The 57373-nt window shown below is 60.5% G+C and carries 55 protein-coding genes (2 of these 55 only partly in view); 31 read left to right on the top strand and 24 right to left on the bottom strand.

The annotated features are described in order from the left end of the window. Positions 1-58, bottom strand: the 5' end (the start) of a protein-coding gene (gene flgB, locus ACE3OA_RS04745; protein WP_374308437.1) for a flagellar basal body rod protein FlgB. The gene continues 350 nt to the left of window position 1, outside the view; only the first 58 of its 408 coding nucleotides appear in the window; its start codon is at positions 56-58; its stop codon lies off the left edge, out of view. Between the two features lie 291 nt (positions 59-349). Between flgB and ACE3OA_RS04740 the strand changes: the two genes are divergently transcribed. Genes ACE3OA_RS04740 through fliP form a run of 4 tightly spaced genes read left to right on the top strand, consistent with a single transcriptional unit; the run spans position 350 to position 2309 of the window. Continuing rightward, positions 350-721, top strand: coding sequence for an EscU/YscU/HrcU family type III secretion system export apparatus switch protein (locus tag ACE3OA_RS04740; protein WP_374308435.1), 372 nt, complete (start codon positions 350-352; stop codon positions 719-721). Further along, positions 718-1095 (top strand): hypothetical protein, encoded by a 378-nt coding sequence (locus ACE3OA_RS04735; RefSeq protein ID WP_374308433.1) that lies wholly within the window; start codon positions 718-720, stop codon positions 1093-1095. The genes ACE3OA_RS04740 and ACE3OA_RS04735 overlap by 4 nt, the downstream gene beginning before the upstream one ends. A gap of 45 nt (positions 1096-1140) precedes the next feature. Then, complete coding sequence (locus ACE3OA_RS04730) at positions 1141-1536, top strand: flagellar biosynthetic protein FliO (RefSeq protein WP_374308431.1); 396 nt, start codon at positions 1141-1143, stop codon at positions 1534-1536. Further along, positions 1533-2309, top strand: coding sequence for a flagellar type III secretion system pore protein FliP (gene fliP / locus ACE3OA_RS04725; protein ID WP_374308429.1), 777 nt, complete (start codon positions 1533-1535; stop codon positions 2307-2309). Before ACE3OA_RS04730 ends, fliP begins: the two co-directional genes overlap by 4 nt. Positions 2310-2328: 19 nt before the next feature. Here fliP and ACE3OA_RS04720 read toward each other — a convergent pair whose 3' ends face one another. The 7 genes from ACE3OA_RS04720 to ACE3OA_RS04690 all read right to left on the bottom strand — a co-directional run bounded on the left by ACE3OA_RS04720 (position 2329) and on the right by ACE3OA_RS04690 (position 10293). Further along, positions 2329-5982, bottom strand: a complete 3654-nt coding sequence (locus ACE3OA_RS04720) for a hypothetical protein (protein WP_374308427.1) — start codon at positions 5980-5982, stop codon at positions 2329-2331. Positions 5983-6131: 149 nt separating this feature from the next. After that, complete coding sequence (locus ACE3OA_RS04715; RefSeq protein WP_374308425.1) at positions 6132-6737, bottom strand: protein phosphatase CheZ; 606 nt, start codon at positions 6735-6737, stop codon at positions 6132-6134. A 109-nt stretch (positions 6738-6846) separates the two neighbouring features. Beyond that, positions 6847-7233: a response regulator gene (locus ACE3OA_RS04710; RefSeq protein ID WP_374308423.1), complete on the bottom strand. Its 387-nt coding sequence runs from the start codon at positions 7231-7233 to the stop codon at positions 6847-6849. A gap of 122 nt (positions 7234-7355) precedes the next feature. After that, positions 7356-8117: a MotE family protein gene (locus ACE3OA_RS04705; protein WP_374308421.1), complete on the bottom strand. Its 762-nt coding sequence runs from the start codon at positions 8115-8117 to the stop codon at positions 7356-7358. 9 nt (positions 8118-8126) lie between these two features. Further along, on the bottom strand, positions 8127-8603 hold the full coding sequence (locus tag ACE3OA_RS04700) for a DUF6468 domain-containing protein (RefSeq protein WP_374308419.1): 477 nt from the start codon (positions 8601-8603) through the stop codon (positions 8127-8129). A gap of 24 nt (positions 8604-8627) precedes the next feature. Next, entirely contained in the window at positions 8628-9704 is a 1077-nt protein-coding gene (fliM, locus tag ACE3OA_RS04695; RefSeq protein WP_374308417.1) for a flagellar motor switch protein FliM, read from the bottom strand. 52 nt (positions 9705-9756) lie between these two features. Then, positions 9757-10293 (bottom strand): flagellar basal body-associated FliL family protein, encoded by a 537-nt coding sequence (locus tag ACE3OA_RS04690; RefSeq protein WP_374308415.1) that lies wholly within the window; start codon positions 10291-10293, stop codon positions 9757-9759. A gap of 339 nt (positions 10294-10632) precedes the next feature. Here ACE3OA_RS04690 and flgF point away from each other — a divergent pair, with 339 nt between their 5' ends. From flgF to ACE3OA_RS04665, 5 genes are all read left to right on the top strand, one after another. Beyond that, entirely contained in the window at positions 10633-11376 is a 744-nt protein-coding gene (gene flgF / locus ACE3OA_RS04685; RefSeq protein ID WP_374308413.1) for a flagellar basal-body rod protein FlgF, read from the top strand. A gap of 40 nt (positions 11377-11416) precedes the next feature. Further along, a complete protein-coding gene (gene flgG / locus ACE3OA_RS04680; RefSeq protein ID WP_374308411.1) occupies positions 11417-12202 on the top strand; it encodes a flagellar basal-body rod protein FlgG in 786 nt (261 codons plus the stop codon). A gap of 11 nt (positions 12203-12213) precedes the next feature. Further along, the gene (flgA, locus tag ACE3OA_RS04675; RefSeq protein ID WP_374308409.1) at positions 12214-13236 is read left to right on the top strand and encodes a flagellar basal body P-ring formation chaperone FlgA; all 1023 of its coding nucleotides are present in this window, start codon (positions 12214-12216) and stop codon (positions 13234-13236) included. An 11-nt stretch (positions 13237-13247) separates the two neighbouring features. Further along, positions 13248-14021: a flagellar basal body L-ring protein FlgH gene (gene flgH, locus ACE3OA_RS04670; RefSeq protein ID WP_374308407.1), complete on the top strand. Its 774-nt coding sequence runs from the start codon at positions 13248-13250 to the stop codon at positions 14019-14021. 142 nt (positions 14022-14163) lie between these two features. Continuing rightward, positions 14164-14727, top strand: coding sequence for a nucleotidyltransferase family protein (locus ACE3OA_RS04665; protein WP_374308405.1), 564 nt, complete (start codon positions 14164-14166; stop codon positions 14725-14727). 28 nt (positions 14728-14755) lie between these two features. Here the strand turns inward: ACE3OA_RS04665 and dksA are convergent, their stop codons facing one another. Next, positions 14756-15172, bottom strand: coding sequence for an RNA polymerase-binding protein DksA (gene dksA, locus ACE3OA_RS04660; protein ID WP_374308403.1), 417 nt, complete (start codon positions 15170-15172; stop codon positions 14756-14758). 166 nt (positions 15173-15338) lie between these two features. Continuing rightward, entirely contained in the window at positions 15339-15770 is a 432-nt protein-coding gene (locus tag ACE3OA_RS04655; RefSeq protein ID WP_374308401.1) for a flagellar assembly protein FliX, read from the bottom strand. Positions 15771-16068: 298 nt separating this feature from the next. Here ACE3OA_RS04655 and ACE3OA_RS04650 point away from each other — a divergent pair, with 298 nt between their 5' ends. The 3 genes from ACE3OA_RS04650 to ACE3OA_RS04640 are packed head-to-tail and all read left to right on the top strand — an operon-like array spanning position 16069 to position 17985. Beyond that, positions 16069-17232 carry a flagellar basal body P-ring protein FlgI gene (locus tag ACE3OA_RS04650; protein WP_374308399.1) on the top strand — a complete coding sequence of 388 codons (1164 nt, stop codon included), beginning with the start codon at positions 16069-16071 and terminating at the stop codon, positions 17230-17232. 1 nt (position 17233) lies between these two features. Then, positions 17234-17548: a rod-binding protein gene (locus tag ACE3OA_RS04645; RefSeq protein ID WP_374308397.1), complete on the top strand. Its 315-nt coding sequence runs from the start codon at positions 17234-17236 to the stop codon at positions 17546-17548. Beyond that, entirely contained in the window at positions 17548-17985 is a 438-nt protein-coding gene (locus ACE3OA_RS04640; protein ID WP_374308395.1) for a hypothetical protein, read from the top strand. The genes ACE3OA_RS04645 and ACE3OA_RS04640 overlap by 1 nt, the downstream gene beginning before the upstream one ends. Positions 17986-18034: 49 nt before the next feature. Here the strand turns inward: ACE3OA_RS04640 and ACE3OA_RS04635 are convergent, their stop codons facing one another. Next, the gene (locus tag ACE3OA_RS04635) at positions 18035-18553 is read right to left on the bottom strand and encodes a hypothetical protein (RefSeq protein ID WP_374308393.1); all 519 of its coding nucleotides are present in this window, start codon (positions 18551-18553) and stop codon (positions 18035-18037) included. A gap of 493 nt (positions 18554-19046) precedes the next feature. Between ACE3OA_RS04635 and ACE3OA_RS04630 the strand changes: the two genes are divergently transcribed. Beyond that, positions 19047-21287, top strand: a complete 2241-nt coding sequence (locus tag ACE3OA_RS04630) for a hypothetical protein (RefSeq protein ID WP_374308391.1) — start codon at positions 19047-19049, stop codon at positions 21285-21287. A 96-nt stretch (positions 21288-21383) separates the two neighbouring features. On the opposite strand, the gene ACE3OA_RS04625 is transcribed toward ACE3OA_RS04630, so the two are convergent. The 3 genes from ACE3OA_RS04625 to ACE3OA_RS04615 are packed head-to-tail and all read right to left on the bottom strand — an operon-like array spanning position 21384 to position 28719. Further along, positions 21384-24269, bottom strand: coding sequence for a tetratricopeptide repeat protein (locus tag ACE3OA_RS04625; RefSeq protein ID WP_374308389.1), 2886 nt, complete (start codon positions 24267-24269; stop codon positions 21384-21386). A 34-nt stretch (positions 24270-24303) separates the two neighbouring features. Continuing rightward, a complete protein-coding gene (locus tag ACE3OA_RS04620; protein ID WP_374308387.1) occupies positions 24304-25338 on the bottom strand; it encodes a tetratricopeptide repeat protein in 1035 nt (344 codons plus the stop codon). Between the two features lie 42 nt (positions 25339-25380). Then, positions 25381-28719 (bottom strand): tetratricopeptide repeat protein, encoded by a 3339-nt coding sequence (locus ACE3OA_RS04615; RefSeq protein ID WP_374308385.1) that lies wholly within the window; start codon positions 28717-28719, stop codon positions 25381-25383. Positions 28720-29117: 398 nt separating this feature from the next. Between ACE3OA_RS04615 and ACE3OA_RS04610 the strand changes: the two genes are divergently transcribed. From ACE3OA_RS04610 to ACE3OA_RS04585, 6 genes are all read left to right on the top strand, one after another. Next, entirely contained in the window at positions 29118-31364 is a 2247-nt protein-coding gene (locus ACE3OA_RS04610; RefSeq protein ID WP_374308383.1) for a flagellin, read from the top strand. A gap of 130 nt (positions 31365-31494) precedes the next feature. Continuing rightward, entirely contained in the window at positions 31495-31851 is a 357-nt protein-coding gene (locus ACE3OA_RS04605; protein ID WP_374308381.1) for a flagellar biosynthesis repressor FlbT, read from the top strand. Positions 31852-31910: 59 nt separating this feature from the next. Next, positions 31911-32360, top strand: coding sequence for a flagellar biosynthesis regulator FlaF (locus ACE3OA_RS04600; protein WP_374308379.1), 450 nt, complete (start codon positions 31911-31913; stop codon positions 32358-32360). Between the two features lie 22 nt (positions 32361-32382). Next, positions 32383-33180, top strand: coding sequence for a hypothetical protein (locus tag ACE3OA_RS04595; RefSeq protein ID WP_374308377.1), 798 nt, complete (start codon positions 32383-32385; stop codon positions 33178-33180). Between the two features lie 30 nt (positions 33181-33210). Next, complete coding sequence (locus ACE3OA_RS04590; RefSeq protein WP_374308375.1) at positions 33211-33933, top strand: hypothetical protein; 723 nt, start codon at positions 33211-33213, stop codon at positions 33931-33933. 114 nt (positions 33934-34047) lie between these two features. Next, the gene (locus ACE3OA_RS04585) at positions 34048-34713 is read left to right on the top strand and encodes an alpha/beta fold hydrolase (protein ID WP_374308373.1); all 666 of its coding nucleotides are present in this window, start codon (positions 34048-34050) and stop codon (positions 34711-34713) included. Positions 34714-34721: 8 nt separating this feature from the next. On the opposite strand, the gene ACE3OA_RS04580 is transcribed toward ACE3OA_RS04585, so the two are convergent. The 8 genes from ACE3OA_RS04580 to ACE3OA_RS04545 form a co-directional block, all read right to left on the bottom strand. Then, on the bottom strand, positions 34722-35495 hold the full coding sequence (locus ACE3OA_RS04580) for a TylF/MycF/NovP-related O-methyltransferase (RefSeq protein WP_374308371.1): 774 nt from the start codon (positions 35493-35495) through the stop codon (positions 34722-34724). Continuing rightward, positions 35492-35995 carry a hypothetical protein gene (locus ACE3OA_RS04575; RefSeq protein WP_374308369.1) on the bottom strand — a complete coding sequence of 168 codons (504 nt, stop codon included), beginning with the start codon at positions 35993-35995 and terminating at the stop codon, positions 35492-35494. The genes ACE3OA_RS04580 and ACE3OA_RS04575 overlap by 4 nt, the downstream gene beginning before the upstream one ends. A 1-nt stretch (position 35996) precedes the next feature. Next, a complete protein-coding gene (locus ACE3OA_RS04570; RefSeq protein ID WP_374308367.1) occupies positions 35997-36872 on the bottom strand; it encodes a CmcI family methyltransferase in 876 nt (291 codons plus the stop codon). Continuing rightward, positions 36869-37780, bottom strand: coding sequence for an NAD-dependent epimerase/dehydratase family protein (locus tag ACE3OA_RS04565; RefSeq protein ID WP_374308365.1), 912 nt, complete (start codon positions 37778-37780; stop codon positions 36869-36871). Before ACE3OA_RS04565 ends, ACE3OA_RS04570 begins: the two co-directional genes overlap by 4 nt. Continuing rightward, the gene (gene rfbC / locus ACE3OA_RS04560) at positions 37777-38340 is read right to left on the bottom strand and encodes a dTDP-4-dehydrorhamnose 3,5-epimerase (protein ID WP_374308363.1); all 564 of its coding nucleotides are present in this window, start codon (positions 38338-38340) and stop codon (positions 37777-37779) included. Before rfbC ends, ACE3OA_RS04565 begins: the two co-directional genes overlap by 4 nt. After that, positions 38337-39452: a CDP-glucose 4,6-dehydratase gene (rfbG, locus tag ACE3OA_RS04555; RefSeq protein ID WP_374308362.1), complete on the bottom strand. Its 1116-nt coding sequence runs from the start codon at positions 39450-39452 to the stop codon at positions 38337-38339. Before rfbG ends, rfbC begins: the two co-directional genes overlap by 4 nt. Beyond that, positions 39436-40218 (bottom strand): glucose-1-phosphate cytidylyltransferase, encoded by a 783-nt coding sequence (gene rfbF, locus ACE3OA_RS04550; RefSeq protein ID WP_374308360.1) that lies wholly within the window; start codon positions 40216-40218, stop codon positions 39436-39438. The genes rfbG and rfbF overlap by 17 nt, the downstream gene beginning before the upstream one ends. Positions 40219-40289: 71 nt before the next feature. Continuing rightward, positions 40290-40964, bottom strand: a complete 675-nt coding sequence (locus ACE3OA_RS04545; RefSeq protein WP_374308358.1) for a hypothetical protein — start codon at positions 40962-40964, stop codon at positions 40290-40292. Here ACE3OA_RS04545 and ACE3OA_RS04540 point away from each other — a divergent pair. Then, the gene (locus ACE3OA_RS04540) at positions 40944-41198 is read left to right on the top strand and encodes a hypothetical protein (protein WP_374308356.1); all 255 of its coding nucleotides are present in this window, start codon (positions 40944-40946) and stop codon (positions 41196-41198) included. The two genes, ACE3OA_RS04545 and ACE3OA_RS04540, sit on opposite strands and share 21 nt — an antisense overlap. Before the next feature lie 8 nt (positions 41199-41206). On the opposite strand, the gene ACE3OA_RS04535 is transcribed toward ACE3OA_RS04540, so the two are convergent. Both ACE3OA_RS04535 and rfbB read right to left on the bottom strand, forming a co-directional pair. After that, positions 41207-41698, bottom strand: a complete 492-nt coding sequence (locus tag ACE3OA_RS04535; protein WP_374308354.1) for a DapH/DapD/GlmU-related protein — start codon at positions 41696-41698, stop codon at positions 41207-41209. 151 nt (positions 41699-41849) lie between these two features. Beyond that, the gene (gene rfbB, locus ACE3OA_RS04530) at positions 41850-42950 is read right to left on the bottom strand and encodes a dTDP-glucose 4,6-dehydratase (RefSeq protein ID WP_374308352.1); all 1101 of its coding nucleotides are present in this window, start codon (positions 42948-42950) and stop codon (positions 41850-41852) included. 254 nt (positions 42951-43204) lie between these two features. On the opposite strand from rfbB, the gene ACE3OA_RS04525 reads away from it, so the two are divergent. From ACE3OA_RS04525 to ACE3OA_RS04475, 11 genes are all read left to right on the top strand, one after another. Continuing rightward, complete coding sequence (locus tag ACE3OA_RS04525; RefSeq protein ID WP_374308350.1) at positions 43205-45460, top strand: flagellar hook-basal body complex protein; 2256 nt, start codon at positions 43205-43207, stop codon at positions 45458-45460. A gap of 28 nt (positions 45461-45488) precedes the next feature. Beyond that, on the top strand, positions 45489-47201 hold the full coding sequence (locus tag ACE3OA_RS04520) for a flagellar hook-associated protein FlgK (protein ID WP_374308348.1): 1713 nt from the start codon (positions 45489-45491) through the stop codon (positions 47199-47201). 16 nt (positions 47202-47217) lie between these two features. Continuing rightward, the gene (locus ACE3OA_RS04515) at positions 47218-49761 is read left to right on the top strand and encodes a hypothetical protein (RefSeq protein ID WP_374308346.1); all 2544 of its coding nucleotides are present in this window, start codon (positions 47218-47220) and stop codon (positions 49759-49761) included. A 10-nt stretch (positions 49762-49771) separates the two neighbouring features. After that, positions 49772-51475: a flagellar hook-length control protein FliK gene (locus tag ACE3OA_RS04510; protein ID WP_374308344.1), complete on the top strand. Its 1704-nt coding sequence runs from the start codon at positions 49772-49774 to the stop codon at positions 51473-51475. A 24-nt stretch (positions 51476-51499) separates the two neighbouring features. Further along, entirely contained in the window at positions 51500-52198 is a 699-nt protein-coding gene (locus ACE3OA_RS04505) for a flagellar hook assembly protein FlgD (protein ID WP_374308342.1), read from the top strand. A 161-nt stretch (positions 52199-52359) separates the two neighbouring features. Continuing rightward, on the top strand, positions 52360-52665 hold the full coding sequence (locus tag ACE3OA_RS04500) for a DUF1153 domain-containing protein (protein ID WP_374308340.1): 306 nt from the start codon (positions 52360-52362) through the stop codon (positions 52663-52665). Between the two features lie 269 nt (positions 52666-52934). Then, positions 52935-54617, top strand: coding sequence for a flagellar basal-body MS-ring/collar protein FliF (gene fliF, locus ACE3OA_RS04495; protein WP_374308338.1), 1683 nt, complete (start codon positions 52935-52937; stop codon positions 54615-54617). Between the two features lies 1 nt (position 54618). Beyond that, entirely contained in the window at positions 54619-55635 is a 1017-nt protein-coding gene (gene fliG, locus ACE3OA_RS04490) for a flagellar motor switch protein FliG (RefSeq protein ID WP_374308336.1), read from the top strand. 30 nt (positions 55636-55665) lie between these two features. Further along, positions 55666-56451 (top strand): hypothetical protein, encoded by a 786-nt coding sequence (locus ACE3OA_RS04485; RefSeq protein WP_374308334.1) that lies wholly within the window; start codon positions 55666-55668, stop codon positions 56449-56451. A gap of 14 nt (positions 56452-56465) precedes the next feature. Then, positions 56466-56804 carry a flagellar motor switch protein FliN gene (gene fliN, locus ACE3OA_RS04480; protein WP_374308332.1) on the top strand — a complete coding sequence of 113 codons (339 nt, stop codon included), beginning with the start codon at positions 56466-56468 and terminating at the stop codon, positions 56802-56804. 29 nt (positions 56805-56833) lie between these two features. After that, on the top strand, positions 56834-57373 hold the 5' portion of the coding sequence (locus ACE3OA_RS04475; RefSeq protein ID WP_374308330.1) for a motility protein A. It continues 312 nt past the right edge of the window; 540 of the gene's 852 nt are visible here — the first part of the coding sequence; it begins with the start codon at positions 56834-56836; the stop codon falls past the right edge of the window.

Here is a 57373-nt window from a genome sequence, read left to right as displayed (position 1 = left end):
CGAGCCAGCTCATGCGCTCGGTCAACCGCTCGAACAACGGGATGTTGGTAAAGTCCATCCGCTCCGCTCCCGGTTGCTGCAGGCCGGTCGGCCGTTTCTGGCTCCGGATACAGCATATCTGCGCCACTTTCGGCCCTAGGCCTTAAGATCCCGTTAAATTACCTAAAATGCTATGAAAAAGCTCGGCAAATTGACCGCATCTCATGCACCCGGGTGTGCGCATATCGGAACGCATTGATTCAGCATCATATTGCGGCATCGTTAAGACCTCGTTAAGTACCGCCACGCATAGTATAAGGGCTTAGGGTATGTCCCGACGGGCCGAGAATCGGTCCTTATGGAGCAGGAAATGGGTGCCAGCGACGAGGACGAGGTCGGCCCCCGCCGCCCCCGATGGCAGAAGCCAAAGGAGCGCGTGCCCATCGCCGTGGCCCTCGACCACAAGCCGAAAATTGGGTCGGCCGGGCAGCAATCGGGCCAAACGTCGTCAGGGGGCCGGGCGCCCAGGGTGGTTGCCACCGGTCGCGGCAGCGTGGCCGAGCAGATTCTCGAGATTGCCTTCGCCCAGGGTGTTCCGGTCCGCGAGGACCCCGATCTGGTGGAACTGCTCGCCGCAGTCGAACTAGATGCCGAAATTCCGGTCGATGCCATCGCCGCCGTGGCCGAGATCCTGAGCTATATCTACCGCGCCAATGGCCGCGCCCAGGATGAGACTCCATGACAGCCGCATCCCTGCCCCCGGACCATGAGGACCTCGCCTCGGCCATTGCCGAATTGGCGGCGATGATCAACGAAACGAAAATTGCCGCCGAAGCCGGCCAATTGGTCGAACTCGACCTCCTTGCCATGCGCATTGCCGTGCTGTGCGACGCCGTCGGATCGCTGCAATTGGACAAGGCACGCCTGCTCCGCTCCGCCCTCGAAACGCTGATGACTGAGCTGGACCATCTGGATTTCGCGCTCAGGCGGCGCAATGTGGACCTCTCCCTCGACCTTCAGCAGGCCGATCGACGCCTGCGCGCCCAGCTTGCCTATGGCACGGCGCCCGGGAAGGAACCGAGCAAGGGGCCCGGCACCCCCGGCGGACGGAAATAGCTCCGTGCCGATGATCACCTGAAGCAGCTCTCCGCGGAATCAGCCATGGCGTACGATTCATATTTAAGGTTCATTCTGGCGCTTCTGCTGGTTCTGGGGCTGATCGCCATCCTTGCCTGGGCGTTGCGGCGCTTTGGCTTTGGCGGTGCTCTGCGCGCCGACAGTCGCCGTCGTGTGCAGGTGCTGGAAACGACAGCGCTGGGGCCACGCCATCGCCTGATCCTCATCCGTCGCGACCAGGTCGAACACCTCCTTCTGCTGGGGCCACAGGGGGATGTCGTGGTCGAACGGGGAATAGCACGCACTGGCTTTGAGCAGGAAATGGCGCGCAACAATCCGTCGAAGCTCACAGCGGCACGGGAGATGGCCCGGCACGATCCGCCGCCATTGCGCCAACCGGCAGATTTCGAACCCACGGCCAAGGACGAGTCCTCTACATGATCCGCCACCTCACCATGTCGATCCGGCGGATGCTTTCCGGGCGCACCCTCCTCGCGCTGCTGCCGCTCTTGCTGTTGAGCGCTGCCCCCGCCATGGCGCAAAGCCTCAATCTCGATCTTGGCGACGGACCTGACGGCGGCACGACCGGACGCATCATCCAACTCGTGGCACTGATGACGGTGCTGTCGCTGGCACCGGGTATTCTCGTGATGGTGACGAGTTTTACCCGTGTGATCATCGTTCTTTCTCTGCTGCGTTCGGCGTTGGGCGCCCAGCAGACGCCCCCGAACATGGTGCTGACCAGTCTTGCGCTCTTCCTCACCGCCTTCATCATGGCGCCGACTTTCGAGAAAGCCTATAGCGACGGCATCGCGCCGCTGATCGCCGAGAAGATTACCGAGGAGCAAGCCTTCACCCTCACGGTGGCTCCGTTTCGTACTTTCATGCTATCGCAGGTGCGCGAAAAGGATCTGACGCTGTTCATGGACATGGCGCAGGTCGACGAAGTGGCGACACCGGAAGAGACGCCGCTCAAGGTTCTGGTGCCGGCCTTCATGATCTCGGAACTGCGTCGCGCCTTTGAAATCGGCTTTCTTGTCTTCCTGCCCTTCCTCATCATCGACATGGTTGTCGCCTCGGTTCTGATGTCGATGGGCATGATGATGCTGCCGCCGGTGATGATCGCCTTGCCGTTCAAGCTGATCTTCTTTGTGATGGTCGACGGCTGGTATCTGGTGGCCGGCAGCCTGGTGCGCAGCTTCGGCACCGGCTGACATTGAAACCGACAGACATTTAAGGCGCCGGCGCACTTTCGGCCGGCGGCGCGGCATCGGGCGCCGTCTCCGGCGCGCTCAGGCTCTCTTTTTTCAGCCTGTCGCGATAGTCATCGACGAAAGCACCGAGCTGATCGACGCTCTTCATCGCCGCCGTGATGCTGTCGGCGAGGCTGCTGCTCGGCGACGTCAACGTTTCGAAGGCTGTCGCATAGGGTCCCTTCGCCATTTGCTTGCCTTGCGCCTTGGCCAGCATACGCAGGCCTGGCCGGTCATTGGCCAGCGACAGGGCAACCGCCTGATTGAGGATGAGCGGCGCCAGCACCTTATTGAACTGCTCGTCCCGTTTAGCCGCGGTCGCCCCATCGTCACCGACCTCGGCAAGGGCCGCAGCCGGATCGGCGCTGAGATCAGGCGGCGGTCGCAGGGATGGGTCTTCGTCCTGCAGTCGCTTGGTCTCGGCAGCGACGAGGTTCTCCAGCGCCGTCGCCGCAGCCGGCCATTCGCGCATGCGCCAGCTGAGGTCCGCCTTCAGCCACAACCCGTCCAGGCTGTTATCGTCGCGCACCAGCGACATGCCCTTCAGGGTATCGCCGGTCTCGAACAGGGCGCGGCCCTGCAGGCGGCGGCGTTGTGCCACGAGCTCAGGCGGCATGTCCGGCACTTCGCTGGACTTTATCGCCTCGAGGGCGAGGTCGGGCTTGCCGTCGAGCAGGCGCACCGCGGCGAGGCGCGTGCCCGCCTTCGCCTTGTTCAGCCCCGTCAGGCGCTTATTGACCTGGTTTTCCAGCAACCGGGCGGCCCCGTCGAGCAGATCGACCTTGACCAGGCGGTCGGCCAGCATGGTGACCATCGTATCGCCATCGGCGCCGCTGGGGGTCAGTTCGCGGAACTCGTCATAGAGAGCGACAGCCGTCAGCGGCGGCAGCCTGTCTGCCTTGTCACCGATATAAAGGTCGCGGAAGGCCTGGGTCATGGCCTCGGTCGCATCCTTGGCCTTTGGATTCTTTGGAAAATTGGTCGCCGCCTGACGCAGGGTCACGAGGCCTTTGCGCGGCTGGTCGGATTCGACATAGAGCCGCCCAAGTCGATCGAGCAGGTCGAATTCAAAATCCGTCCCGCGCCAGACGAACCGCAGGGCCTCCAATTGCACCGCAGCCTGCTTCTTGTCGATCTTGCCCTCGGCCAGCTGCAACTCGGTGAGGTCGAATTGCGAGCGCGCGCGCACCTCATCGATCGGGCTGTCGGCAAGGCCGGACCAGATCTTGATCGCCTCTTCCTTGTTGTCTCCGCTGGCCTGCTGCAGGCCGTTGAGATAATCCAAATAGGCCTTGTCCTCGGCACTCGGCATATCGAGCCGGATCGAATCCAGGAAGGATTGCGCCGTGAGGGCGTTGCCGCCGCGAATGAGCCCTTCCGCCGCCGCGCGCCGGATCAGCATGCGTGCCGTTTTCGGATAGTCATCGATCGATGGAATTGGCGCACCGAAAACGGCTGCGGCCTTTTCCCAGTCATGTTGGCGCGCTGCCAGGTAGCCGCGGAACAGGGCTGCTTCCGGGACATTTTCAAGTTCAGCACGCTCGAGATCAGCAAGCGCGTCTTCCTCGCGATCCATCAGCGCCTGGGCCGCACCGCGCAAGGCAAGCACGTCCTTGTCGCCGTCGGCGGCAGCCTTGTCCAGCAGCGCCATGTCATCAACCGTTTCGGGATAGCGGCCATGGGCGAAATGGAATTGGGCCAGAGCCAGCCGTGCCTGGGGCTTGTCACGGCTCGGCGCATCGTCGATGGCCGCGCGCAAGGCGGCCTCATCCTCGGCAAAGGCAGCCTCGCCGCCCCGACGCCAGCGCGGCAGATCAAAAATGCCGACCGCCACAACAGGGGCGCTTCCAGCTTTCCCAGACGGCGCCGATGCCGGTGCTTCGGGTGGTGCGGCTTCGGGCGCAGCGGCGACGGTTGCCGGTGCTGCACCGTTTTCAAGCGGCGGTGGTTCTGTCTCAGCGATCGGCTGCGGGACGGCAGGGCTCGGTGGCGAACCCGGCTGCCCATCGGTCGTGACGACGACGCCGTTGGGCAGGGCCTCCACCCGGGTGCGGTCGCTGATGGGAACGACGACGACGCCCTGGAAACTAGGCAGAACGCGGAAATCCGGCCAGGCGGCACCATCCGCAACGCCGGTACCGGCAGCGACCAAGGGTATGACCGAAATAGTATCGCCGGCGTCGGGATCGGTCAGGGTGACGACGGGACCGGGCCGTGTCGCCTGCAGCAAAAGTGAAGCGCCGCCATTGGCGAGCGATTCGCGACGCTGGTCGATCACCTTACCGGGTCGCAGGTTGCGCCCCGGCCCCAGGCTCACCAGCCAGCTGCGGCCGTCGCCGCTGATACTGGCGCCGGCATCGGCCCCGCCGAGCTTATCGAGCGCCGGCAGGCGGAGTGCGGTGGCGTATGGCGTCTCGACGCGCGCAAGACCGGTCAGGGCCGGCGCCAGCTTGACGAGGCCGCCGATGTCGACCGGCCCCGGCCGATCGAACACCAGCCAAAGTGCGTCACCACGCTTGAACACGGCAAGCCCGGTAGCCTTGGGAAAACCGAATTCAAGCACAGCCCCGCCGTCGGCGGGTGCCGCCGACGCCACGATTTCGACCGGCGCCGGCGGCTGGGCCGACGCCGTCACAGCCGGTTCCTTGCGCACGACGACCGGCGGCGCGATCTCAACAGCCGGCAGCGGTGCCGCCTGCGGCTCCTCGACGCCAACCGGCGGCTCCGATTGCAGTGCCGGGGCGAAAGAGGTTTCGGCGGGAGCCGGGGGGACTGCCGGGATGGGGGCCGGGATAGGGGCCGGCGTCGGCGCCGGCGCCTTTTCCGGAACTGCGACAGGTGCTGCCCCCACCGGCGCTGCAGCCACCGGCAACGGTGCAGTGGCGGGCGCGGCTACCTTGCCGTCCACCAGATCGAAGACGATCGTGTCGCCGTTGCGGAATGCATTGATCCCGACATTGGGCAAGAGCTGAAGTTCCAGCGCCAATCCGCCCGCCGCGGTCGATTTGGCCGTCACACCGCGCAGGCGTGGCGGCAACTTGGTTGCCGTATCGAGGCGGCCGGGCTTGGCGAAGGTGACGATTGCCTTGTCGCCCTCCTGCCGCACCGAGAAATCGACCCCCGGCCAGTCGATGGCAAGGCGCGAATAGCCGCTATGTTCGCCGCTGCGCAGTTTCAGCTTGGGGCCGGAGTCTGGCGCTGTCGCGACCACCGCCTCTGGTTGGGCCGCTGGCGCGGCCGGTGCCGCTTCCGCCACATTCGCTTTGTTCGGCAAGACCGCCTCGCCAGGCTGGGCGAGGTCGAGCTGCAGCCGCCCGCCCGTCTGGTTCAGCCGATAGGTAACCGGCTTCTTGAGGGCGAGGGTCAGTGTCGTGGCATCGGCGCTCAATGCGGCACTGCGGATATAGGCTTTGAGATCGGCACGAAGGGCCGCCGGATCGATCGTGACCGGGCGCGAAAAGCGCAGCGTCATCGCCTGCTCGGTCAGGGTGACGTCGACTTTGGGGGCATCGGCTTTGGGCCAGGTCAGCGTGAGGCGGCCATAGTCATCGAACAGCTTGCCGCGAACGCCCACCACCTCCTGCGCCAGGACGGCACCTGCCGGCAAGGCAAGGGCCAAGGCCAGGAGAGACACGGCCGCAAAGCGCCGCCCGCTCCGCAAAATGGCCGACTCAGGAGAGGTTTTGATCATCCTTGCAAGATAATCGGGATCGGGAGCATCCGCCACCGCTCCCAAATCGACGCGTCAGCAATCCGAGAATGCCCTGAACGGCTCGCGCCGGCTCAGTCGAAGCTTGCCAGCAGGGCGTCGATCTCAGCCTGTTTGGATGCATCGTCGGGCAATTGCGGGCCATTGAGAAGATCGGCGTCGGTCGGCGCCTTCTTTTCTTCCTGCGGCGCCTCATCGCTCTCGGGATGGGCCTTTTTGTATTTCGAGATTTCGTCGCCGAAGGCCACGACCAGCGCCTCGACCTTCTCCTCGATATGCTTAAGCGTGTTCACCACCTTGGTGATGCGCTGGCCGGTAATATCCTGGAAATTGCAGGCCTCGTAGACCTGCGTCACCGCATCGCTGACCTTTTCCCCGAATTCGGGCGGCAGCTCGCCGGCAATGGCTTCCAGGCTTTCCATGGCGCCGAGGATGGAGTTGGTCGCCTCTTCCGTGGCGCCGACGATGGCATCGAGTTCGTCGGTTGCCTTCGGCAGATGCCGCGCGGTGATTTCATCCGGCCGCAGCGCCGCGATTTCGGATTTGGCCGTGGTGATGTATTTGGCCAGCGAATCAAGCTCGGCGAAGAGCTTCAGATTGTCGTCGGAAAGATCGCCTTCCATGGTCGCCAGCAGGCTGGTGACGACTTCGGCGATTTCCTCGCGGCTCACTGTCTGCATGCGGCCCTTGAGTGCGCTTAGGCGATGCACAAGCTCTGGTGGAACTGTTGCAGTCATAACGGCCCCCATAACTCTGGCTCCCTTCTCTGGCTATCCCGGTTGGGTCGGCTCAGAAGTTGCCGAGAACGGAAACCAGCTTGGTCTTGAGCGTGGCGGCGTTGAACGGCTTCACGATGTAGTTGTTCACACCGGCTTCCTTCGCTGCGATCACGTTCTCGGTTTTGCTTTCCGCCGTGATCATGATGAAGGGAAGATTCTTCAACCGGGAATCGGCCCGCACTTCGCGCAGCAATTGGATGCCGGTCATCGGCTCCATATTCCAGTCGGAGATGACCATGCCGTAATCCTTGTCGCGCAGCTTCTGCAGCGCCATGGATCCGTCCGTCGCCTCATCGACATTATTGAAACCAAGTTGCTTCAACAGGTTACGGATGATGCGGAGCATCGTCTTGTAATCATCGACGATGAGCACTTGCATATTGAGATCGACCGCCATCAGTTCCCTCTCACGACAACTCGGTTCGTTAAATGGAGCATTTCCTGCCCCGTACTGTCTTGAATTTGCAGCAAATAGGTTAAACCGGGGTTAAACCTGATAAAACTAATTTGCCAATGAAATCAAGGGGCGAAAGGCATGGCTTTCTGTTGCGCCAGCTCAAATGTGAGTTCCTTGACCTTGGTCGGCGAAACCAGGGCGAGAATCGGCGCCGCCCGGCTGGTCTTCATCCGGCTGACCAGATCGACCAGCAAATCCATGTCCATTTCCTCGAAGACCTGGGCGGCTTCCTTGGGCTTCATCTTTTCATAGGTCGCCACCAGCATCTGCAGGCGCGACTCCTCCTCGTCGGAGCGCTTCTTGAGCAGGTCTTCGACAGTCGATTGCAGCGCCTTGAGCTCTGCCATCTTCTGTTCCATGCGCTGCTCTGCCGCGACGACCATCGCCTCGCGCTCGTCGAGCTGGCGGGATTTGAGCTCCAGCTCTTCGCGGCGCTTGGCCAGTTGCTGCAGTACTTCGACTTCTTCGTCCGTGTATTCGAGCGGATCTTTGGGCGGTGTGGCGGCACTCGCCGCTGCCTCGCCTTCCGCCGGTGCAATTCCGTCGGAGGTTGCTGCCGGCGCCTCTCCACCCGCGGGTACTGTGGGGGCCGCATTGGCTGCCGGCGCCGCCGCACTTGTTCCAGCCGGCTGAGCCGGTGCGGCATTTCCGGCCGGCGCTGATTGCGCTTGCGTCTCGGAGCCGACGCCGACCGAAATATGCTGGTACACGTCGCCCACCCGAATGGTGAGCACCAGCGTCATCACGCCCGCCAAGACGGGCAGCAGGCGAACGCGCGGCGTTGCGGCCTTGCTGGTTGGGGTTTCTGCCTGGTTGAGCGGCATCAATCGGTCCTAGCGGATGCGGCCCAGGGCCGACAAAAGAGCTTGCGTCTGCGGATCCTGAGCGGCCGCCTTCTGCGTCTCGGCTCGCGTCGCAGGGTCGGGAGATGGCCGCGCAGCAGAAGCGGCCGCGGCACTCCCCTGCCGCGAGGAGCTGAGTTGCGATTCCAACTTGTCGGCTGCCTGTTCGGCCCGCGCAATCAGCATCTTGAGGTCATCGCTGCTGCGCTGCAATTCGCCGACGACACTTTGCCCCCGTTCGATCCGCTCGCCGAGTTCGCGGCCGACACCGTCGGCGCCCATGCGCAGATCGGCCAGGGACCGGTCGGCCTGCGTGGTCGCGGTCGTGAAGTCCTGGATGAGCTTCTGAAAACTGTCACGATCCTTCTGCAACTCTCCCAGGCGCCGCAAGAGGCGGAGGACATAGAACAGCGTGACCGCCAGGAGGGCGACCAGGATGAAGTCTGTGATGAGGCCGAGCGACATCATATGCGTTTGTGCCTGCCGCCTTGGTTATTTGATCAGGCGGTCCTGAAGCTTCACGGCGATATGCTGCCCCTTTCGGCCCATCTGGCCGTTGAACAGGCGCACGTCGCCACAACGCAGCTCGATCATCGAATCGGGAGTAACTTCAAGGTCCAGTCGACTGCCCGGCTTCCAATTCAGCACTTCGTTGAGCGGCACGGACACTTCGTCGAGCACGGCGTTGATATTCACTTCCGTTTGCCACAATTCCCCGGAAAGATGGGTTTCCCAGATGGAATCGCGGCCGAACTTTTCGCCCATGAACATCTGCAACAGCAACTCGCGCACAGGTTCCAGAGTCGCATAGGGCAGCATCAGTTCCAGGCGACCGCCACGATCTTCCATGTCGACGCGCAGCCGCGCCAGAATGGCTGCATTGGCCGGTCGCGCGATCGCTGCAAAGCGCGGATTGGTCTCCAGCCGCTCGAAGCGGAACGTTACCGGGGACAGCGGATCGAATGTGGCGGTAAGGTCGTTCAACACGACATTGACCAGGCGCTCGACCAGATTGCGCTCGATGGTCGTGTAGGGGCGCCCTTCGATGCGCATCGCGGCGGTGCCGCGCCGACCGCCCAAGAGCACATCGACGATCGAATAAGTGAGCGAGGAATCGACCATCAGCAGGCCGTAATTGTCCCATTCCTCGGCCTTGAACACACCGAGCATGGCCGGCAGCGGGATCGAATTCAGATAGTCGCCGAAGCGGATGGCGGTGATGTTGTCGAGACTGACTTCGACGTTGTCGGAGGTGAAATTGCGCAGGCTGGTGGACAGCATGCGCACCAGCCGGTCGAAGACGATTTCCAGCATTGGCAGGCGCTCGTAGGAGACGAGCGCGCTGTTAAGCATCGCCTGGATGCCGGAGGTCTTCTCTTCGCCACCTTCACCCTTGGCGATTCCGAGCAGGCTGTCGATTTCATCCTGGTCGAGGACACGGTTCGACATCGGACCGGAAGCAGGCGCCGTCCCGTCGCCGCCATCGCCGTCGTCATCGGCCATGTCGCCCCAGGCCGCAGCAGCAGCCTTTTCCTCTTCGGACAGTTCCTCTTCAGGATCGTCGATCATGCTCTACCTCGATCGGGGCATTCTTGCACAAACCGTGCCTGTCCGGCCCATCTTATTGCTGAACCAGCATTTCCTTAAAGAGAATATCTTTCACCTTGGCCGGTTTGGCCGCTTCTTTGACCCGAACCAGCAGTTCTTCGCGCAGGCGCTGCAGGCCGGCAGCTCCCTGGACATCCTCCGGCCGGAGGCTGCGCAGGTAGGTGACGATCTCGTTCTCGATTCGCGGCTGCACTTCCTCAACGATCTTCTGTTCCTCGGGCGAGCCCACTTCCAGCACCATGGTGGTGACCATGAAGGGCTGCTTCTTGCCGGTCATGATCAAATTGGCCTGCATCTTAGGTAACTCAACGAAGGCCGGTGCATGTCCGTCTTCTTCGGCAGCCGCTTCCTCTTCAGGGGCAGCCTCACCTTCGGCGCCATGCGCCTCTTCCTTCTTGGGCTCTTCCTTGAACAGCAGGAAATAGGCCGCGGCCCCGCCGCCGCCCAACAGCAGCAGCGGCAGCACGATGAACAGCACCAGCTTCTTGCCGCTCATCTTCTTCTTGGATTGCGTTGCGCCTTCTGCGCCGTCGTCAGCCTTTTCAGCCATCTTCCTCAACGTCCCAATTTGCCCCCGGGCACCGGTGGTGAACCGGTACCCGTCCCGGGCGGGTTGTGCTGGCCGCAGCGCGTACCGGCAAAAAAACGCAGCCCGGCAATGAGGTTAAACTAGTTGGGGATGGTTAACATCCCGTGAACCGGCGGGGCGATGTGCACCGCAATTTATGCCGGGCGGGACGGTTTTTTGCCCTCGGCAGTTTCTGCTCGCGGATCGCCGGGATCTAACTAATATATTGATATATTTACTTTTTATATCTGGCATGAAGTCTGCATATCTTCAGGCACCAGCCGCAGAGCTGGGTGAAACCGACCCTTTGAGGGCACCGTCATGGAAACACCGACTTATATCGTGCTGTCGCGACAGCTCGGTTTGTCACGACAGATGGACGTGGTGGCCAACAATCTGGCCAACACCAACACGCCCGGCTTCAAGGCCGAGGGAATGGTCTTTAGCGAGTATCTGATCAAGGCCGAAAAGCCGGTCAAGCTCTCCTATGTTCAGGATCTGGCCAGCTATCGCGACCTGCGTGAAGGCGGCTTGCAGCCTACCGGCAACGATCTGGATGTCGCCATCCAGGGCAAAGGCTATTTCGTCGTTCAGACGCCAGACGGCCCCCGCTACACGCGCAATGGCCGGTTCCAGCTCAATGCCGCCGGCGAAGTAGTCAACAATGAAGGTTTCCGGGTCATGGCCGGTGGTGCCCCGCTCATCATCAATACCGATGACGGGCCGATCAATATCGCGGGCGACGGGACGGTTTCAGCCGACCGCACCCAGGGCGGCAATACGCCCACCATCTACGGCAAGCTCGATGTGGTCGACTTCGCAAATGAAGCGGCGCTGAAGCCGGTGAGCGGCACGGTCTTCGCAAGCGATGAAGTGCCGGTGCAGCTGACAGCCGACAAGTTCAAGGTCCAGCAAGGCATGATCGAAGGATCGAACGTTGAATCGATCCGCGAAATGACCAGCATGATCTGGGTGCAGCGCAACTACCAGGCTGCCCAGAAATTCCTGGAAGGCGAGCATGAGCGCATGCGTCGTGCCGTCAACTACATCATACCCAGTGCTTAAAGCAGATAGCCGGGCTTAAAGCCGGGCGGGAGATAGAGCCATGAAATCCTTGACCACTGCCGCGACGGGTATGTTCGCCCAACAGCTGAGCATCGACGTGATCGCGAACAACATCGCCAACGTGACCACGACGGGCTTCAAGCGCAGCCGTTCCGAATTCGCCGACCTCCTCTACCAGGATTACCGCCGCGTCGGCACGCAATCCTCCGACACAGCGACCATCGTGCCGGCCGGCGTCCAGATCGGCGTCGGCGTCAAGGCGGTTGCAGTTTATCGCATCAACGAACAGGGCTCGCTGGTACCAACCGACAACCCGCTGGATGTCGCGATCAAGGGCCGCGGCTACCTCCAGGTAACTCTGCCCGACGGGACCACGGCCTATACGCGCGACGGCACGCTCCAGCTGTCGAATGACGGCACCCTCGTGACCGCTGACGGATTCCAGATCGTCCCCAACATCACCGTGCCGAACAACGCGACGGACATTACCATCAATGGCAACGGTCAGGTCGAAGTAACCATCCCGGGCCAGGTGACGCCGACATTGCTCGGCCAGATTCAGCTGGCGACCTTCATCAATGATGCCGGCCTTCAGCAGAGTGGCGACAACTTGCTGCTCGAGACCGAAGCCTCGGGCGGCCCCACCACGGGCAATCCCGGTGCGGTCGGATTCGGCCTGTTGCAACAGAAGTTCCTGGAGCAGTCGAACGTCGACATGGTCAGCGAGATGACACATCTCATCAGCGCCCAGCGCGCCTATGAGATCAATTCGAAGGTCATCCAGGCGTCCGACGACATGATGTCGACCGTCACCAACATCCGCTAAGGAGGCGTGCCGTGACCTACCGTCATTTGCATGCAATGGCGTTTCTATTGGCCCTTGGGTCCGGCAGCGCCCTGCCCTATACCGACGCTCGCGCGGAGATGCTGGCCAGCGCCGATGCCGTCGAGGTGGATTCCGGCGAGGCCGGTACCGGCCTTTCCTTGCGGACCAACGTCATGGTTGATGACGATGTGGTGCGCCTGGGTGATCTCTTCATGGAATCGCTGTCGGTTGGCGACACGCCGATTGCCCAGGCACCGGCACCTGGCCAGACGATCGCCTTCGATGCCCGCTTCTTGCGGCAATTGGCCTATGCCTATCATCTGGACTGGCAACCGGATTCCAAATTCGAGAAAGTGCTGGTCGGCCGCATGAGCCAACGGGTCGGCGCAGCTCAGGTACTGGCATCCTTGGGCGAAGCCATTCATGCGCGCTCGGGCAACGATGCCCGGATGGATCTTGTCCTCGATGGCGGCGACGTGGAATTCGTCCTGCCGACCGATATCGCGGCAACAGTGGGCGTGCAGAATCTGCAATACGATCCGACCACCCAGCGCTTTGCAGCAATGCTGGTGATTCCCGCAGAAGGTCCGACCGTGCAGCAGCGCCGCGTGTCCGGTTCCATCTATGAGACGATCGATATTCCGGTCTTCGCCCGCGCCATGGGTGCGGGCATGACCGTGCAGGAAGCTGATCTGCAGTGGATCTCGGTGCGCACTGATCGGCTTATCGGCAATGTCATCACCGATTCCCGCCAGCTTGTCGGCATGACCACGAAGCGACCGCTGCGGACGGGACAAATGTTGCGCGCCAGCGACCTGGTGATGACGCCGGCTATCCGCAAGAACAGTCTGGTTACCCTGGCACTCAAGACCGGCACGATGAATCTCACTGTCACGGGCAAGGCGCTTGAAGATGCGGCTATCGGTCAATCGATCCGCGTCGTGAACGTCAACAGCAAGAAAGAACTGACCGGCATCGTTCAGGATCCGAGCACCATCGTGATCCCCGTCGCCGGCCAGCTCACCTTGAACTGAAGGAGGCCGACATGGCTCGCTCCAAACATTACCGCCGTCGCGCCATTTCGTTGGCCGTCGCCTCGCTCCTCAGCGCCGGTATGCTCAGCGCCTGCGGCAATATGATCGACCGGGTGGCCGAGATCGGCAAGGAACCATCCATGGATCCGATCCAGAATCCGCAGAATGACCCGAACTATCAGCCGGTCAGTCTGCCCATGCCGTCGCCCACGGCCGATGTACGCCAGCCGAACTCGCTCTGGCGCCAGGGCAGCCGCGCCTTCTTCAAGGACCAGCGCGCCGGTAAGGTCGGCGATATCCTGACTGTGGTCATCGAAATCGACGATCAGGCCAAGCTCGACAATAAGACCGATCAGGCGCGTGACGGCAGCAACAGCGCCGGTCTCGATAACCTGCTCGGTTACGAAACGATGCTGGCTGACATTTTCCCCGACGGCATCGACGCCGGCAATCTGGTGAATTCGGACAGTGCCTCAAGCACGACGGGTTCCGGGACGGTTGACCGTTCGGAAGCCATCAAGTTGCGCGTGGCTGCAGTGATCACCCAGGTGCTGCCCAACGGCAATATGGTGCTGCAGGGCACGCAGCAGGTGCGCGTGAATTACGAGCTGCGCGCGCTTACCGTCGGCGGTGTTATCCGGCCTGAGGACATCTCCAACGTCAATGAGATCAATTACGACAAGATCGCCGAGGCGCGCATCGCCTATGGCGGCAAGGGCACCTTGTCGGATGTGCAGCAACCCCGCTACGGCCAGCAGGTCTACGACATCTTCTTCCCCTTCTGATCTTTCCCTTGATGTCGATTGCCACGTCGGTTGCGGGCTCGGCCCGCAACCTGACACAGAGTTCATGACGGCGACTTTCCCTTCCATCCACCCGGATGGAAGGGATCTTTTTTTTCGCCCCCGGTTTGCCTAATGTCGGCGCATGACCGATCTCGTCAATGCCGCTCTCGCCAATCCGATCAACCGCGCCATTCTCACGCGCCTGCCCATGCTTGGTGCACCTGATGCCTGGCTGGTGGCCGGCAGCATCTATCAATCCTATTGGAATGCACTGAGTGGCCGCGCGCCGACCGAGGGCATCAAGGACTACGACATTTTCTACTACGACCCCCGCGACCTCTCCTATGAGGCCGAGGATCTCGTCGTGCAACGCGCGCGCCTGGTCTTCGCCGATCTCGATGCGCTCATCGATCTCAAGAACCAGGCCAGGGTTCATCTTTGGTACAAGGAACGATTCGGCGGCGACTACCCGCCCGTCGCCTCGGCGCGGGAGGCCATCGGCCGGTTCCAGGTCCGCTGCACATGCGTCGGATTGCAGCCGCGGGCCGATGGAACCCTCGATCTGCACGCGCCTTATGGTCTGGAAGAACTCAGCCGCGGCGAATTGAAGGCAAACCGGCACTGCCCGGATCAGAGCGGGGTCAATGCCAAGGCGGAAAGCTATCGGCAGAGATGGCCTTGGCTGACAATCGCCTCAGCCGATTAAAACCACCCCGATTGATCGACCCAATCGATCAATCGTCGCGATGCGTGCGCTCCATGCGCTCATGGCGCTCCTGCGCCTCGAGCGACAGGGTGGCGATTGGACGGGCTTCCAGGCGCTTCAGGGAAATCGGCTCGCCGGTCTCCTCGCAATAGCCATAGGAACCGTCTTCGATACGCCCCAAGGCCTCGTCAATCTTCTGGATCAGCTTGCGCTCACGATCCCGGGTGCGCAGTTCCAGCGAGCGATCGGTCTCGAGCGAAGCACGGTCGGCCAGGTCCGGTTCGGACAGGCTCTCTTCCTGCAGATGGCTCAGCGTTTCGCCGGATTCGCGCAGCAGCTCGCTCTTCCAGGCCAGTAGCTTCTGCCGGAAGTATTCGACCTGTACCGGATTCATGAAGGTTTCTTTGTCGGAGGGCCGATAATCGGGCGACAGCAATGGCTTCATGCGTGGTCTCGACTTGTCGTTGCCACTTCGCCCCCAAGAGGTATGAATCGGGAGCGAATTTGGCGCGGAGTATAGGCAAAAGGCCGCTCCCCGCAAGTGCGATTTATCGCCCCAGCGACCCGTCAAATTATTGAAATATTTGAATTCTTGCCAAACGGCCTATCCGTCAGCGGCTGAGCTTGGCCAGTTCCACCGCGGCGCGCAGTTCAATCTCGTCGAGAATCGCGGTGAGCTTGGGATCGTCAATCTGCTCGCGCTTGGCGCGCACCATCTGCGCCAGCTGCTCCAGCCGGTCCTTGGGGATCGCCCCGACCAGCAGCCCGGCCCGGATCTCCTCAAGGAAGTCGAGCATCTTAAACCCGCGGTCGCGGGCGCGCTGCCGGGCACGGCCCTTGGCGGCGTCCGGCGTTTCCTGCACGGCCAACACGACCGAGAGCGAGTTGACGCTGAGCGCCATGGAGACATGCTGACCTTGCCCGCCTTGGCTTTCACCGAGCGCCTTGGCAAATTCACCGCCGCCGGCAGCCGCAGCCGATCCGCCAACACGACGATTGGCAGCGACCGGCTTGGACGATACTGGGTCGATTTTTATGGCCACGCACTCACCTGGATCGGAGACCGATTCATCTGCATATAGTACCATGCGCAGCTAATAAAAGATTAAAAGAATTAACGACTTGGCACCGGCTTTCCGATTGGCCCCAGGGCAAATTCTGCCGCCCTTCGGACGCCTGCCACCGAACAAAGGTCAGCCTTTTCCGTGCGGCCAGTGCCCCACCCAAGAAAATAGTCTCTAACATATTGATTCTCATAAATTAAATCATGCCGCGAGATTGGCATGAAACTCGCATCGCAGAACCCGGATAAAGATCCAACCTACGGGACCCATGCGCGCGATGAAAACTCAGCCACATACCCGCCTTGCGACAAGACGTCGTCCGCTGACCAGCCTGGTCGCGGCGCTGGCCGTTCTCCTGACAGCGGTTCTGCCCAGCGGCCCGGCCCTGGCCCTATCTCGGATCAAGGACATCGCCGAATTTGAGGGCGTGCGCGAAAACCAGTTGGTCGGCTATGGCCTGGTGGTCGGCCTTGATGGTACCGGCGACGATGTGAAGAAGAAGTCGCCTTTCACCCGTGAAAGCCTGATCGGTATGCTCGAGCGGCTGGGCGTCAAGGTCAACCAGGCCAACGCCGATCTCGAAACCAAGAACGTCGCCGCCGTCATGGTGACCGCCACCTTGCCCGCGTTTGCCCGCCAAGGGTCGGAAATCGACGTCACCGTCTCGTCGTTGGGCGATGCCTCCAGTCTCCAGGGCGGGACCCTGCTGGCGACCCCGATGCTGGGCGCCGATGGCGAAATTTATGCCGTCGGCCAGGGCCAGCTCACCATCGGCGGCTTCAAGGTGACAGGCGCTGCCGAGACGGTCGTGCGCGGTGTGCCGACCTCCGGCCGTATCACGCGCGGCGCCATCGTCGAGCGGGAAGTGCCGTTCGATTTCTCGCAATTGCAGTCGCTTAAGATCGCACTTCGCAATCCGGACTTCACCACGTCGCGGCGCGTCGCCGATGCGATCAACGAATTCGTCGGTGCCGGGACGGCCACCTCGCTCGATTCCGGCACCGTGCAGCTCAACGTCGCGCAGTATGGCGGCGACCCCACCGGCCTCATCACCGACATCGAGCAGTTGCCGATCGAGCCCGACCAGCAGGCCAAGGTGATCATCGACGAGAATACCGGTGTCGTCGTCATCGGCCAGAATGTGCGCATCAGCAAGGTCGCCATCGCCCAGGGCAACCTCACCATTCGCGTTACTGAAACGCCGCAAGTCTCTCAACCTTCACCATTTTCCTCGACCGGCGTTACGACTGTCGTGCCGCGGACGAATATCGACATCCAGGATGATCCCAACCGCAAACTGGCCGTGCTCAATGACGGCGTGACCCTGGAAGAACTGGTAGCCGGCCTCAATTCGCTCGGCGTCGGCCCCCGCGATCTCATTTCGATCCTGCAATCCATCAAGAGCGCCGGCGCCATGCAAGCCGACATCATGGTGCAGTGACATGGCCGATCTCAATGCACCGCTGATGATGGATCCCACCCTGCAGGCGTCAGGCTCGGGGATCAAGCAAGCGCCACGCAATGCCGCTGGTATTGCCAAAGTGGCCGAGGATTTCGAGGCATTCTTCGCCGGCCTCGTCTTCGACGAAATTTCGTCGGACATCGAACCCGACCCACTCGTCGGCGGCGGCGAGGGGGAGTCGATGTTCAAATCGCTGCTCAACCAGGAATTCGGCAAGGCGGTCGCCCGCACCCATTCGCTGGGCATAGCCGATGTTGTGCAGCGCCAATTGCTTCAAATTCAGGAGGTTGCGTGATGGACAAGACAACGCGGATGACCGAACTGCTCGCCATCACCTCACAGCTCATCGGCTGCATGGAGCGTGAATTGGAGCTGATGCGCAGCTTGAAGCCCACCGAACTCAAACAGTTGCAGATGGATAAGGTCGCCCTGGCCGATGCCTACCAAGCCTTCACCATGGCGCTGAAGGAACCGGGCGAAGATATCGGCACGGTGAACGCTGCCCTCCGCGACGAACTCACCGAGGCGACCGAGCGCTTCCAGACCGCCGTCCAGGACAATCTTCGCGCCCTCAAGGCGATGCGTGACGTCAATGAGCGCGTCATGCGCGCTGTCGTCCAGGCGCTGGACGAGAAACGTGCGGCCGTTACCGGCTACAACAACCGCGGCAGTGTCACCAAATCCCGTCGCCAGACGACCGCTTGCCCGGTCGCCATTCAGCAACGCGCCTAGGCTCACAGAGACCGTGAGCCATTCAGTCTAACTAGCTGGTTTCGAATTTTTAAACTGTCAGGTCGACAGTTGCGCTTGTCCCGCTGGTACCAGCGCCGGGCAGTGCCGGCGCGGTCGGGATCGTTGGCGCCGGTGCCGGCGCCGGGGTTGAAGCGACATCCGGCGTCGAGCTTGTTCCGGTAGCAGCGCTTACGACCCGGGGGACCGCAGCCGAAGCCTTGGCGCCCGTTCCCTCATCGGCAGCACTCTTCACCACACGCTGACCGTCGGCATATTTGCGCAGATAGTATTCCGACGGAAATTGCTGGACGACTTCGCCCGTGTCGGGTTTCTGCCGCAGAAGAACGATCTTGCCGAAATCCTGCCGGTATGAGAATTCGAAGCTGTTGTAACGGTAAGTCTGCTCTGCCGCGACCACCACCTGGTCCGCTGGCTGCACCGCGACGGCCTCGGTCGCTCCCGAAGCCTCACCCGCGCCGGTCGATAAGACAGCCGTCGCCGCTGCTGCGCGCGCGAACTGCGCGGCGCTGCTGGCTCCCGAACTGGCTGTCTGAACGACGTTTACCATTCCGCAACGATCCTCAAATATCGTGCACGTCCCTTGATGGGGTGCCGATCATCTCAGAGTAACGAGGAAGGTGAAGGTGAGTGGTTAGAGATCTGACAAACCTACACCAACTTAAAGTCACCCAGATTCCAAGATAAGTAAGACGGGTAAAAAATGCAATAGGCTTAACGGCCTATTAATACCCTCCCAGTGCGCATAAGCGCGCGTCCGCGTGACCAAATTCTTATTCCGCCCAATCCGATGGCTTCGCAGCAACGCCAAACCGCCCTATCAGGCGTGCAAAAGCTGCCCCATGGCCAGGTCGCAAACTGCCGCACTCGGCAAAGCCTACATACCCACATCACATTGCAAAGTTCATATTTAGTCAATTAATTCAATAAATTAGAGACTGGCACGATAGCTGCATTAAAGCTTCCCGAGACGTGGCGAATGGCGCCGCAAGGTGGTCAAAAAGGATCACCGAAGTCGCAAAACACATTTCGGGAGAACCCAGATGGCGACCAATGACGTTCAATTGACCGGCGGTATTCGCAGCAATCTCCTTCTGCTGCAGCAGCTCTCGGGCAAGCTGGACAGGACCCAGCAACGCTTGGCAACAGGCAACAAGATCAACAGCGCCATTGATGGCCCGGTAGCCTATTTCGCATCCAAGGGCCTCAACCGCCGAGCCGATGATTTGGCGACCTTAAAGGACTCGATCGACCAGTCGATCTCAACCGTGAAAGCGGCGGATGTCGGCGTAACCAAGATCGAAGGCCTGGTCGAGCAGGCGCGCGGCTTCATCACGACCGCCTACCAGAACCTGGGCAGCGACGCCAATTCAATGGCGCTGCGCAAGTCCTTGGCCGATCAGTTCAACACCCTCCTCCGCCAGATCGACAAATTGGCGCAGGATTCGAGCTATCAGGGCAAGAACCTGCTGGTCGGCAGCGGCCTGCGGCTGGATGCGACGTCATCCTCAAAGAGCGCAACGAACGCGCTGCCTGGCGTGACCGCCTCCCGCGTCACCAACGTGACCAAGCCCGACGATTATGTGGTCGACATCCGCGGCACCGGTCTGATCTCGGCCAATGCCAGCGACATCGCCAATGCCGAACGTGACCGCGGCATCAGCAACCTCACCGTCACCGGCTTTCAGAGCAAGACGTCGGGCAATTTCGACAACATCGCCCTCAGATACACCGGCGGCAAAGGCAAGGACAAAACCTTCACTATCACCGAAGGCGATGTCAGCTTCACGAAGACCTTCACCACCGCGGAATGGGCCATCGCCAAAGCGACCGGCAAGCCGCTCAATCTCGACCATCAATTCCCCAGCGGGACGCATATCAATTTCGACATCGACTTCGATCAGATCGATGACGTACCCGACACCTATGGTCTAGGCACATCGATCATCGAGAAATTCGTCGATGTGACGGTCTCCGTATCGAACTTCAACGGTGTCGGCCAGGAGATTCAGCGCTCAGGTTCGAGCCTGCTTGGTCAACAGAAACTGGCCGACGGCGAAAACTCCTGGAACTTCGACACCGGCACGCCGCGCGTCACGGTCGATGAGCGGACCATTCTGCAGTCCGCCTTTAACGACGCCCTGGTCGGCACTGCCTACGGGCACGCTGCGAGTGGCATCGTTGGAACGCCCGTTATCAATCCGCTGTCGATTGCGACGGATTCGACCTACACCGTCACAGCCGATGCGACAGTCGCAGATTTCGACTTCGTCTCGGGTCGCTTCAATTCGCTCCACGTCAATGTCGCCGGCCCGGGCGGTTTGACGTCGGCAGGTGTCAACACAGACGGCGTCTATACCTTCACTGCCGGTGACGGCAACGCGTCTGTCGACATTAGCTTCCTGCGCGCCGGCCTCCTTGGTGTTGTCACGGCTCCGGCTTCCACGGCAGCTCAAGCGGATGGCACGGAAGCCGTCACCGGCGCCGCCCTGTCCGCCGCCACGATCGGGCTTACCAGCATCCTGTCGCCGCTCGCCACCAACCTGGCGCACAATCTGAACTTCAACGTGAAGACAGACGACGCACAGGCGATTTTTGCCTTGGACGACGGATATGGCGGCAAGGCCACCATCACGGTGCCATTGTCCAATGCCGCATCGACCACGATGGTGTTCTCGATCGTCGGCGGTCCCAACGCCGGTGCGGTCATCCAGCTGACATTGCAGCCGGGAACGCTACGGGCAGATTCGGAATCGACCGTTCGCTACAATGCCATCGGCCAGTTCACCGCGCCGGACGAGCTCAAATTCGACCAACGCGCCGCCCAGACCGGTCTGACGTCGACGCTGAAGACTATTCAGGTCACTGACGGCACCGATCAAAACAACATGACGGTGCAACTCAACGAGACCAACACCAACCAGATCACCGTGGTCAGTCAGAACGTGCAGACGGATGGCCAGGGACTCGCTATCGATTTTGCGCAAAACAACTGGCTGGACCGAGCTGATATCGACAATGCCGCAGGCATGCTCGACGCGGCGAAGGTACGATTGCGATCTTCGGCGTCGGCACTCAATAACAACCTCGACGTCATCACGACCAGGCTTAGCTACACCAAGGAGTTCATGGACGTGCTGGCCGAAGGCGCCAACAAGCTTGTCGTTGCCGATCAGAATGAAGAAGGTGCCAACATGCTGCAATTGCAGACGCGGCAGCAGCTCGGCACCATCTCTCTCAGTCTTGCCAATCAGGCGCAGCAGGCCATCCTGCGCCTGTTCTAGGCGCCGATCCCCCGATCGGGTCCTAGCAAACCCGGCCCAGCGATTCGCTCCCGCTGGGCCGGGATTATCTTTTCCGGCATCAGCTTGCCCGGCGTCCTATTGAGATTGAACCGCGTCGATCAGATCCTCAATGGCACGCCGCCAGGATCCATTGCGTGACTGCCGATACACATTTCGGCACGGTGGCAGGGCGCCGCCTTCGCGTGGTGCAAGAAGATGGCATGCTTTGCCCAGCGCGGTTGCCAGCCACGCCGTAGCGCCGAGCGGCGCAACCACAATATCCACCGCCGCCAGTGCCGCGGCAAAATTGTCCGGCCGCCGGCGCAAATCGTAACCCGGCTCTACCACGACGACACTGTCCGGATTGATCGCAACATTCGCCAGGGTAGTTGCTTCCATACGTTCCTGCAGGACCACAAAACCAAATCCGCGCAAAGCGAAGATGCGGCGCCATTCGGCGTCATCCACACCGAGCCAATCGGCGGGCGTCGTGCCGGCCCAACTCCCCTCTTGGGTCCAGGCAATTCCAACCAGTTTGCGATCGCCACACTTCTCCCGCAACTTCGCTGCTTCCGCGGCCGCACGAACAGGATCCGCTTCAAGCCATTTTGGGTGCTGGGTCTGGGCCGGCAAGAGACCTCGCAGCGGCAGGCGTCCGGTCACGTCAAAGCCGGCAAGCTCGGCCGCCGACAAGCTACCGGCAGCGAAGGCACTGATACGGCGATCGGTGCGGGCCAGCAAGGGCACTAAGCTGGCATGGCATTCAACAATGACGTGGCCAACCTCCGCTCTCAACTCCGCGAGTTCGGCCACAGCCGCGATATCGCCAGCGAGATGGCCCGTTGAATAAAGAAACAGACGTGTGACAGAACCGCGAACACCGTCCCAATCCGCAATTTCGCGTGAGGCTGCATGCTCCTCCACCCGCCCCATCTGCTCGGCGCGGACCACATCATACTCAAATGCAGGTGCGACTGGGGCAATAGCGGCAGCCGCAGCCAGGAAGGGGCGGACTTCGGCCACGTGACCGGTCGCCAATCCGATGCGACCCAGTCCGTTAAGCGCTATGGCATCCTGCGGATTGATCTGCAGAATACGACGATACAGCAACTCGGCATCGTTGGAGGCTGGCGCATTAGCTGCCTGCTTGGCAGCACGATGCATGAATGACAGCAAAGCCGCGTTCTCAGACAGCCGCTCATGCGATAGCGCCCGCGCCAAATCATCCATCAAGTCGCCCCAGGCGTCAGGCGATTTCTGCCGGAACAGTCGCAGGCTGTCATACCAGATCGTGTCGGACCGATCTCGCAGCCAGCGCCAGTCGGCCACGAACGGCAGCAGGACCCAGCAAGGTTTGCCCAACCCACCCGCGAAATGAACGGTGCTGTTGTCGACGGAAATGACCAAGTCGACCGCGGCGACCTGCGCTGCAAAGGCATCCAGGTCCATCAGGGGATCGATTTCCGGGTCGACCAGAATGTCCGCGCCAAAGCGGTCATTGACGGCAGCGACCTCAGACTCGACTGAACCATATTGCAGCGACACGAACCCCAGATCGAGGCGGGTGAGGATTTTTCGCCAATGTTCCAGCTCGGCCGACCTCGTCGTAGAGCTGCTTTTATTGCCGCTGCGCCAGGAAATACCTACGATTGTCTTCCCCGGAAATCGGGCTCGATACCGTTCCCGCAAGCGCCACATCATGGCAGCGTCAGGCACCAGATAACCTTGCCGTTGCGGCAAATTCTCCAGGTCGCAATTGAGCAACAGCGGCAAATCGCCGGTCGGCGCATGCGCCCGCACGTCACGCTTCTGGACGAACCCCTGCTCCAGCTGGTCGCGTTGGTAGATCTCGGCCCAGGGGAAGCTGCGCTCGAACAATCGCCGGAACCGACTGATGGACTCGATCATCACGCGCGGCGCGAAATCGGCCAACGGAGCAAAGAACCCGGCGAACATTACCAGATCGCCGATACCCTGTTCCGTCCAAATCTGCAAAGCTCCCTCCCGCAAGACCTCCCCTTGCCAGGCGGGCGCATCGATGGCCCACCATCCTTCGCGAGGATCGCGGTTCTGCCTTTTCCAGCGCTTGCGATAGAGCTCCAGGCCTTGCTTGAAATCGCCAAACTTGAAAAGCTGCAGCCCATATGTCAAAGCGGTCTCAGCATCATCTGGCGCCAGTCGCGCGGCCTTCGCCAGCATTGTGTTGCCGACCTGCTCGTCGCCGGACACGATCTGTAACCTTGCGAATAGATTCCAGGCATCGGCATGATCCGGATGACGCGTGACGAACGAGCTTAGAATGCGGAAGGCGGTCTCGGTATCCGCCAGCCAGACCAGAACTTCGTTGAACTGGTTCAAATGCTCAAATCTGGCTTCAAAAAGCGGCTCCGTTTCCTCAAGCAAGCGTTCGGCATCGTCTGTCTGCCCGCTCCGGCTCAAAGCAACGTAGAGGGCGGCCCGGCTGCGTAGACAGTCGGCGCGCCGTCGGATCGCTTCGCGCAAAGGCGCAATTGCTTCGGTGAACCGACCAAGTCGACACAGCGAGCTGCCAATGCGGAACCAAGATTCCTGGTTGTTCGGATCCAGGGTGACGACCCTCCGGCTCAGCTCAAGACTGACAGAGAAATGGCCAAGACCAAGCCTCGTATGGGCGAGGTTGCCAAGCAGCATGATGTCATCGGGCTGACGCGCAAGACCGCGTTCATAGACGTCCGCCGCCATAATCAAGTGCTTGGCATTGTGGAGCAGATCGCCCAGCAATTGGTAGGGAAGCGACATATCGGGCGCCACCTTGATGGCCCGACGAAAGTCTTTCTCCGCGGCGAGAATATCTCCCTGATCGCGATGGATCAGACCGCGCAGGCAGAGTGCACGTGGTTCATCCGGCTGATCGCGCAGTATGGAATCGTATATGCCTACCGCTGCGACCTTGTCACCCGATGCGTAAAGGGCACGCGCCCGCGCCAACAGTTCTTCGGTCATCTGGGTGTCCGGCGACAGCACGATGGGCGCCGCGTCAGGACCCAATCTTGAGGACGCTGAGGTCAACGATACCAGGCTGTTTCGGTTCAGGTTTGGTCTGCACGGTCTCCGGCACGGGCGTGAGCAACGTGACCATGGCATCCGCGCCGCGAATCCGCTGCGCCAAGGCCTCGACCTCGGGCGCTCCCGGTGCCAGAGCAAGAGCACGCTCCAGAGCGACCTCGGCGTCCTGCTGCTCACCGGCATCGTACAAGGCTGCGGCAAGGTCGCGCCAAGCCACGGCATTGCGCGGCTGTGATGACGTCGCACGCCGCAACCAGCGCAGGGCTTGCTCGGTCTCACCAAGGATCTTCAGCACCTTGCCAAGATGATAGGCAGAACCGAAGTGGTCCGGTGCCTGGGCCGTCGCCGTGCTGAGTACATCCTTGGCGGCATGGTATTCGTTTCGCGCAATGAGAATGGAACCCAGATTTGCGAGGGTCTCAATATCGTCGGGTGCGGCCGTCAGCACATCGCGCAGGCAGCGCTCGGCATTGGTGAAATCCGACTGATGGAAATAGCACGCGGACAGCCGTCGCACGCTTTCGAGATCTGACGCACCCAGTGCGCGGGCGCGCTCCAATGCTTCGGCCGCCTCGCGATAGAGCTTCCGATCCATTAACGCAGAACCGAGATTGTCCCACGCCAGGCCATAGTCGGGCTGGAGCTCCACTGCCTTCTTCGACGCCTCGATCGCACCGTCGGTATCCATAATGCCGTAACAGGCAGCCGCCAGATTACTCCAATAGATCGGCTCGTTGGGTAGCGCTGCAACGGCCTCGCGCAGCAAAGCGACGCCTTCGTCCCCACGTCCGGTCCGCGCCAGCAAGGTGCCCAATTGGTGCTTTGCCTCAATGTAGCCAGGCTCAAGCTTCAGGGCCTGGCGAAGCTTCTGTTCTGCTTCGGTCAGTTTGCCGCCGTTGATCAGGGCCATGCCGTCATTGACCAACTGCGTCAGAAAATCAGCCGAGGCACGGGACGATTTCCCGCCGGCCTTTTTTGCCCCCGCTCGCCGCTGTTGTCGGTTCATGGCCATCGCCGTTCATCCTTATATGCAGACCAAGGCTCGACTTCAGGCGAGAGCCTTGAGGACCTGTTCTACCTGTGGCGCGCTCCCGGTGGAAGACCGTATCACACGAGCATGCGGGGTCCAAACGGTGGCCTCGCCTTCCGCGCCCCAGCCCCAATGCTCGATGCCGCTGGCGATCTTGTATGCCGGTCGCCTCAAAGAGGCCGCCAGAAAGGCCGGAACGTCATCAGCGGCAATGACCAGATCGAGGGCGGCCAACTGGGTCGCATAATCAACCGAGCTCGCCGTGCCATCGATGCGCGGGTCGCTTATCATATTGTGACCGGTCTGAGCACCAAACGCCGCCAACTGGTCAGGATCCGCACCGATCTGGATAGCCACGACAGCGATATCTGTGCGCTTAAACAGTTCACTCCAGGCCAGAAGCGGCGCTAGGTCCGCACCCGGGCCATGCCGCCACGAAAGACCGACCAGCTTGCGCCCAGGGAGGCTCGCCTGATATCCGGCGCGCAGAGCGGCGACACGCTTGCTGTCGGTCGGCAGCAGACCTTGGTGCTGGCGGAACGTTGAAGCATCGGGACGGAAACGCGCCGCGAGGTCACCCAGACTCGAAGCCATTTTGATCTTGCCGGCTGTCAGATGCTCGGCATTCACACTGCCCACAGCCGCAAACTCAACCTTGGGAAAGGTCGCTTTGGCCAGCGGCAAAAGTGCTGCATCAATTTCGGCGAGGACGCTGCGGGTTTCGGTCGCGACATCGGGCAGCATGCCCAGCAGCAGGATCTGATCGATGACGTTCCGTTCGGCACGCAGGAACAGGCGCGACTTCCGAAGATTGCCCCCCTCCCACATCTCCGGTTGCCGGTCCGGATCCATCATGGCGAGATGCGGCGGCAAGGTGCTGAAACCGGAACCGAAGCGCCACCGGAAATGCTCCCAGCCGGTCGCAAAATCACCCAGGCGCAAGGAAGATTCGGCAAGCCCCAGATGCGGCGCCGGATCCAGCGGCGCATAGGATATCGCGCGTTCGAAATTCTCGCGGGCCAACTGCCATTCGCCCTGCGCCGCCTGTGCCTGAGCCAAAGCAGTGCGGCTTTCGACATGCGCCGGATTGCCGCGCAGAACGCGCGCAAAATAGTCAGTCGCCTCGTCCAGGCGATTACGGTGGGTCAGAATCCGCCCCATGGCGAGCAACCCTCGGCTGTTGCTGGCGTCCTGGCGCAAGCCGTCACGACCAAGCTTCAGCGCGCGATCCGTCTCGCCGCAAGCGTCCAGAGCAACAGCGAGATCGGCACGACAGTCGATATTGTCCGGCGCTAGCTCGACGGCTCCAGCCAGAATGGCCACCGCATCCTGGGCGTGATCGGCGGCAATCGCACAGTTGCCGATGACGCGTAGCGCCTCGGCTCGATGCTGGCCTTTTGCCAGTAGCGCGCGGTAGAAGTCCTCTGCGATCGACAGCCGATTGTGCGCGAAGGCATGCTGGCCGCAGCGCCGCAAGAATGTCGCCTCGGCATCATCCAGCGCCTGCTGCGGCAGCGTGCGCAGCCGCTCGGCCACTTCAGCCACCAGCGGTTCCCAATTGCCGGTGGTCTGTTGGCGGAAGAGTTCGAGACTTGAATACCAGATGGAGTCGCGACGTTTGGTCAGCCAGCGCCAATCGGAATTGACCGGCAACATGGCCCAGGTCGGTTTGCCGAGCGCACCGGCAAAATGAATGGTGCTGTTGTCGACGGAGATGACCAGATCCAGCGCGGCAATCTGCGCCGCGAAGGGATCCATGCTGCCCATCGGGTTGATCTCGCGATCCCAATGGATGTCGATGCCGAGTTCTTCCTTCGCCAACGCAATGTCGGCGGTTACGTCGCCATATTGCAGATTGATAAAGGCACAATCCGGCATGTTCAGGATCGGCCCCCATTCCGGCAACTCGATCGAACGAATGCCCGCACTGTCGCGATTGCCGCTGCGCCAGGAAATGCCCACGAGCCTTTTGCCCGGAAACAGCGCCTGATAGCGTTGCCGCAACTTGTTCATCAATGTGGGATCGGGGATGAGGAAGCCGGCCCTGCCTGGCACCTCCTCAAAACTCAAATTCATCAACTGCGGGAGATCGGCCGCGGATGCCTTCGCGCCCACATTGCGCAGGTCCCAGCTCTTGGGCAATTGATCCCGTGTGATGACCGCGAACTCAGGAAAACTGCGGGCAAAAAGCGAATTCAAGCGAGCATTGGTTTCGAAATAGACACGGGGCGCCACCTTGGCCACTGCGGGGATGAATGCCCCCCACATGACATGATCGCCGACACCCTGCTCGCTATAGAGGACCAGCGCGCGGTCGGGAACAGTATGCCCGTCCCATTCCGGCACCTTGAGGTCCCAGGCCACTTCCGCGCCATCCCGCTTCCAGCGTGTCCAATGATATTTATGGAACAGCTCAAAATCGCCGAGCCGGAAGGCATTCAGTGATTGCACCATGCGCATGCTGACATTGTCCGGCACCGCCTCGATGGCGCGGTTGGTCAGTTCCTGGCCGCGCCGAAAATCGCCATCCATCATGCTGAGCTTGGCCAAGTGGTTTTCCGCCAGCGATTCATTCGGAAATAGCGAAAGATACTGAGTAACAACCTCTATGGCACGGTCCGGCGCATCGAGCAGGACATAGACATCGCTCGCTTCCTTGGTCCCGGACCAGGATGCCGCCACATGCTCGGTGACCAGACGATTGATCTCGTCCGCTGCGACCGCGTCACCGCGTGCCCGCAGGGTCATCTCCTTGAGGGCAAGCGCCTTCAGGTTCTCCGCATTCGCGGCCAGCATGGCATCGGCCTGCGCCAGGGCCAGATCGTATTGCCCGGTCTTGATGGCGGCCCAGCCTGAATGCAGCAGCGCGTCGGAATTGTCCGGCTCCAATTGCAGGATGCGCTTCGCGGCGGCTAAGACGTCGCGCGGTTGGCGCTGCGCCATCCGCGCCCGCATCAACGCTATCAGCAAAGGCTTTCGGGTAGGCGCCAGACGCAAGCCCAACTCGTAATTCTCTACCGCCGCGAACAATTGACGCCGGTCATAGAGCAGATCGCCCCAGGCTTGATATCCATCGATATGCTCGGGGTTGGCCGCCAGCAAAGCGCGGAAAAAGCCCTCCGCCTGGATGTACTCCTGCCGATCCCGCGCGATGATGCCCAGATTGAAAAGCGCTTGCGCACTGGCAGGATCAATCTCCAATACCCTGCGCAGCGTTGCCTCAACCTCTTCCAAACGCCCCAGATTGTGCAGCCGCGATGCCTTGTCGATAAGCGCCCTCACCTGCCGCTTCTGCTCGTCCGACAACTGCAATGGCGGCACGGCCGCGGCCAGTGTCGATGTGGATGGCGTGACCATCAGGTTACCCTGTCTCAATTCGCCCGTATGGCTGTTCAAATCACTTCCTTTTTGAACCTTAATCGCGCGTGACGCGGATCGCTAGGCTCGGCATGCAATTGCCGTGCTAAGCTGAGGCCTGAAAAAGATTCTTATGGTTAAGACCGAGATCGCGAGGGGCAGGTAAAAGCTGCCTAGGTTAACAAATATTAACTGGATTTTTGTGCCGGGTCGGCAATTTTTGCCCGGCAAGAAATGTCCTTAACAGGTAGTTAATATATTGAAATAGCTATATTTTATATCCATCCGGCAGATATTTCCGGTTGGCAGGGAAATTGCTTCCCATTGGAGACCACCTGTGCGGTGGGGCGTCGGTTCAAAGAACCGGCGGCAACCTCAGCCTCCAAAGGGAGCTAAATATGGCAACGAACGACGTCCAGCTGAATGCTGGCATCCGCAGCAACCTGCTGCTTCTCCAAGAAACCTCGGTGAAGTTGGAGCGTACCCAGCTTCGTCTTGCCACCGGCAACAAGATCAACAGCGCTCTCGACGGCCCGGCGGGCTTCTTTGCCTCCAAGGGTCTTAACCAGCGCGCTGGCGACTTGACCGGCCTCAAGGACGGTATTGGTCAGGCCATCAGCACCATCAAGGCTGCTGACACCGGCATCACCAAGATCGAAGCCCTGGTCGAACAGGCCCGCGGTCTCACCACCCAGGCTCTCGGTCAGTTGGGCACGGACGCGAACTCGGTCGCCCTGCGTAACAGCTTGGCCAACCAGTTCAACAACGTGCTCCGCCAGATCGACAGCCTTGCTTCGGACGCCAGCTACGCTGGTAAGAACCTGCTGATCGGCAGCGGCCTGCGTCTCGACGCCACGGCGTCGACCAAGACGTCGGTCAACGCCCTGGCCGGTATCAGTGGCGCCCGCGCCACCAATGTCGTCAGCGCCGACGAATACACCATCTCCGTCACTGGCGATGGTGCGATCGAAGGCTCCAGCAACGATATCGCGAATGCCGAACAGGCCCGCGGCATCAGCAACCTCGTGGTCAACGGCTTTGCCTCGACCACCCAGTCCAACTTTGATTCCATCTCAATCAAGTTGGGCGGCGGCAAGGGTAAGGACAAGACCTTCACCCTGACCGAAGGTTCGGAAACCATCACCCAGACGTTCACCACTGCTCAGTGGGACGCGGCTAAGGCCGATGGCGAAGTTCTGCGCTTCTCCTACGAGTTCAAGAGCGGCACGAACGTGTCGTTCGACGTCGATTTCGATGCCATTGAAGACGTGCCGGATACCGCCGGTGTCGGTACTTCAATCATCGAAAAGAACGTCAACCTGCAGATCCTGGCAACCAACCAGAACGGCGAAACCATCACGCGCGATGGCCTCAACCTTCTGGGTCAAGCCAAGGTCGCCGATGGTGAAAACGCCTTTGCCTTCGATTCCGGCACGGCGCGCATCACTGTCGACGAACGTCAGATCCTGCAGGCGTCGAAATACTCGCAGGCGGCCAGTGCGTCCTATGGTACGGGCGCTGGTGCGATTACGGGTACACCGACGACATCGGGCGCCATTCCCCAGGATGAGACCTTTACGCTGACCGCCCAGGGTAGCAGCTACAACTATCAGACTGGGAACTTCAATACCTACAGTGCGACACTGCAGGGCACCAACTCCACCGGCGTCGACACTCAGGCCGTCACCGGTACGACGGTGACCTTCAACTCGGCCTCGCTTGACACCACGGTCACCTTGGATGTCAACGTCAACGACCTCAAGTACATTGCGACGGCGGCCTCGGCTGGTACGGTCGAGATCAACAGCACCAAAGCGGTTGCGGCGAGCTCCGTGCTCGTTGCCGCTAACTTCAGTGCGACGGCCCAGTCCGGCTTCTCGGAAAACCGTGTCTCCAACCTGACCTTCACGGTGACTGGCCCGGCCGACAGCGCCACCCTGACCGTTTCTGACGGTACGGGCGGCGCGTTCTCGTCTCGTATCGATCTCGGCTCGACGACCGACATCGCCATCGCCATCACCGGCGGTGTCAATGACGGCGCCGTCCTTAGCCTCAACGTCAGTGCCGCCGGTACGGCATTGTCGAATGCGGCTTCGGCGGGCTCCAATGTCTCGGCCACGTTCTCCTTCCAGGTGCGCGGCGAATTCACGGGCAGCCGTGAAGCGAAGTTCGACGTCCGGGCGGCCAACACCGGCCAGTCCGCGACGCTCGAAACCAAGCAGCTGGTCGACGGCACGGATGCCAACAACATGGCCGTGCAGTTGAACGAGACCAACACCAGCAATGTGACCGTTGTCTCCCAGAACGTCCGTACGGACGGTCAGGGCCTGAAGCTCGACTTTGCCCAGAACGGGTGGAATGACCGAGCGGATATCGACAACGCAATCAAGCAGCTGGATACGGCTAAGCTGACGCTCCGGGCGGCATCGTCCAACCTGAGCACCAACTTGAACGTCATCCAGACCCGAGAAAGCTATACCAAGGAATTCTCGGACGTGCTGGTCGAAGGCGCCAACAAGCTGGTCCAGGCGGACCAGAACGAGGAAGGTGCGAACATCCTCACGCTGCAGACGAAGCAGCAGTTGGGAACCATCTCGCTCAGCCTCGCCAATCAGGCGCAGCAGGCCATTCTGCGATTGTTCTAATCGTAGGTGGTTGAGTAGGATTGGGCGGCGGCAGAAATGCCGTCGCCCGCCCTCCTCACGTAACTATCAAGCGTCGGTAGGGAAATTTCTGTAACGGCCGGCGGGCAGCCAAGGTACCAAGGGGGCTGACTTGCCACTTAAATTCACGTTACGACCTGGCGAAAAGGTCATCGTCAACGGTGCGGTCATCGGCCGGGGCGAGGAACCGGGGAGTTTCTACCTCTTCAATAAGGCGAACTTCCTTCGCGGCCGCGAGGTAATGAAGGATGAAAAAGCCGATACGATTGAGAAGAAACTCTATCTGATTATTCAGCTGGTCTACCTGTTTCCCGACAACGCCGTTGAAAACCTTGTGAAATTTGAAGCCATCCTGGCGGATACGATGCGGCATAGAACAGACGCCCTGGATCAGTTAACGGAAGTGGCACGTCTCGTGCATTCTGGTGACTACTACCGTGCGCTGAAGACGACGGCCAAGCTGTTCTAGTGCTATTCTGAGCCTGAAATGGCGGACGCCCCGGCGAGAGCCGCGGTACGGAGGAATGAATGAAGCAAGCGGTCGGTTACAGCAGTCAGCCACGCGCTATGGATCCGCGCAGTACGGAAGCATGGGCGCTCGCAGAAGCCTCGCGGCGTTTGATTCTAGCGGCCAAGGCGGACGACAAGGGCGAAAGCCTGCGTGCGGCGCTGATCCTGAACCAGCGCCTGTGGTCGATCTTTCAGGGTGCCCTGATCGATCCCACCTCCGCTTTGCCGAAGGCCATTCGCGACAATGTGCTCGCCCTTTCGATCATGATGGACCGCCACCTGATGCAGCGCCTGGGCGATCTCGACGCCAGCAAGATCCAGCCGATTCTGGACATAAACCGGGCGATTGCCGAAGGATTGTCGATGGACGCGCCCGACCTCCCCGGCACCACCGCACAGCCGCAGCAACCGGTTCCTGCGCCGGCCACCGGCACGCATGCGACGCCGGTCATGAATTTCACCGCCTGACGGGCGCTGAGGGAAGGAAGCAATGGCAAACGTTAGCGCACTTAGTTCCGTATCGGCGGCAACTTCCGCTCTCTACAATACAACGGGCAATAGCGCGACGTCATCGGCCGGCGCCGCCGTGGACGAACTTGCCGATATTTCGGCCCAGATTGCCGAGATTGCCAAGAACATGAAGCCCTCCGGCGCGATCGGCGAGGTGGAGGAATTCGAGAAGACGAGTTACGACGTCCAGATCGATAACAATATGACGGCGCGCGATATCGGCGTGCTGCGCGAAAACGATACCCGCCTTAGTCTCTTCAGCTCACTCTCCGCCGGCGACAAGGTGGATGTCTACCGGATGCGGGTTGCCACAACCGGCTTGACGACGATTGGCTCGCTGGTCGGTGAATCCAAGGACAAGGACTCGCTGCGAATCCAGATTTTTGCCAAGAACACCGGCAAACTCATTGCCGACAATGACGTGGATGCCGGTGACGCGCGCAAGAACTACCTCCTTCTCACCCAAGGCGCCTTGGAACTGCAGCAGGGCGACTATGCCATCCGCGTGTCCCGGATCGACGGCGTCGACCCCAGCGCGCAAAAGAGCATGCAATACGCGCTTCAATTCACCCAGGGCGGCTACAAGCGCGATTTCGATACGGTCGAACAGGGCAAGAATTCGAGCGCCGACGCCTTCGGCTTCACCGGCCTTGGCGCTGGGACGACGGCCCTCATCGAGGGCCTGAGCAGTGGGTATTCGTTCATATCGAATCTGTCACCGATCGGCACGTCCGCAACCAGCAAACTGAGCGGCGTCCTTTACGATTCTCTCTTCTAGACCAGGTACATTCGCCGCTACGGAGCTATCATGTCCGGCCAGACTTTCGCACAGCCAATCCAGATCTATATCGGCTATGACCATCGCCAGGCCGTGTCGTATAACGTGCTGCAGTTCAGCCTCCTGCGACGGACGTCAAAGCCGATTACCATCGCGCCGCTGGTGCTGCCAACACTGCCTATCACGCGCCAAGGCCTGACGCCCTTTACCTTCAGCCGCTTCCTGGTGCCGTGGCTCAATGGCTATCAAGGCTGGGCGATTTTCCTCGATACCGACTATCTCTGCCTTGCAGACATAGCCGAATTGTTCGCCATGCGCGACAATCGCTATGCCGTGATGGTTTCGAAGAACGTCAAGAAGTTCGAATGGGCATCGATGATCATGTTCAATTGTGCCCATACCGCCAATCGCATCCTGACGCCTGAATATGTCGAGGACCCGCAGCAATGCCGCGCGCCGCACGGGATGGATTGGCTGCCTGATGATCTGGTCGGCAATTTGCCGGGCGAATGGAACCATCTGGTCGGATATGATCCGCCGCGGGCCGATGCCAAGCTGGTTCACTACACCCAGGGCATGCCGGTCTTTGAGGAAACTGCGGGCAGCGAATACACCGAGCATTGGATGGCCGAACATAAGGCCGCGAACCAGACTCTCGGCTGGCAGGATCTGATGGCGCGTTCCGTCCATGCCGCCACCACCGCAGATGGCCGCAAGGTGGCCAAGCTGCATGCGCAAGCGGCCAAGGCCTGATTGGACTGCATTCCTCAAACCGGCACCGGAGATTGTGTGCCAGTCGAAGGCGATACCTCATTCGAGGGCATCGTCGTCTACCGGCACGCAAATCCATCCGCCAGGATTCAACTGATGGCAATGCACGGCGTGTTCCGCTGTGCCAATGACCTTGCAATCTTGGCGGAACTCCTGCCCGACGTTGAGGTCATAACGGTTGATCTACCAGGCCATGGCAAAGCGCCCCATTCAGACCTGGGTTACACTCCGGAAGCGCTAGCTCGGCCGATCCGTGCCGCCTATCTGGCATATAGGGATGACCGCCCCTTCTTCCTCCTCGGCGAGTCCTTCTCGGGGCTGACGGCCTTGCTCGTGGCGCGCTTGGAACAGGGCATTCGCCGCGTGATTTTGATTGATACGCCACTGGAGACGCAGCGTGTGGCGAACTCGTGGACGCAATTGATGGGCTATTACCATCTTCATCCAGAATCGCGCCCGATGATCGCGGGTATCTGCCGAGATTTCTTTGGATTGGACATCCAGTCGGGAAAGGCAGAAGTTCGCACCTACTATGAATATCTCCGCCGCTGCCCCGTGCCGACGATGATGATCACAGGAAAGATCAAATCGAACAAGCCGCCAATCACCGGCGCGTACTTCCAAGCGGGCGACCAGGCGGAGATCGGCAAAGTCGACGGTGACTTTTCATTCATTGAAGTACCCAAGGCAGGGCACAGCGTGCTGAAGCTGCAGCCGAAAGCCGTCGGCGCCATCATAAAGTTCCTGGCTTCGCAGCTCTAGCTCTTCTCTTACCTCGGCTTCATCCACAGTCCCTGCCCGGTCGGCAGGGCGAGAATCGAGATGCCATGCCGGCGGGCAAATTCGTCCCAGGCATGCTTCTGATTCACATGGGCTGCCCAACCGTAATCGTCGAGCAGCACGAACCCACCCGGCACAAGAAGCGGCCAAAGAAATTCGCCGGCAGCAATTTCAGGCTCGACGACATTCATGTCGATAGAGGCATAGCTCACACGGGTCGATTTGATGGCCGAAAGCGTGTCCGGTACGCGGCCACGCACCACCACGGCACTCGGCCATGGCGCAAACTTCTGCTGGACCGCTGCGTAGAGATCGCTGTCCTGATACTTCCGATTCATCCCCGATACGCCGGCCGTCCGCTCAGCCGCGGTGATCTGCTCCTCCGGAATGCCGGCGAAGGTATCGAGCAGATAGAACTTCCGGTCCGGCCACTTGCTGAAATCGAGCGCACTCATGATGGCGCCGGACAGAATGCCGGTATTGACACCGCATTCGACAAAGTCACCTTCGAGTTGCGCCGCCTGCCCGGCCACCCATAGCGCTACATGTACACGCCATTCGATGTGCAGGTCGGCCCTGCCGCCGCTGGCACCCACGCGATACGCTGCGGCGAAAGCCGGGTCCTTGATGAAATCGCAATTGTGGCGCGTTGCCAGACCATCGCTGTTGTAGGTCAATGGGCCTTGCACCAGCGTACGCCCATCGGCCAAGGGAAACTTCACCTCGACCTTTAGCGGCAACTGCAGAATCTGCTGATCGCTCATTTTGGCCCACCGGACAAACCGGTCACTTTCTGCAGGCAATTCAAATCGACGTAAAGATGTCGCATCAGTCGTTCGATCTGCGTGCCGTTGCGCTGATCAAGCCAGTCATAACCATTGTAGGATTGCGCCGGACCGGCAGCCACATGCTCAATCCGGTCATAGAGAGCCACTGCCTCGACGGCGACGGACATCACGGCTTCCCATTCCTCCGTCGGCGTCTTGGCCCAGCACCAGCGCATCCAATCCGCCAACCACGCAAAAACACTGTGATCGCAAACGATATTCGGGTTCGCCTTGAGATCTGCGATGTGGTCGACAATCAACCGCAGCCGCGTCTCCTTCTGCAAGGCCAGCGGCATTTCATAGAGCGTCTGATAGCCATAGCGCTCGCAGGCTGCACGGCTGGGATCCCGCAGCAGCTTCGCTCCACCCTGCTTCGCCAGAGCTTCCGCCTTGGCGACAACATCGATGGTTGGTGGCGCCGAGATTACGTGTCTCATGTCACTTCACCCTCAACAGCACGCCGTTGGGATTGAGCGACATGATGTATCGCTCACCCCAGCGCCGGTCATAGACGAAATCGTCGTTTTCCTTCATGAAGGCTTCCGCCGCTGCTTTCGGTCCTTCATTGGGCACCGGATGATAGCCCATCACATCGTTGAGTGAATCTTCGACGATGAAATAGCCGCCGACATGAACGAAAGGTGCATAGGCCCGTATCTCGCCAAGAACATGGTTCTTTTCGTGATCGGAATCGGCGATCACCAACACACGCTTGCCGGCCGCTTTCTTGCGCACCTGCTCCAGTACCGATTCCGAGGTACTCGACCCCTCGATATAGGTGATGCGCTTGTTCTCGGGCGGCTTCGCCTTGGCCAGCGAAATATCGATGCCGAGCACCTCGCCATGGCCGACGAGATCAAGCATGCTGGCGAAGAAATGTGTCGCGCCACCAAACATGATACCGAGTTCGATAATCACATCCGGTTTGGTGTCGTAGATGATCTCCTGATAGATCCAGCAATCCTGAGGCGTCTTGATGAGATCGTGACCGAGCCAGCGCTGCTGATGCTTCGGTGCGCCGTAGCGATAGCCCTGATGGATGTAATAGTAGTGATACATCATGTAGTCGCGGAGCGTCATGTCGCCCAACCGCTCCATGCTCGACTGATCCTGATACAGCTTCTCGATGGCGCCGATGTGCGGATTGTTATGCAGCAGCTTCTGGTGGAAGCCCTGCTGTTCACAGAAGGCCCGGCGTGCCTCGGGATCATCGGCGCGCTGCGTCTGCACCAGATATTGCACGTAAAGCTGGGCTATTTCCTTGTCCAACGCCAAGGGCGGGAACGCCCCTTTCGAAGATGCGACGCTGCTCATCGATTTGCTCCCCTATCGCGATAGGCGTTCATAATGCTCTCAAGATGCTGATCCAGCGTCGGACCAGCACGCGGCCGCTCGACGCGAGAAAGATAGCGCAAGGGCGCTTGGGATTCAGGTGATTTCGACTCCGCCGGCGGCCGAACCACCTGACAGGGCCGCCCGGTCAAGCGTTCACAAATCGCAGCACAGCGTTCCGCCAACGCCAGAATGCTGAGATCATCGACACCGAGCGCATTCCTCAGGCTCAATCCTTCGGCGGGCCCTTCCAGCCAATCGAGAATGGCGTCGGCGATTGCCTGACTGGAAATGAAGTTCCGCATCTGGCTGCCGGCGCTCGCCAGCCGAATCTCGCCCTGCGTCACGGCATCGCGCGGGAACGAATAGGGCACCAGCGACCAGCGTCGGAAGCGGCCAGGATCCGGCAGCGGCCCGAAGACCGCACAAGGGCGCAACACCAATGCACTATCGCCCGCGACGCCGAGATTGCGGCGCAATACCTGCTCGGTGGCAAAATGCAGCAGCGCATAGTCGCTCAAGGGATCAGCCGGTCTTGCCTCGTCGATATCGCCGACCAAATGACCATAAACATGCGCACTTGAGACATAGACGAAACGCGTGACACCGGCTTGCCGTGCGGCCTTTATAAGAGCCTCGGTAGCGGCGACAGCGCGGATTGCAGCGTGGCCAAGGTCGACCTTCACTTCCTCATCAGTAACACCTGCGCAATGTATGAGGGCATTGCAGCCGGCGAACCAGTCCGGCGCGATAGCCCCTGGATCCCCGAGGTCGACTTGACGATCGGCATTGCCGTGGCCGATACCGATCGCGTCATGGCCGCGCGCCCTCATTTCCGTCATCACGGCGCTGCCGATGAGGCCGCTTGGTCCAAGCACAGCAGCTTTCATCGCCACGTCCCGAGTTCGATCGGGGCCACATCCCGCAGCAGCGGCCAGGCCGCATCTTTGTCGGAAATGATCGGTGCTCCGGTGATCGGCCATGCAATGGACAGGTCGGGGTCATCCCAGCGTACGCCCCCCTCGGCTGCGCCATTATAGGCATTGTCCACCAGATAGCTGACCAGGCTATTTTCCGTCAGCGAACAGAAGCCATGCGCACATCCGCGCGGAACAACAACCATGTTCTTGGCACCGGCACTGAGTTCGACGCTGTCCCATTGCCCGAAAGTTGGCGAACCGGCTCGCAGGTCGACGAAGACGTCGATCACGGCACCAGATACTGCGCGCACCAGCTTCGTCTCGGTATGAGGTGGCCGCTGGTAGTGCAGTCCGCGCAAGGTTCCTTTGGCTACAGACAGGGATTCGTTGGCTTGCACCCAGTCGGTCGGCAAACCGGCAGCTGCGAAACTTGCCTTGTCATAAGTGCGCATGAAATAGCCGCGCGCATCGCCGTAAGGCGCCAAATCGATGCGAGCGCTGCCGGCTATCTTGAGCGGTTGAATTCTCATGAATTGCCACCTCGGACGTCGTCCGCATATGCGTCGATCTGTGCCGCCGTCGCATTGCGCATCCCGGCGCCGCGCAGCTGATCACGGTACCAGGCGATGCTACGTTCGACAGCCGTCGTCGCCGGCCAAATCGTCCGCCACCCGATCGCTTGCGCGATGCGATGGCTGTCGAGCGTCAACAGATTCGCCTCGGGAATGGCAGCATCACCTTCCCGACGCCATAGCGCGCCCTTGCCCCAGACCCCGGTGGCTATATCGGCGAGGGCGCCAACGCTCACTCCTTGCGTTTCAGCCGGCCCCATGTTCCAGCCCTCCGTATCGTCGAGACCCGGAGAAACAGCGGCCTCCGCCAGCGCCAACATGCCGCGTACTGGCTCGAGCACATGCTGCCACGGCCGAACGGCATCCGGGTTACGCAAGATGAGGGGGCCGCCTGCAGCAAAAGCGCGCACCGCATCCGGCAGCAAACGGTCCGCTGACCAGTCGCCGCCGCCGATGATATTTCCTGCGCGCACCGCCAACACCGGCACGGGCTTGACGGCCCGCTTGAAGTAGCTATTCCGAAAAGCCTCGCAGACCAGCTCGGCACTGCTCTTGCTGGCGCTGTAGGGTTCGTCGCCGCCGAGCGCATCGCTCTCGCGATAAGGCCAGGGCCAATCCAAATTGCGGTAGACCTTGTCGGTCGTGAAAACGATGATTGCCTCCAACCCTTCGCTCCCACGCAGGGTGTCGAGCAGGTTAACCGTGCCCATCACATTCGTGCCGAATGTTTCCACCGGATCGCGATAAGCCTGCCGAACGATCGGCTGTGCTGCCAAATGAAACACGATTTGCGGCCTGACACGGGCGACGCAAGCGCGCAACGCAGCCAAATCGCGGATATCTGCGATTGTCTCGTCCGCCAGTTCGGGGATGCGGATGACCGAATGGAAATTCGGGTCGGTGATCGGCGGCAATGCATAGCCCGAGACGCGCGCCCCAAGTCTATGCAGCCAGAAGCTTGCCCAGCCGCCGACAAAGCCGCTATGCCCGGTCACCAATACGCGACGGCCCTGCCAGAAATCGGCTTTCGGTAGTGGATTGAGCATCGTCAGTTCAAAGCCATGGCGCATTGCCTTTGGCGTAGATGCCGTTCAGCAGCAGCATTTCGCGGTAGGTGTCCATGCATTGCCAGAATCCGTTGTGGTTGTAGGCGGTCAACTGCTGCCGCTGCGCCAGCTGCGGCAGGACATCTGTTTCCAGAACCAATGCGGGATCCATGCTAACATCGTCAAAAGCGGATTTCTGGAAAACGAAGTACCCGCCATTGATCCATCCGCCGGCGGTCTGAGGCTTTTCAAAGAAAGACTGCACCGCGTCGCGATCGATATCGATCTCACCGTAACGCGACGAGGGGTGAACCGCCGTTACGGTCGCCAGGCGCCCGGCGGCCTCATGCGTGCGCGTAAGTTCCTCAATATTGACGTCTGCGACGCCATCGCCGTAGGTGGCAAAGAACCTGTCGCCTTTGACATGGCGGATCGCCTGCTTGATGCGGCCACCCGTCATCGTTTCGGCGCCGGTGTCGGTGAGGACGATCTCCCAATCTTCATTCTTCTCTTCACCAAGAACCTGGACGTCGTTCCATTTCAGACTGACGACAACATCGGCGTTCCGATAGCGATATTGAAGAAAGTAGTCCCTGATCACCTCGCCTTTGTAGCCGAGGCAGAGAATGAAGCGGCGCACGCCAAATTTCGAGTAGCGCTTCATGATGTGCCACAGGATGGGGCGACCACCGATTTCGACCATCGGCTTCGGCTTGAACTCCGTCTCCTCGCGCAACCGTGTGCCCTGGCCGCCGCAGAGGATCACCGCCTCCATATCGTGTAAGCTCATGCTTCCCTCATGCTATTGTCACACGGCGCCATCATTCAAACAGTTCGCCGGGTCTTTCGCCACCCATCCGCTCAGACCGTCGCGCCGGCAAGCGATTGATCCAACAGTTCCTCCAGGCAAGTCTGCATCGTGACTTTCCGGAAGTCGGCATACGCCTGCTCGCCCAGCGCGCGCCATTTGTCTCCAGTAACCAGGTCGGCAACAGCGTCGGCGAAATGCTCCTTGTCGGCGATGCGAGCCAGGGACAGATAGTTTGCCGGATCCGTTTCGCGCTCAGACAGGATCGCACACCGGTTGTTGGCCAAATAGCAGATCCGAAACGAGTTCACATGCGTGTACTTGTCTTCCTGGATGATGTTGAGCTGCACCTTGGCGCGGGCAATGCGATCGTTGCGCAAGAAATAGGGACAAGAACCATCCGCCGTGCCACGAAAGCCTTTTGCCTGGATCGCCTGGAGCATTCCCCGGCGACGCTGGCTCATCATCCCGAAGAAATAGAAATCGAGATCTTTTTCCTGGCGATGCTCAATGTCTTCAAGCCGTGGGTGCCAACCCCAGCGCAAGAAATGCGCATTGTTGCCGTACCTTTGATGCTCTGGAATGTTGTCCATGATGACATCCCAGACAAATTTGCCCGACTGCATTGCCGGTAGATAGGCGCCCAGGAAATCAGTTTTCTGCGGGTTGAAGTTCAGCATGTCCTGCGCAATGACTTCCGTATTGACATGGGCAAGCTGCACCTTCATGGCGGCAAGCTTCTTCAATTCCGCCGGCGGCAAGAAATAGGCGCCGACGATCAGATTGAAGCGATCCCCTTCCAGCGAGAGGCCGGAGAGGACGACATCGTGACCGAGGCTTTCCAAGCCAAATTTCATTGCCAGCAAGAAATCGCGGCGCAGGTGGAACAGGACTTCCGGTCCAAAATAGGCGATATTGAATTTCATCGATGTCCCGCGTCGCCCCCCCGGCGTGTTGATTGAATGGACCGTCAATTTTCCGTACGTGGCCGTATCATTTGACAGGGATTTCCACCCCAGACCGCGCGCCCGGTAATGCGTCCGGAGACCACGCTGCCGGCAGCGATCACCGCGCCAGATTCGATATAGGTCCCATCCAGGACCGTCGTGTTGGCTCCCAGCCACACATCGTCTTCGATAATGACGCCGCCCCGTGATGGCATGAAGCCCTGCTGGCGTATCGGTGTGTCGAGCCGTGATATTGCGTGGTTGGCCGGGACGATCATGCAGCCGGGCCCGACCAAGACGAGGCGCCCCATGCGAATGCCGTTGCCGGAATAGAGGGTCGTATGCGGGTTGATATAGCATTCCTCGCCAATGACGATATCCCCCGCGCCGCCGACCGCCTTGATGACCACAAATTCATAGATCTGGGTCCGTGGACCGATGACAATGCGGCTGCCGCGCACGGACGGTATGATGCGCGCATCCTGGCTGACATGGGCGGTCGGATCAATTTCCAAGGCCCCACTCGTATTTGCGGCCATCTCCCCCCCGAAAAATCAAACTGTTCCGCACTTTTGACAGTCATAATAGTTCTATTCGTTAATCGCTCAACAGCTAGAAAGCAATTAATGTGCCAAAAATAGAGAAGAACGGCCCATCCGGCATAGATTATCGCGTCGAAATATCAGCCAGTTGGCCGATCCGAGCCGGCTGATACCCGTGGGCGAGAATGGTCCGCCACCAGGTTTCGTGCTCGAGATACCAGTCAATGGTCTGTGCCAGGCCAGCCTCAAAGTCGACCGATGGCCTCCAACCGAGCTCCCGCTCCGACTTGCTTGGGTCGATCGCGTAGCGCAAATCATGCCCCGGCCGGTCCTTCACAAAGACGATCCGGTCCGCATAGCTGCCCCGGGCCAAAGGACGCCGATGGTCGAGGTGGCGGCAAATGCCTTGCACGACATCGAAATTCCGTCGCTCGCCATGGCCGCCAACGTTGTACTTCTCCCCGACCTGCCCGCGTTCGGCCACGGCCACCAGCGCCGCCACGTGATCCTCGACGAAGAGCCAGTCGCGTATATTGAGCCCTTGGCCATAGACCGGCAAAGTATCGCCATCGATGGCGCGAATGATGACATGCGGGATCAGCTTCTCTGGAAACTGTCGCGGCCCGTAATTGTTTGAACAATTGCTGATGATGACCGGCAGGCCATAAGTTGCATGCCAAGCATGGGCCAGATGGTCAGATGCCGCTTTGCTTGCGGAATAGGGCGAATTGGGACGGTAGGGCGATTCCTCAGTAAACAGGCCGGATGGCCCCAGGCTGCCATAGACCTCGTCCGTGGAAACATGGACGAAACGAAAACCTGACGCTTCGGCCGCTGGCAAACCACGCCAGTAGGCGAGGGTTGCCGAAAGCAGCCGCTGCGTCCCAACAATGTTGGTCTGCATGAAAGCTTCCGGGCCATCGATTGATCGGTCGACGTGGGATTCTGCGGCAAGATGAAAGATGATTTCCGGACGAAACTCAGAAATGAGGCGCGCAACGCCCTCCTGATCGCAGATATCTGCTATCGCTAGCCGATAGCCCGCCCGCCCCTCCAACTCCGCAAGTGAGGCGGGGTTGGCGGCATAAGTCAGTTTGTCGAGATTGAGGACCCGATGGCGGCCTCGAAGCACCAGATGCAGACAAAGCGCCGAGCCGATAAAACCGGCCCCGCCGGTCACTAAAATACGCCTGCTCAATCCGATCTCCACCGCTCGCCGTTTCATTGACCTGGTCGTAAATATGCCACTTTTTCGTTGGCGCCGCGCCCATCAACCAACTCCGCGGCGGCCCGGCAGATGCTTCCACCCTGCGGCGAATGATACCGATGATTTTCTGCCTAGGCAGCCCCTGTGAAGCTATAAGTATTTGATAATAAATGTATTTTAAACCATTTACGCCTTGGCCCGGGACTTGCTTAGGAACGCCTTGAACTGTCAATTCCGAACGGACGAGGTTTTCAATGAGCATCCTTGGGGCAATGTTTACGGCAGTCAGCGGTGTAAACGCCCAGTCGAAATCCCTCGGGCATATATCGGACAACATCGCCAACTCCCAGACCACTGGTTACAAGAAGGTGGACACCCGGTTCGAAACCTTGATCACCGTCTCAAACGCCAACCTGCACCAGCCGGGTGGCGTCGTCGCTTCGCCCTCCTTCGCCAATTCGCTGCAGGGCAACGTCAATCAGACGCAGAGCATCACCAACATGGCCATCAGTGGCCAGGGCTTCTTCGTCGTCAGCCGCGCGGAATCGCAGACGGCAAACCAGACTTTGTTCAATGACCTCGCCTATTATACGCGCGCCGGCGATTTCGAGGTGAACCGCGACGGCTACCTGGTGAATAACGGCGGCTATTACCTCAACGGCTGGGCCGTGGACGAAGTTACTGGTGTTGCCGATACGTCGACCCTGTCGCCGATTCAGATAACCCAGACGATCGACGAACCGACAGCCACGACCGAGCTCGAGTTCGTCGGCAATCTGCCCTCCTCCTCGGTCGTGAATCCGACGCCGGCCTTGGCCCCGACCAACATCAAGATCTATGATGCCCTCGGCAATCCTCACACTGTGTCGCTCGTGTGGGCCAAACGCGCCGACAATCTGTGGAAGCTCGATATCGTCGCTGCCGACAGCACGCTCGATCCCGTGTCAGGGACCCTGGTCGGCGTCAACGATCAAGCCATGGCCCTGGCCCCGACAACGGCCAACGTCCCGGCGGTCTCCCAGGTCGATACCGTTACGCTGCCCTCGGATGGGCTGGGCTTCGGCCAGACGCTGACCTTTACCATCGGCTCCAATTCCGTCACCGTCACGGCCCCCGTCGGTGGCTACACGGCGTCCCAGGTTGGCGCCGCTATGGTCGCCGCCATCAACGGCAATCCCGGCTTGTCCGCTCAGGTGACCGCCGGCAATCTCACCGCCACGACGTTCGACGTCTCCGCCGATACGGGCGGCACCCCCTTCTCGATGACGCTTGGCGGGACCGGCTCCGGACAGACGGACACCTTCACAATCCCCGTCGCTGGCATGCTCGCCGGTGAGCAGATCGATGTCACCATCAACGGCACGCTGATGACCTTCACGGCCGGCGCCAACCTGTCGGCAACGCAGGCCCGCGATGGCGTCATCGCCATGATCAACAGCAATGTCACGGTAAATGGCCAGGTCACGGCCAACCCCCTGGCCGGTAACACCTTCACCGTCGACGCTGATGCGGCCCAAGGCACGTTCACAACCGCTATTGGCGATACCATCCTGGCCGGCAATGTCACTTTCACGACGGCTACCGGCGCCACATCGGTAAATACAACCGCGAACGGCCTACCGGTTGCCCAGGTCGAAACCGTGACGCTGAGCGGAACGGTTGGGCCCGGCGAGATCGGCGACACCTGGACCGTCAATGTCGGCGCGCAGACAGTTTCATATGTTGCCAACGGCACCGAAACCAGCCTGAACGACGTCGCCATCGGCCTCGCCGCGCAGATCAACGCAAACTCGTCTTTGGGCGTCACAGCAACGGCACTTGGCGCCACCGTTCAATTGACGGCAATCAATGCTGGCACGCCCTTCGCCGCAACCGTCAGCGCGTCCAACGGATCGACAAACTCCTTCATCGACGTGCAGTTCGGCACCTCCGCGGCGACTGCCGGAAAGCTGGTTGGCATCAGCAACGCCTACAATCTGGGCGGCAATGCCACGACACCAACGGCGCAGAGCGCTGGAGACGACGCGATCATCACCTTCCAGGTCGATTATGGGGTCGGCCCGCAGACAATCGAACTCAATCTCGGCAAGTTCCAGACGACCGAAGGTGTCACTCAATTCTCCGGTCAGACCATCGACGTACGCCGCTTCACTCAGGACGGCATGGCACAAGGTGTCTTCAAGGATCTCACCATTCGCGACAATGGCGACGTGGAACTCAATTACGACAATGGCAACAGCCGCGTCTTCTTCAAGGTACCGATCGCTCAGTTTTACGACGCCAATAGCTTGAAGCGTGAAGGCGGTCAGGCCTTCACCGAGACGTTCGACAGCGGCTCAGCTCGCCTTGCCGGCGCCGGTGAGAACGGGTCCGGCACTTTGCGCGGATCGGCTGTTGAAGGATCGAACGTCGATATCGCCGAAGAATTCTCCAAAATGATCGTCACACAGCGGTCCTATTCGGCGAACACCCGGGTCATCACCACAGCTGACGAGATGCTGCAGGATATCATCAACATCAAGCGTTAAGCTGATTAGCAGATTGGGATAGGCAGTCATGTCACTGACAGGCGCCCTTAACGCCGCAGTTGCCAGCCTCCGGGTCAACCAGGCCAACATCCAGGTGTTGTCGGCCAATATTGCCCATGTCAACGACCCGAACTATACGCGCAAGACACTCAACCGCGAATCAATCGTGTTGGGTGACACGCAGATCGGCAGCGTCGGCATTGCCTCCTACTCGTCCGCGGTCAGCGAAAGCCTGCGCAAGCAGATGGAATCGCTGATTGCCCGCAATGGAACGAGCGGCGCGCAAGATGAGTTCATGTCGCGCATCCAACATTTGCTGGGCACCAGCACCGACCAGGCCGCTCTGCCGAACCTCTTATCCCAGTTTACCGCGGCATGGCAGACACTGCAGGCCACACCTGAATCGAAGGCGGCCCAAACTGCCGTCATTCGCTATGGCCAACAGCTGACAGAAGAAGTTAACCGTATCGCCGCCGGCATAGATACCATCGATTCCGAAGCGAAGGGCGAGATCGGGCAATCCGTCGACAAGCTCAACGGCCTGCTCGAACAGGTATTCGAGTTGAATGTACGGCTGAGTTCGGCCAGCGAGACGGGCGCCGAGCGAACCGAACTGATCGATCAGCGCGACGCATTGGTACGTGAAATCGCGCAATATGCCGATGTGCGCACGGTCGAGCGGGACAATGGAACGATCTCGCTCTTTACCCCGGCCGGCCTCAGTCTGGTCGACGGCCCACCCTCGAAATTCGTCTATGACGGCAGCAACCTGTTCCGGGCGGAAGATCCGACCACGCCGGTTGACAGCCTGTTCCGCGACGGCAAGATCCGGGCGCTCATGGACTTCCGCCTGGACAATAGTGCCAAGGCCTTGCCGGTTAGCACCGATCCATCGACAGAGGTCATCCGGAAGCTACGCTCGCAGCTCGATGCTGTCGTGAAGGCAATGACTTCGACCACGGGCTCGACCTTCAGTTCGGCCTATGATGCCGCCGGCCAGTCTCTTCGCATCGAAGCGTCGTTCCAGACGACGGTCAAAGCCCAGCCGGCCTCGCCACAATATTCGACCGTCAGCCTGAACGGCGATCTCAGGGCCGGAGACGTCTTCGATGTGGAGATCAACGGTCGCGTGTTCAGCTATACCGCTCAGGCGACTGATGCGACACTGGACGCGATCGCAGCAAAACTCGCCGGCCTGATCAATGGCGATACGACCTTGGGCGTCACCGCCATCGCCGGCGCCGGACAGATACAGTTGGTCGGTGCGAGCAACGATACGCCATTCGAGGTCAAAACCTTGGCCAATGGTGATTTGCCGGAACTGAGGAGCGGCTTTTTCACCGGCACCGACCGCTTCACCTTCCAGGTCAATCAGGCCTTGCTTGATGGCACGCAGCAACTCAAGAAGAATTCCGCGGCGGATATCGTTACGGCTCTCAACAATACCGACCGCACTTTCGCGTCTGCAGGACTGACCATCAGCGGTGTCTCTTACAAAGGCATGATGGTCGGCATTGTCGGCACGGCGATTTCGAATGCGAAGTCGATTGCCGACCAGGCGAAATTCAACGCCGAAAGCCTTAAGCAAACAGAGCAGCGCTATCAGGCCGATGTCGGCGTCAATCTTGACGAGGAAATCGCCAATCTTCAGGTGCTGCAGAACGCATATGCAGCGTCGGCACGCTTGCTCACGGTCGTACAGCAATTGTTCGACACGCTGCAGGCCGCGGTAAGCAGGTAGTGGCAGGGAGAGCGCGATGACCATTAACGCCTACAGCTCATATGCCAACTATCTGGGCAATGTCTCCGGGTTCAAGAACCTGCAATCCTCACTTGCGCAGCTGACCCAGCAGCTCAATACGGGCACAAAGTCGGTCAGCCTCGTCGCCTACGGCACCCAAGGCACGCGCCTTCTTGATCTGCGGGCCGAGATCCAGCGCCGCGAAGGATATCTTGACGCGATCAAGGCGCTTACGCCCGACGTGAAGGCCTATGACAAGGTGTTCGACAGCATGGAGAAGCTGGCGAGCAACATGTACAGCGCGTTCCTGAGCCCGCTCAGCGATCCGCCCACGGCCCAGAAGGACAAAGTGGTCCTTGACGGCAATACCGGGGACGTCGGCGACATCTACAAACTGACCGTAGACGGCAAGCTGTTTTCCTATGTCACCAGTGGCGTCGAGGGCAGTCTTGATGAAATTGCCGGCAATCTGGCCAATCAGGTAAATGCCGAACCGGGAATGCACGTTGTCGCAAAGGCGGTCGGCAGCGAAATCACCATTACCTCGATCGAAGTGGGCGCCACCTATACAGTCAACGCCACGATCACCAATGTTGCCGGCGGGACCGATAACACGGCAACATCGACACGGCTGCAGCAAGGCAAAGTCTCGCCCATCGTCGGCCAGATCGACAGCGCACTGAGTCAAATGCAGGCGCTGCTTAACGAACAGGTCAACGATCGCTACCTTTTCGGCGGATTGACAGCCAACGACAGGCTGCCGGTCTTGGATCTGCACCGCCTGCCGGACCCTTCCGGCAGCGCCAACGCGATCACATCATCGACCACGCAGCAATTGGCTGCCGGGACGACCGTCCAGCAAGTCCGCGTCACCACCGATTACCTGGGGGCATTGCAGTCTGAGACTTTCACGATCAATGCCCAGAATTTCACCTTTAACGGTCCCCTGACGGCTCAGCAGCTGGCCGATCAGTTGCGCACGGCGATCAATGCCTCGGTTCCGCTCACGGGCGTGGTGACGGTAAGCGATGTCGATGCCGATGGCCTGACGATAACAGCGACGACGCTTGGCACGGCCTTCAGCGCCGTCGTCACGGGCACCGACCCGACACCGTCCAAGATTACGACGGTGCAACCGAACATCCCAATCGGCGCGTCTCAGGTCGATCTCATTCAATTATCGGGGCCGGTGGGCACGATCAATGAGACGTACAGCGTCACCATCATGGATCCGCCGACGCATATGCTGCCGGTGACCATCTCCTATAAGACGACTGGCGAAGAAAAGAGTCTTGACGATATTGCCAACCAGTTGATCGACAAGATCAACGCCTATCAGCCGCCTTTCACCGTAACGGTGACCGCACCCGGCAACGGCCAGATCCAGCTTGTTTCGGCGACCGCATTCGAATCGCATGGCGCCGTTCAGAATGAGCCGGTGGTGAAAACCACCCAGCGTACCGTCGTTCCTGTCGCACAGGAAGATGAAGTCACCTTCCCCGGCCCCTTCGGTGACGCAGGCGATATCTACACGATCAATTTCACCGCGCCCGTCGCCGGCCCGTTCTCCGTCACCACGACAGCAGTCGACGATGCCAAGTCAGTTGCCCAGAAGTTTGCTGGCCTCATCAACGCTACTTCATTCGGGGTTACGGCAGCGGTAAAGGGCGACAAGCTTGTCCTTCAATCCGACACACCGGGCACGCCCTTCACCTACACGGCCGTTCTCACAACGGATGTGGGCCAGGTGACCACAGCGCCAGCCACGGCGACGACCGTCGCCAATATTCCGGCGGGTCCCTTGCCGCAGATTGATACCGTCAGTCTGTCCGGTCCGGTCGGCCGCAAGGGTGATGCCTATGAATTGACCGTCAACGGCCGCACAGTCCGCTATACGACGACCGGCGGTGAACGGGACATGGATGCCATCGCCATCAACCTGGTTGCCCTGGTGAATGCGGCTGTTCCGGCCATGCCGGTCACGGCGACGGCCGGCGCTACGGGCACGGGCACTTTCACCCTCACTTCGACGACACCTGGCGTCGTGCTTGAGACCGAAACGAAGGTCCTTCAGCCGACAGTCGTCACCAATCCGGTCGCGCCGATCTACAACGAGCATCAGGAACCCCTCGATTCCGCCAATGCTTGGGAACGTGGCAAGATCACGATTGCCGACCAACTCACTCTGCGCAGCACCTTCTCGGCCAACGAAGCGGCCTTCCAGAAGCTGCAGTTGGCGCTGCGCTATGCCCAATCCGCAGTGAACGACCTCGACAACTACCAGGCAAAGATCGAGGTGGCGCGGTCGCTCACCAATGATGCACTGACCGGTATTCGCGCCCTGCACGCCGACAATACTGTCAACGACGCGGTGATTTCAGCAACCACCCTGTCGCACCAAACGTCAATCAATCTCTACTCCGACGGCACCGACAAGATCGAAGCCGTCGACAAGAACGAAGTGGCGGCCAAGCTGGATGTGGCCCAGACCCAGTTGCAGGCGATCTTCGCCGTTATGGGTACGACCAATCAGATTTCGCTCGTGAATTTCCTGGCGTGAGGACAAGTGAATGGAAACCAACCGGATTGATTTTGCATTTCTCAACGCCAGCAAGAGCAATGCGTCTAAATCGGCGAATGGCGGCAATGCCTTTGCCGATCTCCTCTTCGGCGCCATGAATCAGAAAACCGATACATTCACGACGGGTCAGACCGTCATTAAACCAGCTGAGACCTATACGCCGCGGCGGCGCTTTGACGATTATCCCCTGGGGCCCACGCGCCTCGATCTGCATGATCGTGGCGATGATCACGCGGACCGCCGCGTCGACAACGACCAGTCGCATTCGCGCTGGAGCGTCACCGATGATTCCAGTAATCCGGGCCGCGGGGCGCAGGAGCACAGTGACCATATCCAGCACCCAGGCAAGGCAGGTGGACACAAGAACTGCGGCGAGGCGCTTAGCAGCGAAGCCGGTAGCGCGGTAGATGCCGCCACACCGCCCGACCCGGCGACGGACGTCGAGTTGCCGGACTCGGAGCAGGACTTCAGTTTGGGAGAAGAAGGTAGTGCCGGCGACGAGACGGCCGAAGATAGTAGCGATGGTGAGCAGGCTGATCTGGCGCTGACCATGACCAATACGCCAAGTGTCGAGGAAACGATATCGGCACCGGCGACCGTGTTTGATGCCGGGGCAGAAGTCGCGGCGGCCGGAGCCGGAACGGACGCAACTGGAGGTGCTATCCCTGCAGCAGAGGCGGGTGAAGAGATAGAATCCGTGACCCCGGCACTGGCTGCAGGCCCCGCCCTGCCCAAGACCGACGAGTCACCTGAAAATGAGACCAGCGCCCCCGGCGCTTCGGGCAACGCATCTTCCGCCGCGGCCGGTACGCCGAACGAGGTGGAAAAGGCACCTGTCACCTTCTCCGAGAGCTTGGCCTTGAACGACACCGCCGATCAGGCCGCTTCGAGCGCCGAGGGGCAAGCCGCCGCCATCGAGGCGAAAAACGAGCGGCAGCTTGAAGAAGGCGGCGGTTCTTTTCGCCGTAATCTTGGCAACAATCGCCGCGCCGGAGCCAATGGCACGGGGACCGCCGCCAGCCCGAACAATAGCGGAAATGCGAATGCGAACGCGAACGCCGCCAGCGCAAATGCGGAAGCTGGCGCTGCGGGTATCGCGGGCAATAGTGGCGGATCCATGGCACCGACCGGCACCATTCCCGTCGGATTCGACACCGGCCTTGGCAACTCGACCGGTCTGCCCGGCTGGAACCTCCATCTGGCGCAAGGGGCGGCGGCCCGGCGTGGCGATTTTGTCGCCAATCTGCGTCAGCACCTGCAGAATTTGCCGGTTCATGACCAGGTTGCTCTCAGCATTCAGCGCTCGCTGCGCGACGGCGGTGGCAGCATCACCCTTCAGCTCTCGCCCACGGAACTGGGCCGGATTCACCTGAAGCTCAATATTGATGAGGAAAACAACGTCCAAGCTTCGGTCGTGGTCGAGCGGCCCGCCACTCTGGAACTTTTGCAGCGCGACATGAAGGCGTTGGAACGGGCCTTGCAAGATGCTGGTCTGAAAGCCGGCCCGGGCGACCTTTCCTTCAGTCTGCAGGGGGGTGATTCCGAGGCTTTCGCTCGTGATTTCGGTTCCGGCAACGGCTCCGGATCGGGCGGAAGCGGTCTGGCCAATGACGAAGGGGCCGAGGCACCAACCTCTCCCGCCGCCGCAGCCGTGGTTGCGACCGGCGACGGATGGGTTGATGTCCAGGTCTAGATCAGGGAAAGCGGAGTAGAGAAAATGGACATCCCGAGCATCAGCCAGACACTTGCTGACAAGGCGGCCAGCGCCCGGGCCAATTCGTCGACCACAAAGGACGCCGCCAGCAACCTGTCGGACAATTACGACAATTTCCTGCTGCTGCTGACGACCCAGCTGCAGAATCAGGATCCCCTGTCGCCGATGGATACCGCCCAATTCACCCAGCAGCTCGTTGCCTTCTCGCAGGTCGAACAGCAGATCCAGTCAAATAAGAACCTGGACAAGCTCATCAATCTGCAATCCTCGACCAACGCCTATTCGGCAGTCAGCTTCATCGGCACCTCAGTCGCCATCGATAGCGACAAGGTGATGCTGGCGGACAAGAACTCCCGCTTCGACTACACGATCGACAAGACCGCCACCAAGGCCACCATGACCATTCGCGACAAGAACAACCAGGTGGTCATGATCACCGAGGCCGATGGCAGAGCCGGCACCCATCGGGCGCAGTGGGACGGCACGGACGTCTTCGGCAATCAGCTGGCCGATGGCGAATATACGGTCGCGGTGACCTATGAGGACGCCGCCGGCAAGAAATACACCGCCGACATCACCAGCTATGGCGTGGTCGATTCCGCCGATATCGAGGACGGTGCGGTCTACCTCAACATCGGCAGCATTCGCGTCCCGATGGACAAGGTCCAGCACATCAGCAAGCCGGAACCTGCGGACAGCTGATCCAAGCGCTTGTTCTTTCAAGGAATTTTACGGGATTTTAGATGATTTGGCCGCACTTTGCGGCGCCCTGTTTAGGACTTTCTTAAATGGCCTTGGCGTATGAATGGTCCGAACCGAGACCAGAATCACGGGAAATCCTCATGGGGATACCCAGCATGGCCATGGCAGAAGTTAGACCCGCAGCAAACAACCTCACCGATGCGCTGCCCAAGAGCATCGACGACCTGCCGCCCCCCGGTACGCGCCGCTGGGTCATCCGTCGTAAGGCGGAGGTGGTGGCTGGTGTCCGAGCGGGTCTCATCAGCATCGAAGAGGCGTGTAAACGCTACTCGCTCTCCGTCGAGGAGTTCCTTTCCTGGCAACGGGCGATTGATCGTCACGGCCTGCGCGGCCTGCGGACGACCCGCATCCAGGACTATCGGACTATCGATCGGGTGGATCCTGAGGATGAATCCCCACGATCGTGATAGCCTTAGGTAATATTCCTTAACGCCTGTGGATTACTGAAGATAAATTAACCATATCAAGCTTCTAGCTAGGCAGAAATTTCTGGGCGCCTAGGCAATTTTTACCGCTATTAACTTCTCATTAAACCCTCAACCATACACTCGGCCTCGTTCTCGCAGCACGTTCCGACCCAAACCAAGCAATTCGTCGAAAATTTTAGTATATAAAATTTTAGTCGAATTGTGCGGCCGAGTCGGCAAAAGCTGCCTATCAGGAGCGAGTGGCTAACGTGAATCCCTTTCTGCAGACGTTGCGCAATCTTGGCCCTGTGCGACTTGCAAGCCTTGCCGCTGTCGGCTTGGCTCTGATCGCGTTCTTTGGCTTCATCGGAACCCGCCTTACAACGCCCGGCATGGCCTTGCTGTATGGCGGCCTCGATTCCACGGATTCAGCCGCCATCGCCGCCAAGCTCGAGGAGACCCAGGTTCCCTTCGAGGTGAAGGGGGACGGCTCGCAGATATATGTGCCCGACGACCAGGTCGGCCGCGTCCGCCTCGCCATGGCCGGCGAAGGCCTGCCCAATGGCGGCTCGATCGGCTACGAGATCTTTGATCGGGCCGACGCTCTCGGCACCACGAATTTTGTCCAACAGATCAATCAGTTACGCGCCCTTGAGGGTGAGCTCGGCCGCACCATCCGGGCCCTGCGCCAAGTGAAAGGCTCCCGCGTCCATCTGGTCATGCCAAAACGTGAGTTGTTCTCGCGCGACAAGGCGGAACCGACGGCCTCGGTGGTGGTGACCCTGCAGGGCCAGTTGGAAAAGGAACAGGTGGCGGCAATCCAGCATCTCGTCGCCTCCTCCGTCCCCGGCATGAAGACCGCCAATGTCTCGGTTATCGACGACAAGGGGCATCTCCTCGCCCGTGGCGGGTCGGATGACGATCTCAGCACCGCGACCGCCGATGAAATGCGCCGCAGCTTCGAATTGCGCATGACCCAGGCGATCGAAGACCTGCTGTCGCAGACCCTGGGCGCTGGCAAGGTGCGGGCCGAGGTGAACACGGAGCTCGACTTCAACCAAGTCACCACCAATACCGAAAGCTTCGATCCGGAAGGCCAGGTGGTGCGTTCGACCCAGACGGTCGATGAGAACGAGCAGAGCCAGGAACGCTCGGCCAACAACAATGTCTCGGTGGCCAACAACGTCCCCAACCCGCCGGCGCCGGCCGGCGGCGGTGCTGGCGATACCGCCAACAGCACGACCCAGCGCACCGAGGAGACCGTCAATTACGAGATCTCCAAGAAGGTCCAGACCGAGATCAAGCATAGCGGCGATGTGAAGAAGCTGTCCGTTGCCGTTCTTGTCGACGGCACCTACACGACCGCCGCCGACGGTACCCGCGCCTATACGGCGCGCCCGCAAGCCGAACTTGACCAGATTTCGACCCTGGTGAAATCAGCCGTCGGCTTCAGTGCCCAGCGCGGCGATACGGTCGAAGTCATCAACATGCAATTTGCCGAGCCGGAAGTCGTCGAAGAAGGCATCAGCATCCTCGGCCTCGAGAAGAACGACCTGATGCGCATCGCCGAGCTGGTGGTGCTCTCGCTGGTGGCCGTCCTCGTGCTGCTGCTGGTGGTCCGTCCGCTGCTCAACCGCCTGCTGGCGATCCCGGTCGCAGCGCCTGAACAATTCGCCATCGCTGGCCCGGGTGGCGCTGCCCTGCCGCCGGGTGCCGCCGCCGCTCTCGCCTTGCCCGGTGCTGGTTCGGACCTCGCCGCCCTGACCAGCGGACAGCCCACATCAATGGGTGAAATCACCAATATCGCCAATGAGATCGAACAGATGATCGATATTAACCAGGTGGAAGGCCGGGTGCGCGCCTCCTCCTTGAAGCGCATCGCCGATCTGGTTGACCAGCACCCCGAACAGGCAGTGAATATCATGCGTCAGTGGATGTATCAGGAAGCCTGAGATGCGCACGAAGGACGATTATAGGTCACTGACCGGTTCGCAAAAGGCCGCCCTCCTGCTGATGTCGGTGGGCGAGGAAAGCGCCTCGAAGCTTTTTGCCATGATGCATGATGACGAGATCCGTGAGATCTCGCAGACCATGGCCAATCTCGGCACCGTGAGCGCTACTGTCGTCGAGCGGCTGTTCGTCGAATTCGCCGACAGCATTTCCTCGACCGGTTCGCTGACCGGCACCTTCGAATCAACCGAGCGCCTGCTGATGAAGGTGCTCGACAAGACGAAGGTCGACGCGATCATGGAGGAAATCCGTGGTCCCGCCGGTCGCACCATGTGGGACAAGCTCAGCAACGTGAACGAAAGCGTGCTGGCGAACTATCTGAAGAACGAATACCCGCAGACCGTCGCCGTCGTTCTTTCCAAGATCAAGTCCGACCACGCCTCACGCGTCATCGCCTTGCTGCCGGAAGCCTTCGCCATGGAAGTGGTGATGCGCATGTTGCGCATGGAATCGATCCAGAAGGACGTCATCGACGATGTCGAGCGCACGCTCCGGAACGAGTTCCTCTCGAACCTCGCCCGCTCCTCGAAGCGCGATGCGCATGAATTGATCGCCGAGATCTTCAACAATCTCGACCGCAACACCGAACAACGCTTCATTGCCGCCCTCGAAGAGCGCAACCGCGATTCCGCCGAGAAGGTGAAGTCGCTGATGTTCACCTTCGAGGATCTCTCCAAGCTCGATCCGGGCGGTGTGCAGACACTTATGCGCGGCGTCGACAAGACCAAACTGCCGGTCGCCCTCAAGGGTGCTTCGGAAGGCCTGCGCGACCTCTTCCTCTCCAACATGTCGGAACGTGCCTCGAAGATGCTCAAGGAAGATATGGCGGCGATGGGCCCGGTGCGCCTCAAGGATGTCGAAGAGGCGCAAATGTCGATGGTCAACCTCGCCAAGGAGCTGGCGGCCAAGGGCGAACTGATCCTGGCCGACAGCAAGGGCGAAGACGAACTGATTTATTAAGCCGATGTCGGCTGGCGGGAGCATTCCGGTTTGAAGACTGTGCGCAAATTTCTCTTCGAGAACGATTTCGACGCCGGCAACGAATTGCCGGCGCGGAACATCGTGCGCAAGCCGAAGGCGGAGGCCGCTGCGGCCGAACCAGCGCCACCTCCCCCGCCACCACCTCCGCCGGAGCCTACCTTCAGCGAAGCTGAAATGGCAGCCGCCGTGGCCGACGCCAAGGCTAAGGCGCTCAAGGAGGGCTTGGCAAAGGGCAAAGCCGATGCGCAGGCGCAGATCGAGGCACAGATCGCCTCGGCCCTGGGCGGCATCGGCAACCAGATTGCCGCCATGGCCGCCGGCCTGACGCTTGACCGCGCCGCCATCCTTGGCGAGGCGGCCGGTCTCGCCCTCGCCATGACCCGCAAGATGCTGCCGGAACTCACGCGCCGCGGTGGCCTTGCTGAGATTGAAGCGACGATCGAGCGCTGCCTCGTCGATCAGCGCCGCGAGCCACGGCTCAATATTCGCGTCCCGGCCGACCTGCTGCCTGCCCTCCAGGGCAAGATCGAGGCCCTGGCGGCTGAAAAGCATTTCGAGGGTCGCGCCAATATTATCGGCGACGGCAGCCTCGGCAAGGCCGATTGCCGCATCGAATGGGCGGATGGCGGCCTGGAGCGGCATGCGGAGGCCATCTGGCGCGATGTCTCGGTCGCTCTCGACCGGTGCCTGGCGACACAGGGCATCGTGCCGGCGACACTCGACGAAACGACAATGACGAAGCCGGCGCCACAGGACGATGGCGACACTGTCGACAGCGAAGCCGCTGCCGACTGAGCAAGGAGCGAGAGATGGGTGACGAAGAGAACCTGCAGTTGCAGGAATTCGAGGAGCAAGGCGGTGGCGTGGACGCCCAGGGCGAAGCCACCCGCGTGCCCACCAACGCCAAGGAGCTGGACGCCGTCTATGACGTGCCGGTCCAGGTATCAGCCGTGCTGGGGCGCGCCACCATGCAGGTGAGCCAGTTGCTCAAGCTCGGCCGCGGCGCGGTGGTCGAACTGGACCGCAAGGTTGGCGAGGCCGTCGACATCTATGTCAACAACCGACTTGTCGCCCGCGGCGAAGTCGTTGTGGTCGAGGACCGCCTCGGCGTGACGATGACCGAAATCATCAAATCCGACCGCGGCTGAACATAGATCCCAGGTCCAGGAACAGACAGATGTCCGACACCGCCAACGAACCCGTCCAGAGCTTCACGGCCAAGAGCGAGCTGCCCTTGCGCCTCGAACCGGTGCGCCAGGGGCTCGACATGGCGACGGTCCTGGGCCTTCTGGGAGCGATTGTCCTCATCGTCGCGGCCATCTTTCTCGGCGGCAATTGGTTGGCCTTCGTCGACGTTCCCTCGATCCTGATCGTGGTCTGCGGCACCTTTGCCATCACCACGGTCTCCTTCTCGTTTACCGAGATCATGCAGGCGCAGCCCTTGATGCTGCGCACCATGTTCAGCACCGGCCATACCCCGAATGAAGCGGCGGCCAAGGTGCTGCAACTGGCGGAGAGGGCCCGGCGCCGGGGCCTGCTGGCCATGCAGAACGAACTCTATGGCCTGCGCAACGAGCCCTTCCTGCTGCGCGGCATGACCATGCTGGTCGACGGCATGCCGATAGAGGAAGTCGAGCGCAACCTCACTTTCGAGACACATGCCATGGCCCAGCGCCATCAGCGCTCGACCGGCATTCTGCGGCGCGCGGCTGAAGTG

Origin of the sequence: Dongia sp. (assembly GCF_041906375.1) — a bacterium.
In the GTDB taxonomy this organism is placed as follows: domain Bacteria; phylum Pseudomonadota; class Alphaproteobacteria; order Dongiales; family Dongiaceae; genus Dongia.
The sequence above is the reverse complement of the archived record's forward strand: the minus strand, read 5'-3'. Positions and strand labels throughout refer to the sequence as shown.

Excerpts from the sequence above, each read along its gene's own strand:
- ACE3OA_RS04740 (WP_374308435.1), top strand. The coding sequence starts at position 350 with ATGGGTGCCAGCGACGAGGACGAGGTCGGCCCCCGCCGCCCCCGATGG.
- ACE3OA_RS04735 (WP_374308433.1), top strand. The coding sequence starts at position 718 with ATGACAGCCGCATCCCTGCCCCCGGACCATGAGGACCTCGCCTCGGCC.
- ACE3OA_RS04730 (WP_374308431.1), top strand. The coding sequence starts at position 1,141 with ATGGCGTACGATTCATATTTAAGGTTCATTCTGGCGCTTCTGCTGGTT.
- fliP (WP_374308429.1), top strand. The coding sequence starts at position 1,533 with ATGATCCGCCACCTCACCATGTCGATCCGGCGGATGCTTTCCGGGCGC.
- ACE3OA_RS04715 (WP_374308425.1), bottom strand. The coding sequence starts at position 6,737 with ATGCAGACAGTGAGCCGCGAGGAAATCGCCGAAGTCGTCACCAGCCTG.
- ACE3OA_RS04710 (WP_374308423.1), bottom strand. The coding sequence starts at position 7,233 with ATGGCGGTCGATCTCAATATGCAAGTGCTCATCGTCGATGATTACAAG.
- ACE3OA_RS04705 (WP_374308421.1), bottom strand. The coding sequence starts at position 8,117 with ATGCCGCTCAACCAGGCAGAAACCCCAACCAGCAAGGCCGCAACGCCG.
- ACE3OA_RS04700 (WP_374308419.1), bottom strand. The coding sequence starts at position 8,603 with ATGATGTCGCTCGGCCTCATCACAGACTTCATCCTGGTCGCCCTCCTG.
- fliM (WP_374308417.1), bottom strand. The coding sequence starts at position 9,704 with ATGATCGACGATCCTGAAGAGGAACTGTCCGAAGAGGAAAAGGCTGCT.
- ACE3OA_RS04690 (WP_374308415.1), bottom strand. The coding sequence starts at position 10,293 with ATGGCTGAAAAGGCTGACGACGGCGCAGAAGGCGCAACGCAATCCAAG.
- flgF (WP_374308413.1), top strand. The coding sequence starts at position 10,633 with ATGGAAACACCGACTTATATCGTGCTGTCGCGACAGCTCGGTTTGTCA.
- flgG (WP_374308411.1), top strand. The coding sequence starts at position 11,417 with ATGAAATCCTTGACCACTGCCGCGACGGGTATGTTCGCCCAACAGCTG.
- flgH (WP_374308407.1), top strand. The coding sequence starts at position 13,248 with ATGGCTCGCTCCAAACATTACCGCCGTCGCGCCATTTCGTTGGCCGTC.
- ACE3OA_RS04665 (WP_374308405.1), top strand. The coding sequence starts at position 14,164 with ATGACCGATCTCGTCAATGCCGCTCTCGCCAATCCGATCAACCGCGCC.
- dksA (WP_374308403.1), bottom strand. The coding sequence starts at position 15,172 with ATGAAGCCATTGCTGTCGCCCGATTATCGGCCCTCCGACAAAGAAACC.
- ACE3OA_RS04650 (WP_374308399.1), top strand. The coding sequence starts at position 16,069 with ATGAAAACTCAGCCACATACCCGCCTTGCGACAAGACGTCGTCCGCTG.
- ACE3OA_RS04645 (WP_374308397.1), top strand. The coding sequence starts at position 17,234 with ATGGCCGATCTCAATGCACCGCTGATGATGGATCCCACCCTGCAGGCG.
- ACE3OA_RS04640 (WP_374308395.1), top strand. The coding sequence starts at position 17,548 with ATGGACAAGACAACGCGGATGACCGAACTGCTCGCCATCACCTCACAG.
- ACE3OA_RS04635 (WP_374308393.1), bottom strand. The coding sequence starts at position 18,553 with ATGGTAAACGTCGTTCAGACAGCCAGTTCGGGAGCCAGCAGCGCCGCG.
- ACE3OA_RS04630 (WP_374308391.1), top strand. The coding sequence starts at position 19,047 with ATGGCGACCAATGACGTTCAATTGACCGGCGGTATTCGCAGCAATCTC.
- ACE3OA_RS04625 (WP_374308389.1), bottom strand. The coding sequence starts at position 24,269 with ATGACCGAAGAACTGTTGGCGCGGGCGCGTGCCCTTTACGCATCGGGT.
- ACE3OA_RS04620 (WP_374308387.1), bottom strand. The coding sequence starts at position 25,338 with ATGAACCGACAACAGCGGCGAGCGGGGGCAAAAAAGGCCGGCGGGAAA.
- ACE3OA_RS04615 (WP_374308385.1), bottom strand. The coding sequence starts at position 28,719 with ATGGTCACGCCATCCACATCGACACTGGCCGCGGCCGTGCCGCCATTG.
- ACE3OA_RS04610 (WP_374308383.1), top strand. The coding sequence starts at position 29,118 with ATGGCAACGAACGACGTCCAGCTGAATGCTGGCATCCGCAGCAACCTG.
- ACE3OA_RS04600 (WP_374308379.1), top strand. The coding sequence starts at position 31,911 with ATGAAGCAAGCGGTCGGTTACAGCAGTCAGCCACGCGCTATGGATCCG.
- ACE3OA_RS04595 (WP_374308377.1), top strand. The coding sequence starts at position 32,383 with ATGGCAAACGTTAGCGCACTTAGTTCCGTATCGGCGGCAACTTCCGCT.
- ACE3OA_RS04590 (WP_374308375.1), top strand. The coding sequence starts at position 33,211 with ATGTCCGGCCAGACTTTCGCACAGCCAATCCAGATCTATATCGGCTAT.
- ACE3OA_RS04585 (WP_374308373.1), top strand. The coding sequence starts at position 34,048 with ATGGCAATGCACGGCGTGTTCCGCTGTGCCAATGACCTTGCAATCTTG.
- ACE3OA_RS04580 (WP_374308371.1), bottom strand. The coding sequence starts at position 35,495 with ATGAGCGATCAGCAGATTCTGCAGTTGCCGCTAAAGGTCGAGGTGAAG.
- ACE3OA_RS04575 (WP_374308369.1), bottom strand. The coding sequence starts at position 35,995 with ATGAGACACGTAATCTCGGCGCCACCAACCATCGATGTTGTCGCCAAG.
- ACE3OA_RS04570 (WP_374308367.1), bottom strand. The coding sequence starts at position 36,872 with ATGAGCAGCGTCGCATCTTCGAAAGGGGCGTTCCCGCCCTTGGCGTTG.
- ACE3OA_RS04565 (WP_374308365.1), bottom strand. The coding sequence starts at position 37,780 with ATGAAAGCTGCTGTGCTTGGACCAAGCGGCCTCATCGGCAGCGCCGTG.
- rfbC (WP_374308363.1), bottom strand. The coding sequence starts at position 38,340 with ATGAGAATTCAACCGCTCAAGATAGCCGGCAGCGCTCGCATCGATTTG.
- rfbG (WP_374308362.1), bottom strand. The coding sequence starts at position 39,452 with ATGCGCCATGGCTTTGAACTGACGATGCTCAATCCACTACCGAAAGCC.
- rfbF (WP_374308360.1), bottom strand. The coding sequence starts at position 40,218 with ATGAGCTTACACGATATGGAGGCGGTGATCCTCTGCGGCGGCCAGGGC.
- ACE3OA_RS04540 (WP_374308356.1), top strand. The coding sequence starts at position 40,944 with ATGGGCAAGCTGCACCTTCATGGCGGCAAGCTTCTTCAATTCCGCCGG.
- ACE3OA_RS04545 (WP_374308358.1), bottom strand. The coding sequence starts at position 40,964 with ATGAAGGTGCAGCTTGCCCATGTCAATACGGAAGTCATTGCGCAGGAC.
- rfbB (WP_374308352.1), bottom strand. The coding sequence starts at position 42,950 with ATGAAACGGCGAGCGGTGGAGATCGGATTGAGCAGGCGTATTTTAGTG.
- ACE3OA_RS04525 (WP_374308350.1), top strand. The coding sequence starts at position 43,205 with ATGTTTACGGCAGTCAGCGGTGTAAACGCCCAGTCGAAATCCCTCGGG.
- ACE3OA_RS04520 (WP_374308348.1), top strand. The coding sequence starts at position 45,489 with ATGTCACTGACAGGCGCCCTTAACGCCGCAGTTGCCAGCCTCCGGGTC.
- ACE3OA_RS04515 (WP_374308346.1), top strand. The coding sequence starts at position 47,218 with ATGACCATTAACGCCTACAGCTCATATGCCAACTATCTGGGCAATGTC.
- ACE3OA_RS04510 (WP_374308344.1), top strand. The coding sequence starts at position 49,772 with ATGGAAACCAACCGGATTGATTTTGCATTTCTCAACGCCAGCAAGAGC.
- ACE3OA_RS04505 (WP_374308342.1), top strand. The coding sequence starts at position 51,500 with ATGGACATCCCGAGCATCAGCCAGACACTTGCTGACAAGGCGGCCAGC.
- ACE3OA_RS04500 (WP_374308340.1), top strand. The coding sequence starts at position 52,360 with ATGGCAGAAGTTAGACCCGCAGCAAACAACCTCACCGATGCGCTGCCC.
- fliG (WP_374308336.1), top strand. The coding sequence starts at position 54,619 with ATGCGCACGAAGGACGATTATAGGTCACTGACCGGTTCGCAAAAGGCC.
- fliN (WP_374308332.1), top strand. The coding sequence starts at position 56,466 with ATGGGTGACGAAGAGAACCTGCAGTTGCAGGAATTCGAGGAGCAAGGC.